Source organism: Micromonospora sp. H61, from assembly GCF_018070325.1.
Lineage (GTDB): Bacteria > Actinomycetota > Actinomycetes > Mycobacteriales > Micromonosporaceae > Micromonospora > Micromonospora salmantinae.
Genome location: NZ_JAGPXY010000034.1, coordinates 1 through 57,671 on the forward strand (window position 1 = coordinate 1; position 57,671 = coordinate 57,671).

Genomic DNA, 57,671 nt, shown 5'->3' on the forward strand with positions numbered 1-57,671 from the left:
AACAGACAGCATGCTCTTACGGAAGATCGTGTTCATGGGGGTAGCTCCTTCGGGGGTAGAACACCCACACCGCCAAAGAGGGGGACGGCGGTGATGGGTGTGAGCACCTCGTCCGGCGCTGCACTAACAAGGAGAAAAGTCTTGGGGGGTGACGCCCAACGGGCGTCGGGGTCGGCGACCTGGCGAGCGGGGGCTCGTGGCGCCGGGTCCCTGTGTAACGACCGGGGGGCCGGGGTCATTCCGGGGTCGGCCCATCTGCCGGCACCCTCGTCGTGGCGGTGCCCGGTGGTCGTTCGTGGGGACTGTAACGACCGGGTGGAGGCTGGCATTCCGGCCCGCGCGACCAGCCCATGGGTGCGGCGGCCGGTCGGTGGTGCTGCGATCGTCAGGGTGTGTAACGACCCCGGCCCGGCCATGATTCCGGCCCACGAGTGCGCCCGGTCACACCCCACAACCACCCACCAACGGACAAACCACCCCATGCGGCGTGGCTCGTGCGACCCCAAACCACCCCTGGTCGACCAAGAAGCCCCTGCCGGCACCAAAGTTGGCTGGATCGCATCAGATCGGGCAGAACGCCAGCGGTGCGGAGCCCCGCCGGGGTTCTGCCGGCGCTGACCCTGCAGGTCCGCTGCCGCCGCTGGCGGAACTGCACGGATGCCCAGCTCAGAGGCCGGAAATTCGGTTGAATCCACACGCCGACGCCGGCAGGCTGAAGTCTCCGCAACCCCACATCCGGAGGACTTTCCATGCGCCTGCTCCGTGATCTGTGGGGCACCTCGACCCGTCGTGTGACGATCGTGGCCGTCCTCATCGTGCTGGGTGCCGCTGGGCAGGCGGGCGCGTCGGCCCTGGCCGGCGCGGTGCTGGTGCATCGTTCGGCTGGTTTCTTCGCCGTACTGGCCGCGGCCCTGGTCGCCGTGGTCCTCAGCGACCTCGCGGTGAGTCTGCTGATGGCCGGCCTGACCGCCGACTGGTCCGCCGACGTGCGTCGCCGGCTCTGCCGCGTCGCTCTCGGGCAGGACCTGCCCACCCTGGAGACCACTCCGGTGGGCGAGCTGCTGGACCGGATCGACGGGGACGTCTATCAGGTGGCGTCGGCAATTCGTAACCAGGGCACCCGGCTCGCCCAGGGCCTCTGCGTCGGTCTGTTGTCGATGGTCGTGGCGGTGTTCGTGTGGTGGCCGGCGGGGATCGCGATGCTGCTGCTCACTGTGGTGCTCGCGGTCGGCCTGCGCCGGCCCACGGCCCGGATCGGCCCGGCCCGGATGGCCGAGGAGGAGGCGTGGTCCGACCTGGCGGCCGTGATGGAAGAGGCGGTGCACGGGCAGGACGACGTACGCACCAGCCTGGCGCGGCCGTACGTGCTGCGGTTGTACGCCCGGCGGGCCTCCGCCGTGCTGTCCCGTGGCCTGGTGGTCTGGGTGCTGTCCGCCCGGGTGGCGACGGTGGCCACCGCGACGATCCGGGCGGGCATCGGCGCGGTGGTGCTCGGCGGTGCCTGGGCGTTGGCCACCGGCCGGATCGACGCCGCCCGGCTCACCGCCATCTGGCTGCTCGCCCTGGCCTTCGGAGCGACCGCGGAACACGTGAGCCGGATGGTGCCGGAGATCCAGGAGGCGCTCGGCGCGTGGGCGCGGGTGCAGTTGCTCTACAAGGCCCGGCAGGAGCCGGTGGGCGGGGCCAGCCCGAGCGAGGGTGACCTGCGCATTCGGGACCTGACATTCGGGTACGGGGAGGGTGGCCGCGGGGTCGCGCTGCGCGGGCTCAGCCTCACCTTCGCGCGCGGTCGCTCGTACGCGCTGATCGGGCGGACCGGTTCGGGCAAGTCGACGCTGGCGAAGGTGCTCACCCGGGCGGTCGACGTGCCGCCGGGCACTGTCTTCCTCGGCGGCACCGACCTGTGCGACCTCGACGTCGAGCAACTGCGCCGCTGGGTGGCGTTGGTGCCGCAGCGCACCGAGATCCTGGCCGGCACGCTCGCCGAGAACGTGGCGCTCTTCGACCCGGAGTTGCTCGACGCGGCCGCTCGGGCGCTCGACGAGCTGGGCCTGGCCAGCTGGATCGCCGAGCTGCCGGACGGGTTGACGACCCGGCTGGGGGAGGGCGGGCACGTGCTCTCCGCCGGTCAGGAGCAGTTGGTGGCGTTCGCCCGGATCCTGGTCCGGGAGCCGCACGTGGTGATCCTCGACGAGGCCACCGCTCGGCTGGACCCGGTCACCGAGGCGCGGGTGCAGCGGGCCACCGAACGACTGCTGCGTGACCGGATCGGCATCGTCATCGCGCACCGACTCTCCTCGGTGCGCCGCTGTGACGAGGTGGTGGTCCTGGCCGACGGCGCGGTGGTCGAGGCCGGTCCGCTGGAGACGTCGACACGCTTCGCCGAACTCCTGGCGACCAGCCACGCCGCCGCGTACGCCACTGTGGCGCCGGCCGGTCGCAGCGGCGTCGGCACGGACCTCCTGGTCGGCCCCGGTCCGGACGCGTGGCCGAGCGAGCCGGCGCCCGCGCGGGGCGAGCCGGTCGCGGCGACCGAGCACGCCGCCGCCTGGCCGACCGAGCCGGCACCGACGCGGGCCGAGCCGAACGGGCAGGCCACGCGGGAGACACCGCCCGACAGCACGCAGGGCGCGGTCGGGCCGACCCGGGCCGAGCCGCCGCCGCTGCCGCCGGTGCCGCCGGCCCGGACGCTGCGGGAGATCTTCCGACTCTGTACCAACGATCCCCGGTACGGTGCGGCCGCGATCGTGCTGTTCCTCGGGCTCAGCCTGCTCGGGTTGGACGGCCCGGTGCTGCCGTGGCTCTGGGCGGACCTGGTCGACGGGACCGGGAACCCGTACCTGCCGGCGGTGGGGATCGTCGCCGGCTTGCTGATCACACTGCCGCTGCCGTTCTACACCCACGTCTGGTTCCCGCAGTGGTGGGTGCGGCAGATGCTGCGGATCGGCCTTCGCCTGGTGCACGGCCAGACCGGGCCGCGCCGGGTCAGCTCACACAGCCCTGCCGAGGTGGTGGCGCAGGGTGGGGACACCGAACGGGTGGTCCAGCTCGCCGACAACGTGCTGGACCAGACCGTCGCGCTGGTGCTCGTGGTCGCCATGACGGCGGTCACCGGCAGCGTCGTACCCGGGCTGTTCTTCCTCGGCACGATGGTCGTCTCCGGGCTGGCGGCGACGTTGTTCGGGCCGAAGCTGGAGCGTGCGGCCCGGGCGACGGTGGCGGCGCGGGCCTCCTTCGCCACGGCGCTGGTCTCCGCGCTCTCCGCGGCGCGGACGGTGAAGCTCGCCGGCGCGACCACTGCGGTGCTGCGCCACCTGGCGAGCCTGGACGTGCTGCGCAGCGACCGGCAGCGGCGGGAGATCTCGGTGCAGGTGTGGGCGCGCTCCACACCGTCGATGGCCAGTGGGCTGTTGCCGATCGGCGCCTGGGCGCTCTACCTGAACGGCTCGCTCTCCGCCGGGGCGGTGCTGGTGGCCGTGTCCACCCTGGGCGCGGCCCGGTGGTTCGCCTGGACGACGGCGTCGTTGATCTCGCAGCTGCCCTCGGCACGGGTCTGGACCCGGCGCACGGCGGCGATGACCGGGGTGAGCGCGTACTCCGCGGGGGTGCCGGAGGTCGACCTGACCGCCGGGACGGCGCCCGCGCCGACCATGCCGCCCCGGCATCCGCTGCGACGGCTGGAGCTGCGCGGCTTCGGGGTGGTGCACTCCGACGGCACGGTGGCCGTCCGGGACGTGGACCTCACCGTGCAGCGGGGGCAGTTGGTGCTGGTCGTCGGGCCGGTGGGGTCAGGGAAGTCCTCGTTGCTGCGTGGGCTGGCCGGGATCGTGCACCACACCGGCGAGCTGGCCTGGAACGGTGATCCGGTCACCGAGCCGGAGCTGTTCCTGCGTCCCAACCAGGTCGGCTACGTCGGTCAGTTGCCCCGGGTGCTCTCCGGCACGGTGGCCGACAACATCGCCCTCGGGCACCAGGTGGACGCGGCGGGGGCGGTCAGCACCGCCCAGCTCGACCATGACCTGGCTGCCGCCGGCGGCGGGCTGGGCCTGCTCATCGGGCACAAGGGCACCCGGCTCTCCGGTGGGCAGTTGCAGCGGTTGGCACTGGCCCGGGCGCTGGCCCCGCGTACCGAACTGCTGGTCGCCGACGACGTGTCGTCGGCGCTGGACGTCACCACCGAGCTGGCGCTGTGGCAGGCGTTGCGCGGCCACGGGGTGACAGTTGTCGGCTCGACCGCGAAGCGCGCCGCGTTGGTCCGGGCCGACCACGTGGTGGTGCTGATCGGCGGCACGGTGGCCGCCCAGGGCACCTGGCAGGACCTGGAGGGCGACTGGTCGCACCTGGCCGGCTGACCGACGGTCGGGCGGCCGCTCACGCGGCGGCCGCCCGACCGGTCGGGATCAGGAGGCGCGGGCGTACTGGGCGGGGCCGGAGTACGTGACGCCGAGCTTCGCGGCGGCCCGGCGCGGCCAGTACGGGTCGCGCAGCAACTCCCGACCCAGCAGCACCAGGTCGGCCTCGCCGCCGGCGACGATCTGCTCGGCGTGCTCGGGCTCCACGATGAGGCCCACCGCGCCGGTCGGCACACCGGCCTCGCGGCGGATCTGGGCGGCCAGCGGCACCTGGTAACCCGGGCCGAGCGGGATGCGCTGGTCCGTGCTCACCCCACCGGAGGACGCGTCGACAAGGTCGACGCCGACGCCGGCCAGCTCACCGGCGAGCACCACGCTGTCCTCGATCGTCCAGCCGCCGTCGACCCAGTCGGTGGCGGAGATCCGGGTCAGCACCGGCACGTCCTCGCCGACCGCGGCGCGTACCGCGCGGGCCACCTCCAGGGTGAGCCGCATCCGGGCCGCCCGGTCGCCGCCGTACGCGTCGGTGCGGTGGTTGGTCAGCGGCGAGAGGAACTCGTTGAGCAGGTAGCCGTGGGCGGCGTGGATCTCCACGGCGGCGAAGCCGGCGTCCAGGGCGCGGACGGCTCCGGCCGCGAACGCCTCGACCACCCCGGCGATGCCGGCCTCGTCGAGGCTGGTCGGCGTCCGATAGCCGGCGGTGAAGGGCTCCGAGCCGGGGGCGACGGGTGTCCAGCCGCCCTCGGCGTCCGGCACGCCACCGCGCTCCGGCGCCCACGGCCGGTAGGTGGAGGCCTTGAAGCCGGCGTGCGCGAGCTGCACGGCCGGCACCGCGCCGTGGGCGGCGACGAACGCCGTCACCGGTCGCCAGGCGTCGACGTGCGCACCGGACCAGAGGCCGGTGTCCTGTGGGCTGATCCGGCCCTCGGGGAGCACGGCGGTCGCCTCGGTCAGCACCAGGCCGGCACCGCCGACGGCGCGGCTGCCGAGGTGGATCAGGTGCCAGTCGGTGGGCAGGCCGTCGGGGCCGGCGGAGTACTGGCACATCGGTGCCATGGCGATCCGGTTGGGCAGTGTGACCCCGCGCAGGGCCAGGGGAGTGAACAGGGAACTCATGGGGTCATCCTCTCCGACACGGCGACGGGCCCCTGGGGAGAGGGGCCCGTCGTCGTACTGGTGAATCGGTCAGGCGGGAACGGGGGTGAGCTCGGGCCGGGTGTCGGCGACCGGCACCGGGTCGGTCAGGTCACGTCGGCCGGCGGACTCGTACGCGGCCCGGTCGAGGGTGCCCTCGCGGGCGGCGACCACCGTCGGCACCAGCGCCTGCCCCGCGACGTTCGTGGCGGTGCGGACCATGTCCAGGATCGGGTCGATGGCCAGCAGCAGGCCGGCGCCGGCCAGTGGCAGGCCCAGCGTGCTGAGGGTCAGGGTGAGCATCACGATCGCGCCGGTCAGACCGGCGGTGGCCGCCGAGCCGACCACCGAGACGAAGGCGATCAGCAGGTAGTCGCCGATGCCGAGCTGCACGCCGAACACCTGGGCCACGAAGATCGCGGCGAGGGCCGGGTAGATGGCGGCGCAACCGTCCATCTTCGTGGTCGCGCCGAAGGGCACCGCGAACGAGGCGTACTCGCGGGGCACGCCGAGTCGCTCGACGGAGCGCTGGGTCACCGGCATGGTGCCGACCGAGGAGCGGGACACGAAGCCCAGTTCGATAGCCGGCCAGGCGCCGGCGAAGAAGCGCAGCGGGTTGAGGCGGCCGGCCAGGATCAGCACCAGCGGGTAGACCACGAACAGCACTATGGCGCAGCCGACGTAGACGGCCGTGGTGAACTTCGCGAGGGGGGCCAGCAGGTCCCAGCCGTACGAGGCGACGGCGTTGCCGATCAGGCCGAGGGTGCCGATCGGGGCGAGCCGGATGATCCACCAGAGCGCCTTCTGGACGATCTCCAGCAGGGAGCGGTTCAGCGCCACGAACGGTTCGGCGGCTTCGCCGACCAGCAGGGCCGCGGCACCGATGACGACGGCGAGGAAGACGATCTGGAGGACGTTGCCCTCGACGAACGCGCCGACCGGGTTGGTGGGCACGATGCCGGTGAGGAAGTCGGTCCACGAGCCGGTGTTCTTCGGCGGCGCCGCGCCACCCAGGTCGAGGGTCACGCCCTTGCCCGGGTTGGTGAGCAGGCCGAGGCCGATGCCGATGCTCACCGCGATCAGCGCGGTGATGCCGAACCACAGCAGGGTCTTGACGGCGAGCCGGGCGGCGTTGGCGACGCCGCGCAGGCTGACCACGCTGACCACGATGGCGGTGAAGACCAGCGGCGGCACGGCCAGCTTGAGTAGTTGGACGAAGAGGCTACCGACGGTGTGCAGGGTGCTGGTCAGCCAGCTCAGGTCGTTGCTGCGGGCAAGGAAGCCCAGCGCGACGCCGAGCACGAGGCCGAGCAGGATCTGCACGGAGAAGGGAATTTTGCGCAGGCTGAAGGGCATGGGGATGTATCCAATTGTCCGGTCCGATCGGGGCAGGCGTAGAAACGCGGCTAGCCCGGACAGATGCCACTGGCCTGCAGTCGGAGATCGACATACAGGCGGACGGTGAGGCCCCAGACATTGGTCATCGTTGGCCGACGATACGCCGATTCCCGCTCATCGGAAGGACCGGACGGCGTGAGGCTCCTTACAGAGGGCCAGCGCGGTGGCGGTGCCCAGGCCCCACAGCACCGCGAGGGCGAGGATCAGCCGTTCCAGCACCCCCACCACCGGGCCTCGGCCGATCACGAGCATCGCCAGCCCCACAGTGGCGCAGAGCGGCAGAGCCAGCGCGGCGGCGACGCCGGCCAGCCGACGGACCGTCCGGCCGGCCGGCCCGGAGACGGCCAGCGTGATCATGGCGAAGACCACAGCGGCGGTCGCCGCGATGCTCGCGCCGCCGTGCACCAGGTCCGCCGTCGTCGCGCGCTCGAACGGCGGCAACGGGCAGCCGCCGGAGCAGGTCACCGCCCCGGACACGGCGGTGAACACGGCCCCGGTGGCGAGCAGCGCCGGGGCCGCCGCCCACACCCCGGGGGGCAGCGCCGCGCCGATCAACAGCAACGCGCCGGCAAGGGCCAGGATCCCGATCCGGTACGTCGCGGCGTGAGCGCTGCCGGCGATGCCCGCCTCGCTGACGTACCCGGTGAGCCCTGGACCGGGACCGGCGACCACGGCGAGCGTCACCGCCACCGCACCGGCCAGGGTGCAGCCGGCCGCGGCGGACCCGGCGACCCGGCGGGCGACCTCGCCGCGGGCCCTCGGCACGGTCGGGGCGGCCGGCCGACCCGGCTCAGCCACGCCCGTGCGGCGTGCTCCAGCCGGACTCGTCCGGCCCGAGTGGCACGATGCCGCTGGGATTGATCTCCCGGTGCGTGCCGTAGTAGTGCCGCTTGATGTGGTCGAAGTCCACCGTCTCGCCGAAACCCGGCGTCTGGAACAGGTCCCGGGCGTACGCCCAGAGCACCGGCATCTCGGTCAGCTTGTCGCGGTTGCACTTGAAGTGCCCGTGGTAAGCGGTGTCGAAGCGGACCAGCGTGGTGAACAGCCGCACGTCCGCCTCGGTGATCGCGTCGCCCATCAGGTAGCGCTGCCCGGCCAGCCGCTCGGAGAGCGCGTCCAGTCGGGCGAAGAGCGCCCGGAACGCCTCGTCGTACGCCTGCTGGGAGGTGGCGAACCCGCACCGGTAGACGCCGTTGTTCACGTCGGTGTGGATCTCGGCCATCAGCGCGTCCATCTCCGGGCGCAGCGCCTCCGGGTAGAGGTCCGGCGCCCCCGCACGGTGCAGCGACCGCCACTGCGTGGAGAAGTCGAGGGTGAGCTGCGGATAGTCGTTGGTGACCACCCGACCGGTCAGGGTGTCGACAAGCGCCGGCACTGTCACCCGGCCGGTGTAGTCCGGGTCGGTGGCCAGGTACGCCTCGGAGAGGAAGCTCACGCCGAGCACCGGGTCGAAGCCGTCCGGGTCGAGGGCGAACGCCCAGCCCCGCTCGTCCCGGATCGGGTCGACGGTGCCCAGCGAGATCGCGTCGTCCAGCCCGAGCAGGCCACGCACGATCCTCGCCCGGTGCGCCCAGGGGCAGGCCCGGCACCAGATCAGCCGGTAACGGCCAGCCTCCAGCGGCCAGCGGTCCTGCTCGTCCGGGCCGCCGCCGGGTGGCGAGGTCGAGTCGGCGGTGACCCGACCGGTGAACCGGTTCGGCTGGCGGACGAACGCGCCGCCGCCGCTGGTCTCTGCGCTGAACTGGGCCCGGGCCATGCCGTCAACCTATCCGCTGTCGGCGCGGATATCCTGGCGGCCGGCAGCCCTCGTGACCCGGTGGGCGTGCCCCACCCCCGCCGTCTGCACCCCCTAAGGACTCACGATGACCGTGGCATACCTGGTGGCCGGTGTCCGCACCCCGATCGGCCGGTACGCGGGCGCGCTGGCCGGCGTCCGCCCCGACGACCTGGCCGCGCACGTGATCCGAGAACTGGTCGCCCGCCACCCGTCGGTGGACTGGGCGCGAGTCGACGACGTCGTGCTCGGCTGCGCCAACCAGGCCGGCGAGGACAACCGCAACGTGGCCCGGATGGCGGCGCTGCTGGCCGGCCTGCCCGAGGAGGTGCCGGGCAGCACCGTCAACCGGCTCTGCGGCTCGGGCCTGGACGCGCTCGCCACCGCCGCCCGGTCCATCGTCGCCGGGGACGCGGACCTGGTGATCGCCGGCGGGGTGGAGAGCATGAGCCGGGCGCCGTTCGTCATGCCGAAGGCCACGTCGGCGTACTCCCGTTCGGCCGAGGTGTACGACACCACACTGGGCTGGCGGTTGGTGAACCCGTTGATGCGTGACGGGTGGGGGGTCGACTCGATGCCGGAGACGGCGGAGAACGTGGCCGCCGAGTACGGCGTGAGCCGGGCCGAGCAGGACGCCTTCGCGTACCGGTCGCAGCAGCGCGCGGCCAAGGCGCAGGCCGACGGCCGGTTCGCCGAGGAGATCGTGGCGGTGTCAGTGCCGGCCGGTCGTCGGGAGACCCGCCTGGTCGAGGTCGACGAGCACCCCCGGGAGACCTCGCTTGCGAAGTTGGCCGCGCTGCCCACCCCGTTCCGCGACGGCGGCACGGTGACCGCCGGCAACTCCTCGGGCGTCAACGACGGCGCTGTCGCGTTGCTGGTGGCCAGCGAGGCGGCGGTCGCCCGGTACGGCCTGACCCCGCTGGCCCGGATCGTCGGCGCGGCGGCGGCCGGTGTGCCGCCCCGGATCATGGGGATCGGCCCGGTGCCGGCCACCCGCAAGCTGCTCGACCGCCTCGGCGTCGAGGTGGGCGCGGTGGACGTGGTGGAGTTGAACGAGGCGTTCGCCGCGCAGTCCGTGGCGGTGTTGCGCGAGCTGGGGCTGCCAGTGGACGCCGACCACGTCAACCCGAACGGTGGCGCCATCGCGCTGGGGCACCCGCTCGGTGCCAGCGGCGCGCGGTTGGCGCTGACCGCCGCCCTGGAGCTGCGCCGTCGCGGTGGCCGCCGGGCTCTGGCCACCATGTGCATCGGCGTTGGTCAAGGCATCTCGCTGTTGCTGGAGTCAGCCGCCTAGAGTGGTCCACACCACACGACCCGCGGGTCGACCGGTGCCCACGCGTGCCCGCTGCGCGCCCCGACGCCGGTGCCGTCCCGCGCCGCGGCGATGAACTGGGGAGCACGCTGATGCCGGACGGACTGCCGACCGAGATCGATCTGACCAGGCCGAGCGCGGCCCGGGTGTACGACTACTTTCTGGGTGGGGCACACAACTTCGAGATCGACAGGCAGTTGGCGGAGCAGATCGCCAGCATGACCCCGAATCTCGCCGCCACCATGCGCTCCGGTCGGGAGTTCCTGCGCCGGGCCGTCCGGGTGCTGCTCGACGCCGGCATCGACCAGTTCCTCGACATCGGCTCCGGAATTCCCACCGTGGGCAACGTGCACGAGGTGGCGCAGGGGGTGAACCCCAAGGCCCGCGTGGTGTACGTCGACATCGACCCGGTGGCGGTCGCGCACAGCCGGGAGTTGCTGGCTGGCAACGAGCTGACCGGTGTCATCCACGCCGACCTGCGCGAGCCGGAGCGGATCCTCGCCGAGACCCGACAGCTCGGGCTGATCGACTTCAGCCGTCCGATGGGCATCCTGCTGGCCGGGGTAGTGCACTTCATCCCGGACGCCGACGGGCCCGAGGCGATCCTGGCCACCCTGCGGGCCGCGGCCGCGCCGGGCAGCTTCCTGGTCGTCTCCCACTCCACCTTCGAGGACCAGCCACAGGAGATGCTGGACGCCCAGCGCCTCTCCGCCCGCACCGCCACCGAGATCACCCTGCGCTCCCGCGCTCAGGTCACCGGCTTCTTCGGCGACTGGACCGTCCTGGAACCGGGCGTGGTGCACATGCCGCTCTGGCGCCCGGACTCACCGTCCGAGGTGGACGAGCACCCGGAGCGGTTCGGCGCCTTCGGGGGCGTCGCCCGGTACGACCAGCCCGCCGGCTGATCTCGTGGCCGCCGTCCCGGACTCCGCCGGGGTCGATGCCGGCCGGGACCCCGCCGGGGTCGATGCCGGCCGGGACCCCGCCGGGGTCGTCGCCGGTCGGGCGGACGCCCAGGGGTACGCCGCCGACTGGGCCCGCGCGGTTCGCCGACTCGGCTTCGTGCCGCTCAGCGTGGCCGAGACCGAGCGGCTGCTGCTGGCGCACACGATCCGGCTGGCCCAGGCGGTACGAGCGGAGCCGTTCACCGCCCACCCGGCCGAGGAGATCGGGCGGGCCCTGGTGGAGGCGCACCTCACCGAGCCGCAGGCCCTGGAGTGGACGCTGCACGCGCTCGGCGCGACCTTCGGACGTCGGGTGCTGTGCGACGGTGAACGGCCGGCCGACCTCGCCGAACGGATCGCGGCGGTGCAGGGCGGGCTGGCCGCCGGGTTCGCCCGTGCGCTGCGTGACCGCACCTTCAGCCAGCAGGAGCGGATCGCCCGGTCGGCCTGGCAGGCGCGCGACGAGGTCGAGCAGGCGCTACGCGAGAGCGAGGAACGGTTCCGGGCGGTGTTCACCGGCGCCGCGATCGGGATCGGGATCGCCGGCGTGGACGGTCGGATCATCGACGTCAACCAGGCGTTCGCCGACATGCTCGGCTACTCGATCGAGGAGTTGCGCGAGATCAACGTGGCGGCGCTGTTCCACGCCGACGACGCCGCCGGGATGTGGGAGCTCTACCAGGAGCTGATCGAGGGAAAGCACGACGCCGCCCGGGTGGAGAAGCGCTACCACCGCAAGGACGGCACAGTGGTCTGGACGGATCTCGCCGTCTCGCTGATCCGACACGATGGCCGGCCGCGATTCACCGTCGCGATGATCGAGGACATCACCGAGCGGTACGAACTCCAGCAGCGGCTGCGCTTCCAGGCGCTGCACGACCCGCTGACCGGGCTGCCCAACCGGACGCTGTTCTTCGAGACGTTGGGGCGGGTGCTCGACACCGCGGACGCCGGGCAGCGCGTCGGGGTGTGCTTCCTCGACCTGGACGGCTTCAAGGCGATCAACGACAGTCTCGGCCACGACCTCGGTGACCGGCTGCTCGTGATGATCGGCCGGCGGCTGGCCGCGTGCGTGGCCGACCACGGCCACCTGGTCGCCCGGATGGGGGGCGACGAGTTCGTGATCCTCGTCGACGGAGGGGACGACACCGACGACCCGGTCGCCGTCGCGGAGGCCGCGCTGGCCGCCGTCGCGGCCCCGGTCCACGTCGGTGAGCACCAGTTGGCCGTCTCGGCCAGTGTGGGCATCGTGCAGTGCCCGGCCTCGGAGACCACAGCGTCCGAGCTGATGAAGGCCGCGGACACCACGCTCTACTGGGCCAAGGCGGCGGGCCGGGGCCGGTGGGCGGTCTACGACCCCGAGCGCGGCGCCCGGGACATCGCCCGCTCGGCGCTGGTCGCCGGGCTGCCCGCCGCACTGGAGCGGGGCGAGTTCGTGCTGCACTACCAACCGATCGTGTCGCTGCTGGAGGGCACCATGCTCGCGGTGGAGGCGCTGGTCCGTTGGGAGCATCCGGAGTTGGGCCTGATCGGGCCGGACCGGTTCATCGGCCTGGCCGAGGAGACCGGCCTGATCGTCCGGCTCGGCGAGTGGGTGCTGCGGCAGGCCTGCGAGGACGCCGAACGGTGGTGGCGGGAGTTCCCCGACGCCAGGCTGGTGGTCAGCGTCAACCTGGCCGCCCGGCAGGCCGACGAGCCGGCCATCGTGGACACCGTCGCCGACGCGTTGCAGACCAGCGGACTGCCCGCGGAGCTGCTCCAACTGGAGCTGACCGAGAGCGCCGTGATGGGCAGTGCCGGTGAACCCCTGCGCAGCCTGCACCGGCTCGCCGCGCTCGGCGTCCGGCTGGCCGTGGACGACTTCGGCACCGGGTATTCCAACCTGGCGTACCTGCGCCGGTTGCCGATCCACTGCCTGAAGCTCGCCGGTCCGTTCGTCGAGGGCATCCGCGCGGACGGGACCGACGTGGCGGCCGACCACCGCGACGAACGGATCGTCGACGCGTTGGTCCGGTTGGCGCACGCCCTGGAGTTGTGGGTAACGGCCGAGGCGGTGGAGACGGGCGTGCAGGCGGAACGGCTGCGGGCGCTGCGCTGCGACACCGGGCAGGGCCGATACTTCGGTGCGCCCGCCTCGGCCGACGTGATCACCGCCCGGCTACGCGGCGGAGCGTTGGCGTGAGTGGGGGACCGTTCTGGTCCGGAGGGTGGCGACGGAGGGTGGCGGCGTGGACCTGACGGACTCGCAGACGGCGGTGACAGTGGTGGCCGGGCTGGCCATCCTGGCCGGGTTGGCCGGCGTGGTGGTGCCCGGTCTGCCGGCGCTGCCGCTGTGCTGGGGTGGTGTGCTGCTCTGGGCGGTCTTCGGTGGCGCCGGTCTGGGTGGCTGGGCGGTGTTCGCCGCCGCCACCCTGGTCGCCGGGGGTGGCGCCGTGATCAAGTACGCGTGGCCGGGCCGGAACCTGAAGCGCACCGGTGTGCCGACGTCCACGCTGCTCGCCGGTGGGGTGCTCGGCATCATCGGGTTCTTCGTGGTGCCTGTCGTCGGCCTGGTGCTCGGCTTCGTCGCCGGGGTGTGGGCGGCCGAACGGCTCCGGCTGGGCAGTAACCAGCTCGCCTGGCCGTCCACCGTGCAGGCCCTGAAGGCCGCCGGCCTGTCGATGCTGGTGGAGTTCCTGGCCGGCCTCCTGGTCGCGGCCCTCTGGGTAGCCGGCCTCCTCCTGACCTGACCCACGCCTTTCCCGCGGTGATCAAGAGCTTTCGGTCAGGCACTGCCGGAAATCTGACGCAATCCTCTTGATCACGAGGGGGAATGGGGCGCGGGGCACTTTTCGGGTACGGCGGAGTGGCCGTACGTGAGAGAGAGGCGTGCCCCGCGCCACCGGGTCGGGCGGTCCGAGCGCCCGGGGTGGGCCCATGTCGGGCCTGGTCACTGGTCCAGGATGCCGGCCGGGACAGCCGGTCGGCAACGCAATTAGCCCGCCGGCGGTGAGATTCCCACCGACTACGTATTGACCGCCTTGATCGGCCGGGTCGACACTTTGCCCACTCGCACGCGGAACCACCTCAGGGAGGTGTGCAGTGGCCACGACGCCCGTGCCGACCGCCGAGCAACCGATGGACGACGACGCCAGGCGGCTCGCCGAACTCGGCTACAAACAGGAGTTGCGCCGCAAGTGGAGCGGCTTCTCCAACTTCGCCATCTCCTTCTCGATCATCTCGATCCTGGCCGGCTGTTTCACCACCTTCGGTCAGGCGTGGAACAACGGCGGGCCAGTCGCCATCTCCTGGGGCTGGCCGCTGATCTCGCTGTTCATCCTGATCATCGGCTTCTGCATGGCGGAGCTGGTGTCGGCGTACCCGACCGCGGGTGGGATCTACTGGTGGGCGGCCACCATGGGCCGCCCGGTGCACGGCTGGTTCACCGGCTGGCTGAACCTGATCGGTCTGGTGGCGGTCACCGCCTCGGTGGACTACGGCTGTGCGACGTTCCTCAACCTCACCCTGTCGGCGCTCTTCGACGGCTGGGCCGGGACGCTGCGTCAGGCGTTCGTCCTCTTCGTGATCATCCTGGTGCTGCACGGGCTGATCAACATCTTCGGGCACCGGATCATCGACGTACTCCAGAACGTCTCGGTCTGGTGGCACGTGGCCGGCGCGGCCGTCGTGGTCGCCATCCTGGTCTTCGTGCCCGACAACCACCAGAGCTTCCAGTTCGTGTTCACCGAGCGGTTCAACAACTCCGGCTTCGGTGACGGGGACATCGGCGGGCTGACGTTCTGGTTCTACGTGCTGCCGCTGGGCTTCCTGCTGACCCAGTACACGATCACCGGCTTCGACGCCTGCGCGCACGTCTCCGAGGAGACCCGGGGCGCCTCGCAGGCCGCGGCCCGCGGACTCTGGCAGTCGATCTTCTACTCGGCGGTCGGCGGCTGGATCCTGCTGCTGGCGTTTCTCTTCGCGGCCACCGACGTCGAGGCGGTAAACGCCGCGGGCGGCTTCTCCGGCGCCATCTTCGAGTCGGCGCTGACCCCGGTCTTCTTCAAGATCGTCATCATCATCTCGACCATCGGGCAGTTCTTCTGCGGCATGAGCTGCGTGACCTCGATGAGCCGGATGGCGTACGCGTTCAGCCGGGACCGTGCCGTACCCGGATGGCGGCTGTGGTCGACTGTCGACCGCAACGGCACCCCGGTCAACGCGATCATCGGTGCCACGGCGGCCGGCCTGGTGCTGACCCTGCCCGCGCTGTACGAGAGCTCGGCCGGTATCCCCATCGCCTTCTACGCTGTCGTCTCCGTCGCGGTGCTCGGGCTCTACCTGTCGTTCCTCATCCCGATCGCGCTCCGACTGCGGATGGGCGACCGGTTCGTCCCCGGGCCGTGGACGCTGGGGCGCAAGTACAAGCTGCTCGGCTGGATCGCGGTGATCGAGATCGCGATCATCGCCGTCTACTTCGTGCTGCCGATCGTGCCCGCCGGGGTGCCCGGCAACGACGGGTTCACCTGGTCGGCGGTGAACTACGCGCCGCTCGCCGTCGGCGGGGTGCTACTGGTGGTCGCGGTCTGGTGGTACGCCTCGGCCCGCAAGTGGTTCACCGGCCCGGTTCGTACCGTCGAGGAACCCGCGGACGAACGACGGTCGCCGGCGGTCGACGGGTCGGAATGACCGGTGCCCCACAGTGGGTCAGGGCTGCGCGGCGTCAACGGCGTGGGATCCGGCGCGGCCGGCGGGCGGCGGCTGCCGCTCGCCGGTCGTGAACCGCAGGATGCGGTCGTCCGCCGGCGCCGGCGTGCCATTGGCGTCGCGGTTGCTGGTGGCCACCCAGAGCGAGCCGTCCGGGGCTGCGACGACGGTACGAAGGCGGCCGTAGGCGCCCACGAGTTCGGCGACCGGGGTGCCAACCTGTCCGGAGGCCCTCACCGGCACGGTCCAGAGCCGGGTTCCTCGCAGAGCGGCGACGAACAGGGCGCCGTTGGTGAAGGCGACACCACTCGGCGACGCCTGCGCCGGCGGCCAGACGACCACCGGGGCACGGAACCGGGGGTCGCTGCTCGGGCCCTCCACGATCGGCCAGCCGTAGTTGCCGCCCCGGACGATGACGTTGACCTCGTCCCAGGTGGCTTGACCGAACTCGGTGGCGAACAGGCGACCGCGCGGGTCCCAGGCCAGCCCCTGCACGTTGCGGTGCCCGTAGCTGTAGACCGGCGAGCCGGGGAACGGGTTGTCCGCCGGGATGCCGCCGTTCGGCCGGATCCGCAGGATCTTGCCGTTGCGGCTGGCCAGGTTCTGCGCGTTGGAGGCGACACCGGCGTCACCGATGCCGGCGTACAGCAGTCCGTCCGGGCCGAAGGCGATCCGCCCACCGTCGTGCACCGACGCCCGCGTGAGCCCGCTGAGGATCAACTGCTGGGCCTGCGGCGTGCTGAGCCGGAACCGCGTGATCCGGATGTCGGAGGCGGTGGTGAAGCAGACGTACACCCACCTGTCCAGCCAGTAGCGGGGGGAGACGGCCAGACCGAGCAACCCCGCCTCGCCGCCGGCGACCACCCCGGGGATCCGGGCGACCTGCACGGGAGGCTGCCCTGGTCGTATCCGCACCACGGTGCCCAGGTCGCGCTGCGCCACGAGGGCGCTGCCGTCGGGGAGGAAGTCGAGCCCCCAGGGGACGTCGAGACCCGTCGCGACGACCTCCGGGTCGGCGAAGTCGAAACCGCCGGCACCCAGTGCGATGACCGGACCAGGCGTTGGCTGCGCCTCCGCCTCGGCCGTCACCGTGCCCAGCCCTCCGGTGACGAGGACGGCGACGGCCAGGACTGCTCGAAGACGCATGACAGCTCCTCGCGGGTTTGCCGCCGACCGGGCCGGGGGCATTGACGGTGATCCGGATTGCCAGTAGACCTTGGTGATGGAGGCCCCCTGATGAGCAGAACGCCGTTTTCGCTGGAAGAGTTGCGGGTCGCCGTCGAAGCCGGTGAGATCGACACGGTGGTGCTGGCCCTGGTCGACATGCAGGGCCGCTTGCAGGGCAAACGGTTTCACGCGCCGTTCTTCCTCGATCAGGTGGCCGAGCACGGCAGCGAGGGCTGCAACTACCTGCTCGCCGTGGACGTCGACATGAACACCGTCGACGGGTACGCGATGTCGAGCTGGGAACGCGGCTACGGCGACTTCGCGATGGTGCCGGACTTCGCCACGTTGCGCCGGGTGCCCTGGCAGCCCGGCTCCGCACTGCTGCTGGCCGACCTGACCTGGCTCGACGGCTCGGGTGACGTGGTGGCCTCGCCCCGGCAGATCCTGCGCCGGCAGCTCGACCGGCTGGCCGAGCACGGGCTGACCGCGTACGCCGGCACCGAGTTGGAGTTCGTGCTGTTCCGCGACTCGTACGAGGACGCCTGGCAGCGCGGCTACCGCGACCTCACCCCGGCCAACCAGTACAACGTCGACTACTCGCTGCTCGGCACCGCCCGGGTGGAGCCGCTGCTGCGCCGCATCCGCGTCGAGATGGCCGGCGCCGGGCTCACCCCGGAGAGCGCCAAGGGCGAGTGCAACCTCGGGCAACACGAGATCGCCTTCCGGTACGACGAGGCGGTGGCCTGCGCCGACCACCACGTGATCTACAAGAACGGCGCCAAGGAGATCGCCGCCCAGGAGGGGATGGCGATCACGTTCATGGCCAAGCCGAACGAGCGGGAGGGCAACTCCTGCCACATCCACTTCTCGCTGCGGGACTCCTCCGGCTCGTCGGCGATGCTCGGCGACGGACCGGCGCACCTGTCGCAGACCGGGCAGCGGGTGCTCGCCGGGCTGCTGGGCACCATGCGGGAGTTCAGCCTGCTCTTCGCCCCGAACATCAACTCCTACAAGCGCTACCAGCCAGGATCGTTCGCCCCGACCGCGCTGCGGTGGGGTGTCGACAACCGCACCTGCGCGCTGCGGGTGGTCGGGCACGGGCAGGGCATGCGCGTGGAGAACCGGGTGCCCGGCGCCGACGTCAACCCGTACCTGGCGATCGCCGGGCTGGTCGCCGGGGCGCTGCACGGCATCGAGGGCGAGTTGGAGTTGGGCGCGGAGTGCACCGGCAACGCGTACGACGACCCGGAGGCCGAGCGGGTCCCCGGCACCCTGCGCGACGCCCTGGCCCTCTGGGAGAACTCCACTGTGGCCCGGGACGCGTTCGGCCCCGAGGTGGTGGCCCACTACGCCAACCAGGCGAGGGTCGAGCTGGCCGCCTTCGACGCCGCGGTGACCGACTGGGAGCTGACCCGTGGCTTCGAACGCCTCTGACCACGTGAGGATGGGGGTGGCGGTGTGACGGTCTTGGTTGACCCGGCTCGCGGGGTGGGTTTTCGGGAGGTTGCGGCGGCCTCGATCGAGGACGTGGACGCGGCGATCGCCGCCGCCGCCACGGCCTTTGCGACCTGGCGTCTCGTGGGGGCGGGGGACCGGGCGCGGTTGCTGCGGCGGTTCGCCGCCGTCGTCGACGCCCAGCTGGACGAGTTGGCAGCGCTGGAGGTGCGCAACGCCGGGCACACCGTCGGCAACGCCCGGTGGGAGGCGAGCAACGTCCGCGACGTCCTGGACTACTACGCCGGCGCGCCCGAACGGTTGACCGGGCGGCAGATCCCGGTGCCCGGCGGGTTGGACGTCACCTTCCACGAGCCACTCGGTGTGGTCGGCGTGATCGTGCCCTGGAACTTCCCGATGCCCATCGCCGCCTGGGGGTTCGCCCCGGCGCTCGCCGCCGGCAACACAGTGGTGCTCAAGCCCGCCGAGTTGACCCCGCTCACCGCGCTGCGCCTGGCCGAGTTGGCCCGCGAGGCGGGCCTGCCCGACGGCGTCTTCACCGTCATCCCGGGCGAGGGTTCGGTGGTGGGGGAACGGTTCGTCAGCCACCCGGCGGTCCGCAAGATCTGCTTCACCGGCTCCACCGAGGTCGGCACCCGGATCATGGCCGGCTGCGCCGCCCAGGTGAAGCGACTCACCCTGGAGTTGGGCGGCAAGAGCGCGAACATCGTGTTCGCCGACGCCGACCTGGAACGCGCCGCCGCGACCGCGCCGGGCGCGGTCTTCGACAACGCCGGCCAGGACTGCTGCGCGCGGTCGCGGATCCTGGTCCAGCGCTCGGTGTACGACCGGTTCCTGGAACTGCTCGAACCGGCGGTACGCGCGGTGCGCGTCGAGGACCCGTCCCACGACACCGCCGAGATGGGCCCGCTGATCTCCGCCGCCCAACGGGACCGGGTAGCCGGTTACCTCGCCGGGGCGACTGTCGCCTTCACCGGCTCCTGCCCCGACGGCCCCGGGTTCTGGCACGCGCCCACTGTGCTGCTGGCCGACTCGCCGGCCGACCGGCACTGGCGGGAGGAGATCTTCGGCCCGGTGGTCTCGGTGCTGCCGTTCGACGACGAGGCGGACGCGGTCCGGCTCGCCAACGACACCGAGTACGGCCTCTCCGGCTCGATCTGGACCCGCGACGTGGGTCGGGCCCTGCGCCTGGCCCGCGCCGTCGACTCGGGCAACCTCAGCGTCAACTCGCACTCCTCGGTGCGCTACTGGACCCCGTTCGGCGGAATGAAGCGCTCCGGGCTCGGCCGTGAGCTGGGCCCGGACGCGTTGCACTCCTTCACGGACGTCAAGAACGTGTTCATCGCGACGGAGGAGTGACGCCAGTGCAGGGTCGGTTGCAGGACCGGGTGGCAGTGGTCACCGGAGCGGGCAGTGGCATCGGATTGGCCACCGTGCGGCGGTTCGCCGCCGAGGGGGCCCGGGTGGTCTGCGTGGACATCGACGCGGCGGCCGGCACGAGGGCCGCCGAGGAGTGCGGCGGCGAGTTCGTGGCCACCGACGTGGCCGACGAGTCGGCGGTACGCGACCTGTTCGACGGGGTGGCCGACCGGCACGGCCGGGTGGACATCGCGTTCAACAACGCCGGCATCTCACCGCCCGACGACGACTCCATCCTGGACACCGGCCTGGACGCGTGGGAGCGGGTGTTGCGGGTCAACACCACGAGCGTCTACCTGTGCTGCAAGTACGCCATTCCACACATGCGTCGGCAGGGCAAGGGCTCGATCATCAACACAGCCTCGTTCGTGGCGTTGATGGGTGCGGCCACGTCGCAGATCGCGTACACCGCGAGCAAGGGCGGGGTGCTGGCGATGACCCGGGAGTTGGGTGTGCAGTTCGCCCGTGAGGGCATCCGGGTCAACGCCCTCTGTCCCGGCCCGGTGGCCACCCCGTTGCTGCTGGAACTCTTCGCCGCCGACCCGGAGCGGGCCGCCCGTCGGCTGGTGCACGTGCCGATGGGACGCTTCGGGCAACCGGAGGAGATCGCCGCCGCGGTGGCGTTCCTGGCCAGCGACGACGCCTCGTTCATGACCGCCGCGCAGTTCGTTGTCGACGGTGGCATCACGGGCGCCTACGTCACTCCTCTATGAGGAGGAGGCCGCTGATCGGGGTCAGCGCGTACGTCGAACCCGCCGACTGGGCGGTCTGGCGGGGTGTGCGGGCGGTGCTGGTGCCGGAGGCGTACTCGCGGGCGGTGGCGGCCGCGGGTGGCCGGGCGGTGGTGCTGCCGCCGGACGACGTGGACGCGGACGTGGTGGCAGTCCTCGACGGGTTGCTGTTGGCCGGTGGCGCGGACGTCGGCCCGGTGCGGTACGGCCAGCCGCCCGACCCCCGTACCGAGGACCGGCCGGACCGGGACGCCGGCGAGTTGACAGTGTTGGCCGCCGCGCTCGCCGCCGAGGTGCCGGTGCTGGGTGTGTGTCGGGGGATGCAGTTGCTCGCTGTCGCGTACGGCGGCACTCTGCACCAGCACCTGCCTGACGTGGTGGGTCACGAGGCGCACCGCCCCGCGCCCGGCGTGTACGGGGCGCACGCGGTGCGGTTCGCGCCGGGCAGCCTGGCCGCCTCGGTGCTGGCCGGGGTCGATCAGGTCAACTCGTACCACCACCAGGCGGTCGCCGATCCGGGCCGGCTCACGGTGACCGGTTGGGCGGGAGACGGTGTGGTCGAGGCGGTGGAGGACCCGGCCCTGCCGTTCGTGCTCGGGGTGCAGTGGCATCCGGAGAACGAGTCGGATCCCGCCCCGATCACGGCGTTGGTGCAGGCCGCCGGCCGGCGGGTGTGACTGGGATCGCCCCCGCCCCTGGATGGCATCGGTGGCAGGATCGGCGCATGGGCAAGGTTTATCCGGAGATCGATGCTCGACTGCGTGACTTCATCGTGGCCCAGCCGCTCTTCTTCGTGGCGACCGCCCCGTCCGGGGTCGAGGGGCACGTCAACGTGTCACCGAAGGGCATGCGGGGCACGTTCGTGATCCTCGGCCCGCACCGGGTGGCCTACCTCGACTATCACGGCAGTGGGGCGGAGACCATCGCCCACCTGCGGGACAACGGCCGGATCACGCTGATGTTCTGTGCCTTCGACGGCCCGCCGAAGATCGTCCGGTTGCATGGTCGGGGCAGCAGCGTCGCGGTCACCGACGACGCCTTCGCCGATCGGCTCGGCGAGTTTCCCGCGCCGCCGGACGTGCACGCCGTCCGGGCGGTCATCACTGTCGAGGTGGAGCGGGTCAGTGACTCCTGCGGATACGCGGTGCCACTGATGGACTTCCGGGCCGAACGTGATCTGTTACTCACCTCACACTCCCGCCGCAGTGCCGATGATCTGGTCACCTACCGGGCCACCAGGAACGCGGCAAGCATCGACGGGCTGCCGGTCTTCTGACTCCTCAGAGCGTTCCGGCCACCGCCGTTCGGCGCCGCCGTCCACCAGCACTGTCCGGTGCCCGACGGCTCACGCGTACGTAACCAGCGTCCATCTGTCGTGATGCGTTACGTTGCCGGTCCGCTGGGGTACAAGTCGGAGCACGGCGGGTGAAGATCAACGGTCGAGGGGTACGGCCGGAGCGGGAGGCTGCATGAGCTCGGCCCAGGGGGGCGCGGACATCGGGCATCCCACCCTGTCCGGTCGCGAGACCCCGCCGATGCTGGCGGCCGCGTTCGCGGCCGGCGGCGAGATGGGCGAGCGGCTGGCTTCCTTCGACTGGTCCTCCGGCCCGCTGGGTGAGCCCGGTCAGTGGCCCCCGGCGCTCTCCAACGCTGTCGGCATGATGCTCGCCTCCAGCGCGCCGATCGTCATGTTCTGGGGCGACGAGCAGTTGGCCTTCTACAACGACGCCTACCGGCCGACCATCGGGGGCAAACACCCGGACGTGATCGGCCGACCGGCCCGCTTGAGCTGGGCGGAGACCTGGGCGGTGCTCGGCCCGCTGCTCGACAGCGTCCGGAGCACCGGCCGCTCCTACCGGGGCGAGGACCATCCCTTTCTGCTGGACCGTTACGGCTTCGTCGAGCAGACCTACTTCAACGTCTCGTACGACCCGATCCGGGGGGACGACGGCTCGGTCAGTGGCGTCTACTGCATCGTCAGCGAGACCACCGGGCGGGTGCTCGGCGAGCGTCGGCTGCGAGCGCTGTCCGAGCTGGGTGCCGAGCTGAGCGACATCGGCAGCGCCACGCAACTGGGTCGCACCGCCGCCGGGGTGCTCGGCCGGCACCGGCCCGACGTGCCGTTCGCCCTGATCTATCTGGCTGACGACAACGACCAGCTCACCCTGGCCGGCTGCACCGGCACCACCCCGCCCGCCGCCAATGTCACAGCGCACTTGTTGGCCCGGCTGAGCGCCGATGACGCGCCCGCCACGATCGAGGTGGCCGCACTGCTCGACGCGTCGCCGGTCGACGCCGCCGACCAGGCCCTCGTGCTGCCGCTCACGGCGACCAACCAGACGGTCGGCGCGCTTGTCGTCGGCGTGGCCCGTCAGCTGCCGCTCGGCGACGACTACCGCGACTTCCTCGGCCTGGTCGCCGCCCAGATCTCCCGGGCGGTCGGCACCCAGCGGGCGTACGAGCAGGAACGGGCCCGCGCCGCCGAGTTGGCCGCGCTGGACCGGGCGAAGACCAACTTCTTCGCCAACGTCAGCCACGAGTTCCGCACTCCGCTGACCCTGGTGCTCGGCCCGCTGGAGGACATGCTGGCCGACCCGGAGCTGCCCGCCACCGAAACCGACCGGCTCACCATGATGCACCGCAACGCGCTGCGCCTGCTCAAGCTGGTCAACACCGTGCTGGACTTCTCCCGACTGGAGTCCGGTCGGCTCGCCGCCCGCTACCAGCCCACCGACCTCGCCGGTTACACCGCCCGGCTGGCCAGCACCTTCCGCTCGGCCACCGACCGGGCCGGCTTGCGACTGGTGGTGGACTGTCCGCCGCTGCCGACGCCGGTCTTCGTCGATCGGGACATGTGGGAGAAGATCGTCCTCAACCTGGTGTCGAACGCGGTCAAGTTCACCTTCGGCGGCGAGATCCGGGTGCGGATCCGGGCCGTCGAGGGCGCGGCCCGGCTGGAGGTGACGGACACCGGCGTCGGCATCGTGCCGGACGAGCTGCCGCACGTCTTCGAACGGTTCCACCGGGTCCCCGGGGTGCGGGCACGCACCCACGAGGGCACCGGCATCGGCCTCGCGCTGGTCCGGGAACTTGTCGAGATGCACGGCGGTGAGGTCGGGTTGACCAGCAAGGTGGACGTGGGCAGCACGTTCACGGTTACCGTCCCGTTCGGCTCGGCGCACCTGCCGGCGGACCGGGTGGCGGCGTTCGACCCACTGCCAGTGGGTGAGCCCGAGCAGGCCCGGCTCTTCGTGGCGGAGACCGCGCTGTGGGCCGGTGTCGCGTCGACACCCGAGCTCGACCGGCAGCCGGTGAAGGGCACCTCGGCTGGCCGGATCCTGGTCGTCGACGACAACGCCGACCTGCAGGAACACGTCAGTCGGCTGCTATCCCCGACCTGGGACGTGGTCACCGCGAACGACGGGCTCGATGCCCTGCCGCTGGCCCGCGAAGGCGGGTTCGACCTGGTTCTCACCGACGTGATGATGCCCCGGCTGGACGGGTTCGGGCTGGTGAGCGCGCTGCGCTCGGACCCGCGTACCCGGCATGTGCCGATCGTGCTGCTCTCCGCCCGCGCCGGCTCCGCGGAGGCCGTCGCCGGTCTCGCCGTCGGCGCCGACGACTACCTCACCAAGCCGTTCTCCGCGCAGGAGCTGATCGCCCGGGTCCGGGCCAACGTCGAGCTGGGCCAGCTGCGCGGGCAGATCATCCGCCGGCTCCGGGCGCTGGCCGACGCGGCGGTGGCGGTGAACACCGCCCGGTCCACCGCCGACGTGCTCCAGGTCGCCGCCCGGCACGCGTTGAGTCTCGCCGAGGCCGCCCGGGTGGTGGTCACCGCGGCCGAGGCGCGCTTCGAGGCGGACGGTGGCGGCAGCACCGCCGCCGACCCGTCCTTCGTGGCCGACCTGACCGGCACCACCGGAAAGCAGCTCGGTGAGCTGCAGGTCTGGCGGGCGGCCGGCGACGAGGCACAGGCCGACGACGCCGCGTTGACCCAGCTGGCCCGGCTCGTCGGGGTGCGACTGGAGAACGCCCAGCTCTACGAAGCCGAACACCGCATCGCCACCACGCTGCAGCACAGCCTGCTGCCCCGGTCGCTGCCCCAACTGCCCGGCGCCGTGGTGGCCAGCCGTTACCTGCCCGGCAGCGCCGACGTCGAGGTCGGCGGCGACTGGTACGACGCGATCGCGTTGAACGGCGACGAGTTGGTGCTGGTCATCGGCGACGTGGTCGGCAAGGGCGTCCGGGCCGCCGCGGCGATGGGGCAGCTGCGCAACGCGCTGCGGGCGTACGTGCTGGAGGGCTTCGGCCCGGGTGAGTCGCTGACCCGGCTCAACCGGCTGGTCGGCTCCACCGAGGGCCGCTCCTTCGCGACTGTGGTCTGCCTGCTGTTCACCCCCCGCACCGGTCGGCTGCGGTATGCGAGCGCCGGTCACCCGTCCCCACTGTTGATCACGGGAGGCGACGTGGCGTTCCTGCACGACCGGGCGCTCGGTCCACCGGTCGGCGCCCTCCCCAACGCGACGTACGAGTCGGCCGAGGGCGAGTTGCCGGCCGGCACTCGACTGCTGCTCTACACCGACGGGCTGATCGAGGACCGTCAGCTCGGCATCGATGCCTCACTGGCCCAGTTGCGCATCGACGCGGCCACCCCGAGTGAGCACGTGGTGGACCTGATCGACGCCGTCGTGGAACGGGTCACCGGACGGCCGCGCCGCGACGACGTGGCGGTTCTCGCCCTGGAGGCGGCGGAGCTGAACCGCTTCGCGCTGCGGCTACCGGCGGACCCGACCCGGCTCAGCGTGCTCCGAAAGCGGCTGGAGGACTTCCTCGTCGCGCACTCCGTCGGCGAGACCGACCTGTTCGACCTGACCGTCGCCGTCTCCGAGGCCGCCGCCAACGCCATCGAGCACCCGGTCCACCCCGCCGAAGCCATGATCAGTGTGGAGGTGGCCATCGAGGATCGGACGGTGACGGCCACGGTGCGCGACAGCGGGCAGTGGCGGGAGTCGACCGGCTCCGGCTTCCGGGGCCGCGGCCTGGACCTGATCAGAGCGCTCGGCGAACTGTCGGTACGGCGCACCGCTGAGGGCACCGAGGTGACGCTGCGCCGGCAGTTGCAGGACTGACGGCGCGCCCGGCTGCGGCCGGGCGGCTAGGCCGGGTCGAGCCAGCCCTGCTCGCCGAGGCCGGAGATCTCCAGCACCCGACGGACCTGCCGGGACGGGCGAACGGTGAGTCGCCCCGGAAACTCCCGGGCGAGCCGGACCAGGGCGTGGATGGCTGCCGAGTCGAAGAAGGTGACAGCGCTCAGGTCCAGAGTCATCTTTTCGGCGGGCTCGCGCAGTGCCGTCTGGAGCATCGTGTCCGCGGTCGCCATGTCGACCTCGCCGGCCACCACGACGTGGAGGTGGTCACCGTCGATCTCGGCGCTGGCGGAGAAGACGGGCGGTGCTCCCCCTTGATCCACGTTGACACCATGGCACAGCCACCCTGGCAGGGCAACAACCTCCACCGGGTGGCCGTGGCGCGGGTCACCAGCGGCCCCGGCGATAGGCTTGCGGCATGACCGTCCGTCCGCCGCTGACACCAGGCACGCTCTCCCCGATGCGACCGGTGCCACCCCAGATCGCCCGACCGGAGTACGTGGGCAAGGCGCGCCCGCGGGAGTGGCGTGGCTCGCACGTGCAGACGCCGGAGACCATCGAGAAGATGCGGCTCGCCAGCCGGCTCGCCGCCCAGGCGACCCAGCTCGCCGGCGAGCACTGCAAGCCCGGCGTGACCACCGACGAGATCGACAAGGTGGTGCACGAGTTCCTCTGCGACCACGGCGCGTACCCGTCGACGCTGGGCTACAAGGGCTTCCCGAAGTCCTGCTGCACCAGCCTCAACGAGGTCATCTGCCATGGCATCCCGGACACCACGGTCCTGACCGACGGCGACATCATCAACGTCGACGTGACCGCGTACATCGGTGGGGTGCACGGTGACACCGACGCCACCTTCTGCGTCGGCGAGGTCAGCGAAGAGGCCCGGCTGCTGGTCGAGCGGACCCACGAGGCGATGATGCGCGGCATCCGCGCCGTCGCCCCGGGACGCCAGATCAACGTGGTGGGCCGCGTCATCGAGTCGTACGCCAAGCGGTTCGGCTACGGCGTGGTCCGCGACTTCACCGGCCACGGCATCGGCGAGGCCTTCCACAGTGGCCTCTACGTGCCGCACTACGACAGCCCGCGCCCCACGGACATCATGGAGCCCGGCATGACGTTCACCATCGAGCCGATGATCACCCTCGGCACCTACCAGTACGACATGTGGGACGACGGGTGGACCGTGGTCACCAAGGACCGGAAGTGGACGGCTCAGTTCGAGCACACCATCGTGGTGACCGACGACGGCCACGAGATCCTGACCCTTCCGTGAGCGCGAGGAACGCAGCGAAGCGGAGTCCCGCAGTCGCGAACGAAGGGCAGGCGCCGTGACCGACACCCCAGCGGCGCTGCGCGAGGCGCACCACGCGGACGTCTCCGGCGGCTGGCTGCGCCCGGCCGTCTTCGGCGCGATGGACGGCCTGGTCACCAACATCGCCCTGATCGCCGGCGTCGGCGGCGGCGGGGTGTCGCCCCGCAGCATCGTGCTCACCGGCAGCGCCGGCCTCGTCGCCGGTGCCATCTCCATGGGCCTCGGCGAGTACACCAGCGTGCGTTCCGCCAACGAGCAGGTCGCCGCCGAGGTGGCCAAGGAGCGACGGGAACTGGAACGGCACCCCGAGGCGGAGGCCCGGGAGCTGGCCGACGCGTGGGTGGCCCGGGGCCTGCCCCGGGACCTCGCCACCCAGGTCGCCGAGGCGGTGCGGCGCGACCCGGAGGAGGCACTGCGGGTGCACGTCCGCGAGGAACTGGGCGTCGACCCCGACGATCAGCCCAGCCCGTGGGCGGCGGCGATCTCGTCGTTCCTGTTCTTCTCGGTCGGCGCGCTGGTCCCGCTGCTGCCGTACCTGCTCGGCGCCACCGAACTGTGGCTGGCGCTCGCCGTCGGCGGGCTCGGGCTGTTCGCCGCCGGTGCCGTGGTGGCCAGGTTCACCCGCCGTCCCTGGTGGACCAGTGGGCTGCGCCAGCTGCTGCTGGGCGCCGCCGCGGCCGGCGCCACCTACCTGATCGGCTCGCTGATCGGCGTGCCGGGCGGGCTGTGACCCGCCTCAGGTGCTGAGCAGCTCGTCGATCGTGCCGTCGACCGCACGACCACGGGCGGCCAACTCCTCGGCCTGCCGGGCCAGCACCACACCCACCTCGGTCATGTCCGCGCCGGCCAACCCGGTGCGCCGCACCGCGTCCCCCGGGTCACGGAAGTAGGTGCGACTCAGCAGACCGGTCACCGTGGCCGCCGCCAGCCGGGCCTCACCGAGCATCAACAGAGCTTGATCGGTCTCGTACCACTCGGCGAGCCGGGCCGCACGGGAGTGCGCCGCGCTGCCCCGGTACCACGCCTGGCGGGCAGCGGTGCTGAACTCCGCCGGCCGGGCCCGAGCCAACCGGCCGAGATGCTCGTCGCGCAGCGTCCGCAACCAGCCCGTCGGATCGTGCAACGCCTGCGTGGTGACGTACCGGTCGGCGGTCAGCGGCCAGAGCGGGGAGAGCACCCGGGCCTGGGCCAGGTAGTCCTCGGCGGCGGCCACTGTCAGATCGACGAGCACCCCGTCCACCCGCCGGGTCGCCGGCGGCGGGCCCGTCCCGGGTCGATAGGTGACCACCAGCATTCCAGCCTCGCGGTCTCCGCCGCCGTCGTCGTCCCCGTGCGCCAGAGGCCCGTGCACAGCGATTACGAGCGCATCCGCCGCGAAACGCCGTCGGACCGCCTCGGCGACCCGTTCCGCGACCGTCCACCGTCGATCGTCGAGGCCCCGGTCGACACCGGCCGGCTCACTCCTGGCGCTCACGGGACCACCTCGCCTTAACTACCGAGCGTCAGCCTAGCCAGCCGACGGCGGAGCTTCGGGCGCGCCGCGCCCGGTCGGGGCCAGCCGGAAAATGTGGATCTCCCGGCCACCGGCCCGCTGCACGTACGTGTGGTAAGCGGGCCACGCGGTGACCAGCAGCTGCCACAACCGGTCCCGTTCGGCGCCGGAGGCCCGCTCGGCCCGCACCGCGACCCGCCGGCCCTTCACGTCCACCTCGGCGGCGGGATCGGCGAGCAGGTTCATCGCCCAGCCGGGGTGGTGGGTCTGGCCCCAGTTGGAGCCGATCACCACGTACGCGTCGCCGTCGGGCACGTAGAGCAGCGGATTGCTGCGGGGCCTGCCGGAGCGGCGGCCCGTTGTGGTGATCAGCAGGGAGGGGAGCAGGCCGAGCGCGACCACCCGGCCCCTGGTGAGTCGACCAACCACCCGATCGGCCGGAACCAGCAGGCGCACGGTGGCGCCGAACCAGCGATGATGACCGGCCCGACGGACGACATTCCTGAGCACTGACACGCCGGTCAGTCTGCCGGCTGCCCGGCCCCGGCGGCACCCCCGCGCGGTCCCGTTTCGGTCGCCCGGCGGATCGGTCAGTCGAGCCGTCGTTCGATAGGCAGTCGGGCCCGGGTGAACAGGCCCGCCCCGAGCATCGCCACCACCGGCACCAGCACCAGGACCCCGAGCGCGGGCCACGGCACCAGAAAGGGGTACGGATCTGATACCGGCCAGTCACTGGCGTACTGCCGGTTCACCGAGACCAGCACGATCGCGGCGGTGCCGAGGCCGGCCACGATGCCGAGCACCGAACCGAGACCGGCGATGACCCCGGCCTGGCAGATCGCCAGCAGCCGACGTAGCGCCGGGGCCGCGCCGACAGCCGCGAGGGTGGTCAGCTCGGCGCGTCCCTCGGCGGCGGCGAGCGCGGTGGCGATCCCGGCCGCGCCCACGGTGATCAACCCGGCCGCCGCCGCGAGCAGCAGGAGCAGGGGTGAGACGTCGCGTGGGGCGCCGCCGTTCTCCACGCTCAGCGCGAGCGTCCCGAATGGCCGCAGGGCGGCGGCGAACCGTGCCTGTTGCTCCTCGTCGGGCGGGGTGGTGGTGCCGATCACCCAGCCGGTCTGAGACCAGCTCAGGTCGAGTTGCCGGGCGGCGGCGGTGGACAGCAGCAGACGGGACTGGCCGGTCGCCCGGGGCAGCGCGTACCCCGGAAGGTCGTGGACGGTGACCGGCCGGTCCGGCCCGGCCTCCACCTCGCTGACCCGGACGGTCACCAGGCCGTCGTGCAGGTAGCGCGGGTCGGTCACCACCACGCCACCGGCGCGCAGCACGGCCGTGGCGGCTGCTGTCGTCGCCGGGTCCACGCCGGTGAGCAGGGGGAGTGCGGTTCCGTCGTCGACTCCGGGTTCCACGTAGCCGCCGAAGTAGTCCGCCTCGCGGATCTGGCAGCGGGGATCGGCGCAGCGCCAGCAGGCCCGGGTAAGTGGGAGCACCGGTGCGATGTCGCAGTAGCCGGTGCGGCCCGCCCCGCAGCTCGGTGTCTGCACCGGGGCGACAGCGCCGACCCCGAGCTGGTTGCGGGCCGCGTCGGTGATCTGGGCCAGCGTGGGCTGCCCGGCCGAACCGACCGGGTTGACCATGACATGGCCGGTCGGCAGCGCCGGCCGGTAGGCGCGCGCCTCGCGGGCGCCGTCGCTGGCCAGGTATCCGCCGAGGGCGACGCTGCTGGCCACGGCGGCCATCACGGCGCAGATGGCCGGTGCCGCGGCGGCCCGGTTGCGGCTGGCATCGCGCAACGCGATCCGTGGTGCCAGCGGCAACACCCGGCCGAGGCGGGCGAGTGCCCCGAGCAGCGTGGGCGTGCAGCAGACCAGGCCCAACTCGCCGAGGATCAGCCCGGTGAGAACCACCGCTGGGGAAGTCCGGGTGGCCCCGAACGCCGCCAGCCCCGCCCCGCCGACCACCAGCGCCAGTCCGAGAGCCAACCACCGGCCCGGGGATTTCGCCGGGGTGCGTCGTCCGGCGAGCCCGGCGCTGACGTCCTGCCGGGCGGCGGTCCAGGCCGGTGCCAGCGCGGCGAGCACCCCGGCCAGCCCCGCGACGCCACCGAGCAGGACCAGCGCGCTCGGCCAGCAGCGGTAGCCGCCGAAGCGGGCGCTGAAGACGTACTGCTCCATGAGCGGGCGACCGGCGAACGCCGCGCCGACGCCGACCAGCAGGCCGGCGGCGGCCCCCAGCACACCCAGCACCACACCGTCGGCCAGCACCACCCGGCGAAGCTGGGCGGCGTCCCCGCCCGCCACCGCTACCAGCGCCAGATCCCGTCGACGGCGACGGACTCCGACCGCGAAGGCCGGCCCGACCAGCAGGACGACCTCCAGCAGTCCGAGGCCGGCGATCAGGACGCCGGTGCTCAGATCGTTCGGGTTGTCCCCCATGACCGACCCGAGCCAGGTCCGGTCCGCTCCGGTCGCCGAGCCGATCCGGTGCCGCGCGGTGACCACCACCCCACTGTCGTTGAGCCGGGACACCAGCGCCGCGTCGACGGTGCCCGGCACGTCCGCCAGCCAGACTCCGTCCGGCTCCGGACCGGTCGATGGCACGGCTCCCGGGTGCAGCGCCACCACCGGTCCGAGGTCGTCGGGAAACTCGACCACACCCACCACTGTGTACGCCCTGCTGCCGTCGGCGGCGGCCACGGCGTGGCCGAGGCGCAGGTCCAGGCGACGCAGCGCCCTCGGACTGACCGCGACCTCACCGGGTTGCTGCGGCGCCCGGCCGGCCCGGAACCGCACCAGCCCACGGGCCAGCGGATCGGTGAGGTCCAGCACCCGACCGTTCACGACCTCGTCGCGGTGCGGGCCGCGCAGGGTCAGCGGGATGTGCGGACGCACCTCGGTGACCCGGCTGCCCGGCCCGAGCAGTGCGGTCAGCTGGGCCGCGGTGACCTTCGCGGGAAGCTCGCCCTCGCGGGTGTACCAGCCCTCACCCCACTCGTCCTGCGCCACCGGGGTATTGGCGATCCACTGCAACTGCGCGTCGGCCACGCCGAGCCTGCGGTCGACGCGTTCCTGTGGGGTCAGCTCGGCCATGTCGTAGCTCGCCGCCAGGAAGGCCAGCGCCGTCACCGGCAAAGCGATCATCGCGAGCACCAGGGCGGTCCGCCGCCGGGAGCGGCGTGACTCCCGCCGGGCGATCCGCAGCGCCGCCCGCCAGGAGCCGGTCAGCTCGGCGAACCGCCGCCGGCCGACCGGGGCAGGCTGGGCGACCGGCCGCGGCGTCACGGTGTCGGCCCGACCGCGGGCCCGCGTCGGACGGCGGATGGTCACCGCTCGCTGCCGGACAGCAGCTGCTCGACACTGCCCAGCGGTGCCGTCGTGTCGACCAGCACGCCGTCGCGGAGGAACACCACCCGGTCGGCCCAGCCGGCGTGCCGCGCCTCGTGGGTGACCAGCACTCCGGCGGCGCCCGCGTCGATCCGGCGGCGCAGCAGGTGCAGCACCGCCTCACCGGTCTGGGAGTCCAACGCCCCGGTGGGCTCGTCGGCGAGGACCAGCCGGCGTTCGCCCACCAGCGCGCGGGCGATCGCCACCCGCTGCTGCTGCCCGCCGGAGAGCTGGTCCGGGAAACGGTCACCCAACGCCGGTAGGCCCACCTCGGTGAGCGCGGCCACGGCCAGTGCGCGGGCCCGACGTCCGCTGGTCCCGTCGAGTTCCAGTGGGAGCGCCACGTTCTCCAGTGCGCTCAGACTGCCCAGCAGATTGAGCTGCTGGAAGATGTAGCCGATCCGACGGCGGCGCAGCTGGGCCAACCCGCGGCGGTCCAGGGCCCCCAGCGGTTGCCCCTCGACCCGGACCTCGCCGCCGGTCGGACGGTCCAACCCACCGGCGAGAGCCAGCAGTGTCGATTTGCCGGAGCCGGACGGCCCCATCACGGCGACCAGCTCGCCGGGCCGGACGACCAGGCTGACGCCGCGTAGCGCGTGTACCGCCGCAGGCCCGGCGCCGTGGGTGCGGTGGACGGCGCGTAGCTCCAGCACCGCGTCGTCCGATCCGCTCACCGTCTTGCCTCCTCGCCGGCCCATCGAGCCGCGTCCCGAGCGTCGGCGTCATCGGGTCGGGGAGGGGGAGGCGCCGGGCCGCTGGGTTGGTGCCGGACCAGACTGGTCTCGCAGTGGTCCAACCAGCGCACCTCGGCCTCGGCCTGGAACACCATCGAGTCCAGCACGAGACGCCAGGGAAGGTCCTCCGGCCGGTTGCTGCCGTACTTCAACCGGGTCAACTCCTGGAGGGCCCGCATCGTCGCGCTGCGTTGGGCCTGTACCACGGACCGGACGTCGACCCCGGGGGTGGTGAGGGCCAGCGCCAGCTTGATCGCCAGCTCGTCGCGGGGGCGGTCGGTACGGCTGATCGGGGTGGCGAACCACAGCGCCAGGTCCGCCCGCCCGGCGTCGGTGATCTCGTACGGGCGCTGCCCGGCCTCGCTCTCCGGCAGCGGGCGCACCAGACCGTCCCGTTCCAGCCGGGACAGCGTGGTGTAGACCTGCCCGATGTTCAGTGGCCAGGTCGAGCCGGTCGACTCCTCGAACGCGGCGCGCAGCTGGTAGCCGTACATCTGGCCGCGTTCGAGCAGGGCGAGCAACCCGTGACGGATGGACATGGCAACGGAGTATGCATACCTGGTATGCGTACCGCAACCGGAGTGGAACCGGCTCAGGTCGGCCGACCGGGAAACGGGACAGTCAGCGGGGTCAGCCCCGCAGTCTTCCGCCACCGGGTGGCCCGCACGGCGTAGTCGACCAGGGCGGCCAGCGCCTGGTCCCGGTCGGCGCCGGTGGTGGACACCAGGGCGGCCCGCCAGTGCGCGGCCGTGCGCTCCTCCACCTCGGCGGCGAGTCGCAGGGCGCTGGCCCGGTCGGTGACCGGGAACGGCAGGGCGTACCCGGCGCGGTCCGGCGGGACGACGCCGCCGGCCGTGGTGAGCTGCACCACCAGCGCGTCGCGCCGGCGTCGATGCGCGGCCTCCGCCTGGCGTGCCGCGTCCCGTGCCGCTCCGTTGAGCCGGACACCGATCCGGCCGTAGGCGTAGATGGCCGCGTACTCGGCGGACAGGGCGGAGGCGAGTGCCTCCCCGGCGGACGGCTGCCTCACTTCAGTGCCTCCTGGTGAGTTGCCCGGGCGGCGACGATCGACCCGAGCAGTGCCGCCCGCTCCGCGGGCGCCGCGGCGCAGGCGGCGGTGGCGGACTGCTGGGCGGTCTTCTCCAGCGCCCGCAGGGCGGCGCGCGCGCCGTTGGGATCGGCGGCCGGGGCGGTGGTCGGGGCGGCGGAGGCCGCCGACGGCAGCGTCACTCCGATCACCCGGGCCAGCTCGGTGGCGTGCGTGGTGTGCGTCTCGGCGATCGGGTTGAGCCGGTCGGCGAGCTCGGGATGGGCGGTCGCGCTCGCCCGGTACGCGGCGGCCAGCGCGAGTGATTCGTCCACCATCGGCCGCAGCGGGTCGGGCGGTGGGGCTGGTTGATCGTCGCGGTCGAAAAGATCACAGCCGGTCAGCGGCGTCACGGCACCGCCGAGCACCAACAGCGCCCCGGTACTCAGGAGCTTTCGCCGGGAATGTCCGGATGATTGGTCGCGCTGTGTCGTTCTGCCGATCCCCACCGGCCAAGTCAACACCATCCGTGCCGCTCCGGGGGTCACCGGCGTCGGTGCGCCGCCCGGTCCGCCGCCGGGCAGGCGCGTTACGCTCTGCGCAACCACCGGCGTGTCCACTCCGGTGGCGTGCCGGCATGGCGGGACCAGCGGTCCCCGTCGACCAGGGAGAGGGTGCGGAGATGACGCAGCGTGGCCGTGCCACCAGGCCGACGGGTCGACCCCGCGGTGCTGCGGGCCCCCGCGGCGGTGACCTCGCCGCCCGGCGGGACCGACTGCGGGCCGTGATCGAGCCGGTGGTCAACGACGCCGGATACGACCTGGAGGACCTGTCGGTCTCCCGGGCCGGCCGTCGGCACGTGGTGCGGGTGATGGTGGACACCGACGGCGGGATCGACCTGGACGCCGTCGCGGACGTCTCCCGCGCGGTCTCGGCCGCGCTGGACGCCGCGGAGGAGACCGGTGGCGACATCGTCGCCGGCGAGTACCAGCTGGAAGTCAGCTCGCCCGGCGTCGACCGGCCGCTCACCCTGCCCCGCCACTGGCGGCGCAACGTGGGTCGACTGGTCAAGGTCACCGCCCGGGGCGCGGCCGCGCTGCCCGGCCAGCGGGGCGAGCAGCCCGCCGGCGACCGTCAGCTGACCGGCCGGGTGGTCGCGGCCGACGACGAGGGCGTGCACCTGGAGACCGACGACGGCCGTGCCGCCTGGGCGTACGCCCAGCTGGGCCCTGGCCGCGTCCAGGTCGAGTTCACCCGGCTCGCCGAGCTCGGTGAGCCGGACGACGAGTTCGACGACGCGGACGATTCCGACGAGATCGACGATTCAGACGACATCGACGACGAAGATGATGTGGAGGACGAGGAGAGGTGAACATCGACCTCGCGGCGCTGCGCGCACTCGAGCGCGAGCGGGAGATCCCGTTCGACACGATTCTCGCGGCGATCGAGACCGCGTTGCTGACCGCCTACCGGCACACCGACGGGGCCGAGTCGCACGCCCGGGTGGAGATCGACCGCAGGTCGGGCGCCGCCCTGGTGTACGCGCAGGAGATGGATGCCGACGGCAGCCTGGTGCGGGAGTGGGACGACACCCCGCACGACTTCGGCCGGATCGCCGCCATGACCGCCAAGCAGGTGATCCTCCAGCGGTTGCGGGAGGCCACCGACGAGGTGCACTTCGGTGAGTACGTCGGCCGCGAGGGTGACCTGGTCACCGGCGTGGTGCAGGCGCACGAGACGCGTACCGAGAAGGGCATCGTCAGCGTCGACCTGGGCAAGCTGGAGGGCGTGCTGCCGCAGTCCGAGCAGGTGCCCGGCGAGCGGTACGCGCACGGCGAGCGGGTCCGCTGCGTCGTGGTGCACGTGGCCAAGGGCATGCGCGGGCCGCAGATCACCCTGTCCCGGTCGCACCCGGCTCTGGTCAAGAAGCTCTTCGCGCTGGAGGTGCCGGAGATCGCCGACGGCACCGTCGAGATCGGTGCGATCGCCCGTGAGGCGGGCCATCGCACGAAGATCGCCGTCCGCTCCACCACCCCCGGCGTGAACGCCAAGGGCGCCTGCATCGGCCCGATGGGTCAGCGGGTGCGTGCCGTGATGAGCGAACTGCACGGTGAGAAGATCGACATCATCGACTGGTCGGACGACCCGGGCACCTTCGTCGGCAACGCGTTGTCGCCGGCCAAGGCGCTGCGGGTCGAGGTGGTCGACCTGGCCAACCGGGCCGCCCGGGTGACAGTTCCCGACTTCCAGCTCTCGCTCGCCATCGGTCGAGAGGGGCAGAATGCCCGACTCGCGGCCCGATTGACCGGTTGGCGGATCGACATTCGTTCCGATGCGGAGCAGACCGCGCCGGCAGCGCGCGGGGTAACTGATCACGTGCGGGAGCCGGGCGGCGCGATCTCGGGGAGCTAGGGGTAGACTTCCTCCAGTGGTACGACGCGCGCAGCCGGAGCGCACCTGTGTGGGTTGCCGGCAACGTGCGCCGGCCAGCGAATTGCTGCGGATCGTCGCGGTCAGGGACGAGGCTGGTCACAGCCTCCGGCCTGATCCGCGCCGCAGGCTGCCGGGTCGGGGAGCGAACATGCACCCGGATCCGGCCTGCTTCGCGCTGGCGGTGCGGCGCCGCGCCTTCGGGCGTGCGCTGCGCAGCACCGAGGTCCTCGACCACGGTGCGCTGGCGGAGCACGTCGATGCGCCAACCACTACGTCCGGTCAGCCCGACCGGGCGAGGGTCGCTAGCAGGGTAGGACGACCGACATGAGCACACGATGAAGTCCCTGAAATGACCAGGCTTCAAGTGCACGAGTGAGGTCGCTGCGGGTGCTGCCCGCACGACCTCGGAGTGAGGAGTGCAGTGGCAGGCAAGGCCCGCGTACACGAGCTTGCAAAAGAGCTCGGGGTCGAGAGTAAGACCGTTCTCGCCAAGCTGAAGGAAATGGGCGAGTTCGTGAAGTCCGCGTCCAGCACCGTCGAGGCGCCCGTCGCCCGGCGGCTGCGTAACGCATTCGTCGCGTCCGCCGGAGCCCCGGCTCCGGCCGCCCCGTCGGCGCCCGCGTCGACGCCGGCTTCATCCCCGACCCCGACGCCATCCCCGGCCCCGGGCGCGCCCCGGGTCTCGGCCAAGCCGATGCCGCCTCGGCGGCCGGCCGCGCCGGCACCCGGTCCGAAGCCCAAGGGTCCGGTTCCCGGTGCGCCGCAGACGGCGACCCCGGTCGCCAAGCCGGCGAGTGCCCACGACATCGAGGTGGCGGCCGCGGAGGCGCGTGCCGCCGCACTGAAGGCTGAGCAGGAGGCCGCGGTCAAGGCCGCGCAGGCCGCCCGCCAGCAGCAGCGGGACAACCCCGTTCGCCGGGAGCCTCCGGCAGACGGTGGCAACCGCCCCGGCCCTCGGCCGGGTCCCGCGGCGATGCCGCCCCGTCCCGGTTCGCCGGCAGCTCGTCCGAGCACGCCGGCTCCCGGTCCGGGTGCCCGGCCGGGCGGTCGTCCGCCGGCGCGCGGTGCCGGTAACAACCCGTTCGGCATCCAGGGTGGCCAGCAGCAGCGGCCCCCGGCCGCCGGTGCGGGTGGCCCTCGGCCCAACAGCCCGGCGGGCATGCCGCCGCGGCCGAGCCCGAACTCCATGCCGCCGCGGCCCAGCCCGGCGTCCATGCCGAGTCAGCGTCCGGCTGCCGGTCGCCCCGGTCCCGGTGGCGCTGGTCGCCCCGGTGGCGGTGGCGCTGGTCGTCCCGGTGGCGGTGGCGGCGGTTTCCGTGGCGGTCCCGGCGGTGGCGCCGGTGGCGGTGGCGGTTACCGAGGCGGCCCTGGTGGCGGCGCGGGTGCCGGCGGTGGCGGTGGCTACCGTGGCGGTCCCGGCGGCGGTGCTGGTGCTCCCGGTGGCGGTTTCCGTCCGGGTGGTCCGGCCGGTGGCGGCGGTCGTCCGGGTGCGGGCGGTCGTGGCCGTGGCGGCGGCGCCGCGGGTGCCTTCGGGCGTCCGGGTGGTCGGCCGACGCGCGGTCGCAAGTCCAAGAAGCAGCGCAGACAGGAGTTCGACAACCTGTCGGCTCCGACCATGAGCTCGGGTGCTCCCCGGGGTCAGGGTCAGATCGTCCGGCTCTCCCGTGGCGCCTCGCTGTCCGACTTCGCGGACAAGATCAACGCCAACCCGGGTTCGCTGGTCCAGGAGATGTTCAACCTGGGCGAGATGGTGACCGCGACCCAGTCCTGTTCTGACGACACCCTGCACCTGCTGGGTGAGCACCTGGGCTTCGACATCCAGATCGTCAGCCCGGAGGACGAGGACCGCGAGCTGCTCGCGCAGTTCAACATCGACCTCGACGCGGAGGTGGCCGAGGAGCGTCTGGTCAGCCGTGCGCCGGTGGTGACCGTCATGGGTCACGTCGACCACGGTAAGACCAAGCTGCTCGACGCCATCCGTAAGGCGAACGTCGTGGCCGGTGAGGCGGGTGGCATCACCCAGCACATCGGTGCGTACCAGGTCCACGTCCCGCACGAGGGCGAGGACCGGGCGGTCACCTTCATCGACACCCCGGGTCACGAGGCGTTCACCGCCATGCGTGCTCGTGGTGCCCAGGTCACGGACATCGTGATCCTGGTCGTCGCGGCCGACGACGGTGTGATGCCGCAGACGATCGAGGCGTTGAACCACGCCAAGGCGGCCGACGTGCCGATCGTGGTCGCGGTCAACAAGGTCGACAAGCCGGACGCCAACCCGGACAAGGTCCGCCAGCAGCTGACCGAGTACGGCCTGGTCGCCGAGGAGTACGGCGGCGAGACCATGTTCGTCAACGTGGCAGCCAAGCCGGGCATCGGCATCGAGGAACTGCTCGAGGCCGTTCTGCTGACCGCCGACGCGTCGCTGGAGCTGACCGCTCCGATCGACGGGCCGGCTCAGGGTGTGGCCATCGAGGCACACCTGGACAAGGGTCGCGGTGCGGTGGCGACGGTGCTGGTGCAGAAGGGCACCCTGCGGGCGGGCGACTCGATCGTCGCCGGTGGGGCGCACGGCCGGGTCCGGGCCATGCTCGACGAGAACGGCAACCAGCTCACCGAGGCTGGGCCGGCGCGTCCGGTCATGGTGCTGGGTCTGACCGCGCCTCCCGGCGCGGGCGACACGTTCCTCGCCGCGGCGGACGACCGCACGGTGCGGCAGATCGCCGAGCAGCGGCAGGCACGGCGGCGGGCGGCGTCCTTCGCCAACTCCCGTGGTCGGGCCACCCTCGAGACGCTCATGGAGCAGCTCAAGGAGGGCGAGAAGACCTCGCTCAACCTCATCCTCAAGGGCGATGTCTCCGGTTCGGTGGAGGCTCTCGAGGACGCGCTGTTCAACCTCGACATCCCCGAGGAGGTCCAGCTCAAGGTCCTCGACCGGGGCGTGGGCGCGATCACCGAGAGCAACGTCATGCTCGCGAGCGCCTCGTCCGAGCCGGTCACGATCATCGGCTTCAACGTGCGGGCCTCGAACAAGGTCCGTGAGATGGCCGACCGCGAGGGCGTGGAGATCCGGTACTACACCGTCATCTACCAGGCCATCGAGGAGATCGAGGCAGCGCTCAAGGGCCTGCTCAAGCCGGAGTACGAGGAGGCCGAGCTGGGCAGCGCGGAGATCCGCGACGTCTTCCGCTCGTCCAAGATCGGCAACATCTCCGGTTGCATCGTCCGGTCGGGCATCATCCGACGCAACGCGAAGGCTCGCCTGCTTCGGGACGGGGCGGTCGTGGCGGACAACCTCACGATCACCTCGCTCAAGCGGTTCAAGGACGACGCCACCGAGGTCCGCGAGGGCTTCGAGTGCGGTCTGACCCTGGGTGGTTACAACAACGTCCAGGTCGGCGACGTCATCGAGACCTTCGAGATGCGGGAGAAGGTTCGCGCCTGATCCGGCAGTGACACGCTGATCAAGGGGTTTACGCCGAGTGGCGTAAACCCCTTGATCATGCGGGGCGGGTTGGCGGTATCGTCCGGGGCGATGTTCACCGGAACCGCGGTCTTCGACCTGCTGCTGCCGGGCGACTCCCGGTCGCTCAAAGCCAAGAGATCATATGTACGGCCGATCGTGGCGGCGCTGCGCCGCTTCGAGGTGTCGGCCGCCGAGGTGGGTGCGCTCGACCTGCATGGTCGAGCGCAGCTGGCGGTGGCCGTGGTGGCCGCCGAGACGGCGCATGTCCGCGAGGTGCTCGACTCCTGTGAGCGGCTGGTGGCCAATCGCCCCGAGGTCGAGTTGTTGTCGGTTCGACGCCGGCTCTACGGCGTGGACGACGACTGACCATGGTGCCGGCTGTGCCGGGCGACCGGAGCGGCCCCGAAGGTAATGTTCGAGATGTTGGCCGGTCGGCCGGCGGCCTCCGGGCCGCCGGGTCGACCGGAAGCAGGACGCCGTGGAGGTGGCGAGATGTCTGATCCGGCCAAGGTACGCCGGCACGCGGAACGGGTGCGTGAGCTGGTCGCGTCGGTGGTGCGGAGCCAGATCAAGGACCCGCGGCTCGGGATGATCACCATCACCGATGCCCGGATTACCGCTGACCTGCGTGACGCGACGGTCTTCTACACAGTGCTCGGTGACTCGGTGGCCCAGGCGGACACCGCGGCGGCGCTGGAGAGCGCCAAGGGGCTGCTGCGCAGCACTGTCGGCAAGGCCCTCGGGCTGCGCCACTCGCCGACCCTCACGTTCGTCCTCGACGACGTGCAGGACCAGGTCAAGCACATCGACGACCTGCTCGCCGCCGCCCGCAACGCCGATGCCGAGGTGCAGCGGCTCGCCGCCCAGGCGAAGTACGCGGGCGAGGCCCAGCCGTACCGGGTGGACGACGAGACCGATGAGACGGACGAGACCGAGGAGGCCGACGAGGCCACCGACGTCAAGGAGACCCCGCGGGGTGGGGAAACGCGGTGACCAACACCGCCAGCGCCCCGTTCGCCGGGGCAGCCGGGCTCGGCCCCGCCGATGCGGACTGGGCCGCGGCCGAGGCGTTGGTGCGGGCTCTCCCGCCGACCGCCCGGGTGCTGCTGATCTGTCACATCAATCCGGACGGCGACGCGCTGGGCAGCATGCTCGGCTTCGGTCTGGGCCTGCGGCAGTTCGGCGTACGCGACGTGCAGGCGACCTTTCCCGGGCCGCCGGAGCTGCCGGAGCCGTTGCGGGGGCTGCCCGGGCTGGACCTGCTGGTCCCGGCGGACGCCGCCGACCCGGCACCCGATCTGGTGATCTGCTTCGACGCGGCGAGCGAGTCGCGTCTCGGCGAGTTGGCCGGGCGGTTGTCGTCGGCGGGTGCGGCGCTGGTGCTCGACCATCACGCCTCCAACCCCGGTTTCGGCACCGTCAACCTGGTCGACCCGGGTGCGGCGGCCACGTCGGTGGTGGCTGAGCAACTGCTGGCCCGGCTCGGGGTGGTGGTGGATCCGGCCATCGCCGAGTGCCTCTACGTGGCGCTGACCACGGACACCGGCTCGTTCCGGTTCGAGGCGACCACTCCGGCGGTGCATCAGATGGCCGCCCGATTGTTGGCGACCGGCATCTCGCCGGGTGACATCTCCCGGCGGGTCTTCGACACCCGGCCCTTCGGCGCGGTCCGCCTCTTCGGTGAGGTGCTCGGCCGGGCTCGACTGGAGCCGGCCGCCGCCGGTGGTCGGGGCCTGGTCTGGACCTTCGCCACCCTTGACGACCTGGCCCGGCACGACCAGCGGCCGTACGTGCTGGAGGCGCTGATCGACTCCGTGCGCTGCACCGCCGAGGCGGATGTGAGCTGTGTGGTGAAGCAGACCAGGCCCGCCGAGTGGGCGGTGTCGATGCGCAGCAAGGGCGCCGTGGACGTCAGTCGGGTCGCGGTGGCGCTCGGCGGTGGTGGGCACACGTTCGCGGCCGGGTTCACCGGTCGGGGCACGGTCGAGCAGGTGGTCGAGTCGATTCGCGGTCAGCTGGACGCGGCGCTGATCGGCTGACGCCGGCTTCGGCCGCCATCGATCCGTCGGTCTGGAAGATCAGGGTCAGCTCCGGGGAGTGTTGGTCTTCCCGCGTTCCGTGATACCGGGAAGAATTGCGGGATGGAGCAGCCGCACGACCTCACCGTGGAGGCCCCCCGCGCCTGGGACCGGCCCGCCGTCTCCGTTCCCGTCCTCGTCTGCCTGTCGCTCGTCGGTGGCCGGTTCGCGTCCTTCTCCACCGAGGCGAATCTGTTCACCCTCGGGACGGGTGGGGTGCTGATCTGGCTCGGTCTGAGCAACCGGGTGCCCCGCCGGCCGGCGCCGCGCCGGCTGGGCGCGGGGGCGGCCTGGTGGGCGGTGCCGGTGGTGGTCTTCGGGGTCTTCGAGGGCGTGACCTTCGTGCTGGCTGCCGGCGATGACTTCCCCACCTTCTCCCGGTTGGCCGATCCTCTCCTGGAGGATCAACTGACCCGGTCGGCAGCCTGGTTCGCCTGGTTGGCCGCCTTCTGGGGGCTGGTGCGGCGATGATGCGCGCGCTCGCGATCGGCGGCTTCGTCGCCGCCCTGGTCCTCTTCGCGGTGGTCGAGTGGATGGCCCGGCGGGAGGGGTCGCGGATCCCCACCCTCGGCGAGGTCTGCGCCTATGTGATGCGTTACGAGGTCGGTTCGGTGCCGGTGGGCCGGATCGGTCTGTTCGGGTTCTGGTGGTGGCTGGGCTGGCACTTCCTGGCTCGCTGAACCGGGCTGCCGACCGTCCAAATGGCGGGAACCGTAAGCAGTATGTGGACCTGAACGATAACTTGGGAGAGGGCCGGTGCCGCCTGGCGGTGCAGGTCATGGGCGGTGGTGCCACACCCCGTGCCGCCTCCCTCCAGGGTCGGATCGACCCGGGCTCACGCTGCCCAGTCGGCTGCTCCGGTAACCCCGGACCGCCGTGGGGCGCTCAGCAGGACCGCCCGTGAGGGCCGCCGCGTGTCGGCGGCTCACGCCCTGGGAAGAGGAGCGCCACCATGCCGAACAAGCCCAAGCCCGAGACCACCACCGACGACGCCCGCGAGCAGGCCCGCCGCGCGCTGCAGACGTCGATGGACACCCGTCAGTGACTCGTCTCCACCGGTGGTGACGCCGCCGGCACGCCGCGCCGACGACGTCACCGTCCGGCCACCAGTGCGGGGCGAGTCGTTCAGGACAGGAACGTGTCCAGGGCCGCCTCGATGGTGCCGGAGTCCGGCGTCGCGTACGCCCTCATGGTGGTCTTGTCGTACGAGATGAAACTCGGGCACCTGTTCGTCGGGGCGGTCACGGTGCCGCCGTCGCCGATCTTCTCGGCGGTCCTGGCCGCGTAGAAGGTCAGGGTGTAGCGCGACGAGACGTAGTCGACGGTGACCTGCTTCTCCGCCTTGTCCTTGTACTGACACTTCTTCGGGGCGCCCTGGCTGCCCTGGTCGAACTTCAGGCAGCCGACCACCGACACCTTCTGGTAGTCCGCGCCCTTGGCGTAGTAGGACTTGTCCGAGGGGACGTACGTCGACGACCAGGACGTCGGCCGGTCGGGGTTGTTCGAGAACGTGTAGGCCTTGGCGCCGGCCGGGCCGCTGTAGGGCGCCGCGTTCAGGATCGGGCTGCCCTCGCAGACGTTCGCCAGGTCGCTGGAGTAACGGGCGGTCATCGAGTTGTTGTTCGGTGGATCCGCCTGCCCCGGCGTGGGGACCGTCCCCGTGCCCGGCTTGCTGCCGGTGCCCGACGTGGGGGTGGAGGACGTGTCCCGGGCGGGCTCGTCGTCATCGTAGGCGAGCAGGATGCCGATCCCCGCGCCGCAGATGGCGAGTATGACGACCACCGCGCCGGCGACCAGCCCGATGATCAGGCCCTTGTTCGACTTGTCCGGCGCCGGCGCCAGTGGTGTGCCGTAGTACGGCTGGGGTGGTGGCTGTCCGTACGGCGGGTAGCCGCCCGGCTGCGGAGCCGGCGGGCCGCTCCAGGGGGTGACGTTCGGGTCGGGCGGAGGGTAACTGTCGCTCACTGTGATAAGGCCTATCGCTGTCGTGGTGCCCCCCGCGTGGGAGCCTCGGACAGGGTAGTGAGCGCCGCAAACCGGGATGCCGGCGACATGGAGCGCAGCAGGGCCTCGATCCTCGGTGACGTCCGGGGAGCCGGTCGAGTGGTTGGCCCGTAAGTCGCCACCGACCTTGTGCTCCTTACCGCAGCCGTGCCAGGATCGGCGGCGATGAACCACGCCACCACCGCTCACCGCCCCGCCTCGCCTCGGCGGATCGCCGCGCTCGCCCTGCCGGCCCTCGTGGTGCTCGCCGCCGAGCCGCTGTACGTGCTGGTCGATACCGCAGTGGTCGGTCACCTCGGCCGGGTGCCGCTCGCCGCGCTCGCCGTCGGCGGCACGGTCATGACGCTCACCGCCTGGGTCGGCACCGTGGTCGCCTACGGCACCACCGGCCGCGCCGCCCGCCGCTTCGGCGCGGGTGATCGGGCCGCTGCGGTCGCCGAGGGCGTCCAGTCGTCCTGGTTGGCGTTCGGTGTCGGTCTGCTGATCGCTATCGGCATGCAGGTCGGCGGCGGCGCGCTCGCGCGTACCCTCGCCGGTGGTGGTGGCGAGGTCGCCGACGCCGCCGCCCAGTGGTTGCGGATCGCGGCCCTCGGCGCCCCCGGTCTGCTGCTCGCCGCCGCCGGCAACGGCTGGCTGCGCGGCGTGCAGGACACTCGCCGCCCCCTGTACTTCGTGCTCGGCCCCAACCTGCTCTCCGCGCTGCTCTGCCCGCTGCTGGTCTATCCCGGCGGGCTGGGTCTGGTCGGCTCGGCCGTGGCGAACGTCGTCGCGCAGACGCTCTGCGGGGTGCTCTTCGCCGTCGCCCTGGTCGGTGAGCGGGTGTCGCTGCGACCCCAACCTCGCGTGATCCGCCAACAACTGGTGCTCAGCCGGGACCTGCTGATCCGTGGGCTGGCGTTCCAGGCCAGCTTCCTGTCCGCGACCGCCGTCGCCGCCCGCTTCGGCGCCGCCGCCGTGGGTGCCCACCAGATCGCCCTGCAACTCTGGTTCTTCACCGCGCTGGTGCTCGACGCCCTCGCCATCGCCGCGCAGTCCCTGGTCGGGGCCGCGCTCGGCGCCGGCGACGATGCGGGTGCGCGGGCGCTCGCCCGCCGGGTCGGGCTGCTCGGCGGCGTCTGCGGCGTGGGCTTCGCGCTGCTCGTCGCCGCCGGCGCGGGCGTGGTGCCGTCGTGGTTCAGCTCCGATGCGGGGGTACGCGAGCAGGCCATGGTGGCCTGGCCGTGGTTCGTCGTCATGCTGCCGCTGGCCGGGGTGGTGTTCGCCCTCGACGGCGTGCTGATCGGCGCCGGCGACGTGCGTTACCTGCGCAACCTCACCATCGTGGCGGCTCTCGGCGGCTTCCTGCCGGCCATCTGGCTGGCGTACGCGCTCGACCTCGGGCTGGGCGGCACCTGGGCCGGGCTCACAGTGTTCGTGGTGATCCGGCTGGTCGCCCTGCTGCTGCGACTGCGCAACGGCAGGTGGGCGGTGACCGGCGCGGTCCGCTGACCGGTCGCCGGGGCCCGCCGGTCAGCAGCGCACGGTGGTCGGCGCGGGCGTGCCAAGGTCGAAGATGGTGCCCGGGTCACCAGCGGGTATCCGCTTCCCGTGCAGGGCAGCCAACCAGTACTGCTCGCGGACCCAGCCGTCCCGCAGTTGAGCGCAGTCCGCGTTCCAGGTGATGGCCTCCGCTGAACCGAGCCACAGACCTTTGGAGGACGCCTGCACGTCGTCCGGGTGCGGCACCTGCCAGACCACCCGGTCGCGGAGTGCCACCACAGCGGCTCCGGCGGGGGCCCGCGGGTCCACGTTGAACGGGTACGCCCACACGAACTCCGTGGAAACCTCCAACAGTCGGATTCCCTTCTCCTCGGTGGTGGCCCGGTAACTGATCCGGCCGGCGGCTCGCGCGCCGGGCTGCCACTGCGACGGCGACGCCATCCGGGTCGCGTATCGAAGGAAGCTGTTGCTGGTGAAGTCCGGCCGGAGCCGCTCGCGGGCGTCCGGGGCGAGCAGCGCCAGGAACGGCTCGGGATCACCCATCAACATCGAGGTGTCGAGCCGGCTCTTGATCAACGCCTTGCGTACCGACTCCAGTGCGGTCCGCACCTGGGTCGCTGTGAACGGCCCGGTGGCCTTGGCCGCCGGCATCCGCACGCCCTCCTCACCCGGCGCGAAGGAGGCCGCTGGCGACCCGGCAAACAGGTCGCGTGGCTCGCCGACCCTGCTCACCGGCGGGGTGCGACTCGCCGTGGGGCTCGCCGAGGCGGATGCGGAGACACCATCGGCAACTCGACCGACCAACACCAGCCCGCCGACGACCATCAGCACGGTCAGCACCAGGCCGAAGCCGAGCAGTAGCGCCCCGTTGTGCCGGGCCGAGAAGAAGCGGACCCGGTCCCACCCGGTGGGCTGGTGCTCGGTCTGCGGTGCCCGCAGCCAGTCCGGTAGCTGCACCGGGTTGACCTGCGCCACCGCGGCGGGCGGCGGTGGTGGGTCGACCGGGTCCGTCGGTGTGGTGCTCTCCATGGTTCCTCCGTCAGTATTCGCCGCTGGTGGCCAGCGCGAGCAGGTAGTAGGTGCCGGTCACCAGGGCGGTCCCGAGGACGACTGCCACGACGAACGACAGCACGGCGACGAGGTGCGGATGCGACTCGCTCCATCTGCTCCGGCCGCGCCAGTGCCACACCGCCCGGCGGGCGGCCCGGAGCGCCGGCCGGCCCTCGATCAGGTCGTCGACGTAGCGCGCCGGGGTCCGCCGCTTCGGCGTCGGCTGCCGCATCCACTGCGGTAGGTCGACGCGAGCGCGGTGCTCGTGGCCGGGAGGTCGGTCGGAGGTCATCGGCGGTCCTGGTCCCTTGGCGACGGCATCGGGCGGATGATCTTCGCATCCATGACGGTCGGTCGGCTGCCCCACTCGACCTTCCGTCGAAATGGACGCCCCCTCCCGACAGGCCGGCTCAGACCCCGTGAGTGGAGGCTGCGGTCACGACGGGCCTGCCCACGCACTGCGGGGTGGGTGGCATCTGGCAGGCTTGGCCGACGTGAGCACCGATGGTCTGATCGTGGTCGACAAGCCCGGCGGCATGACGTCGCACGACGTGGTGGCGCGCATCCGCCGACTGGCGAAGACCCGACGGGTCGGGCACGGCGGCACCCTCGACCCGATGGCGACCGGCGTGCTGGTGATCGGTGTCGGCCGGGCCACCCGGCTGCTGACCTACGTGATCGGCGCGGGCAAGAGCTACACCGGCACCATCCGGCTCGGCCAGACCACAGTCACCGACGACGCCGAGGGCGACGTGACCGCCACCGTGCCGGCCGGGCAGGTCACCGACGACGCGATCCGGTCGGCGCTGGTCGGGCTGAGCGGCGAGGTCGACCAGGTGCCGAGCGCGGTCAGCGCCATCAAGATCGACGGGCAGCGGGCGTACAAGCGGGTCCGCGACGGGGAGAGCGTCGAGCTGCCGGCGCGGCGGGTCACCATCTCCCGGTTGGAGGTGCTGGCGATCCGTCGCACCGAGCCGGACGTGGTGGACGTGGACGTGGACGTGACCTGCTCCTCCGGCACGTACATCCGGGCCATCGCCCGGGACGCCGGCCTGGCGCTCGGCGTCGGCGGGCACCTCACGGCGCTGCGGCGCACCGCTGTGGGTGGCTTCACCCTCGCCGAGGCGGCGACGCTCGACGAGTTGGAGCAGCGCGCCCCGGACGTGGTGAACCTGCCACTGGACGCGGCGGCCGACCGATTCTTCGCCCGTCGGGAGGCCACGCCGGACGAGGCCCGGGTGCTCGCCCACGGTGGGCCACTGGACCCGACCGGCCTCACCGGGCCGTACGCCGTCTTCGGGCCGGCCGGCGGCCTGATCGCTATCGTCAGCGAACGGGACGGACGGGCCCGCGCGGAGATCGTGCTCGCACCGGCCTGACAGCGCAGCGCAGGTCCGCCGGCCCGCAGCCGGCGGTGTCGACCCGCCGGCCGCCGGGACAGCCGAGACGAACGGCATGCAGCGGTGGCGGGGCTACGACGCGGCGCCCGGCGGGTGGGGACGCTCGGTGGTCACCATCGGCGTCTTCGACGGCGTGCACAAGGGGCACCAGGCGACGATCGGGCACACCGTGGCCCGGGCCCGCGAGTTGGGAGTGCGGTCGGTGGTGGTCACCTTCGACCCGCACCCGGCCGAGGTGGTCCGCCCCGGTTCGCACCCGGCGGTGCTCACCGAGCCGGCCCGTAAGGCCGAGCTGATCGAGGCGCTCGGCGTGGACGTGCTCTGCGTGGTGCCGTTCACCCCGGAGTTCTCCCGGGTACCGGCCGAGCAGTTCGTGCACGACGTCCTGGTCGAGCACCTGCACGCCGCGTTGGTGGTGGTCGGCAGCAACTTCCGCTTCGGGCACCGGGCCGCCGGCGACGTGGCGTTGCTGGAACGGCTCGGTCAGACGTTCGGCTTCGGCGTGGAGGGCGGCCCGCTGGTCGCCGAGGCCGGCACCGTCTTCTCCTCCACCTACATCCGATCCTGCGTGGACGCGGGTGACGTGGGCGCGGCAGCCGCGGCGCTGGGCCGCCCACACCGGGTGGAGGGCGTCGTGGTCCGCGGCGACCAGCGGGGCCGGGAGCTGGGCTTCCCCACCGCCAACCTGCTCTGCCACCGGTACGCGGCGGTGCCCGCCGACGGCGTGTACGCGGCCCGGCTGATCCGCCGCGGTCAGCACGAACCGCTGCTGGCGGCGGTGTCGGTCGGCACCAACCCGACCTTCTCCGGCCGGGAGCGGCGGGTCGAGGCGTACGCGCTGGACTTCTCCGGTGACCTGTACGGCGAGCGGCTGGCCCTGGACTTCGTGGCGCACCTGCGTGGTCAGATCCGGTACGACTCGATCGAGCCGCTGATCGCCCAGATGAATCAGGACGTCGAGCGCACCCGGCGCGTACTGGCCTGATCGTGGCGGGGTGACGGGCCGCCACCGAGGCCCTTCGCCGGGTGTTACCGGCGAGTGCTGGTAGTCTTGCCGGGACGTCGGGTGACCGGCGTGGGGCCTCGCGTGCCTGCTCGACGCCGCGGGTGCGAGGTACCGGTCCGTTCCCGGTCCATCGGGACGACGGACACCCACTTGATCAACCCATCGAAACAGGGAGAACATGGCGCTCGATCAGGAAGCCAAGGCCAGCATCCGCGCGGAGTACGCGACCGCCGAGGGCGACACCGGTTCGCCGGAGGTCCAGGTCGCGGTCCTCACCAAGCGGATCGCCGAGCTGACCGAGCACCTGAAGGTGCACAAGCACGACCACCACAGCCGCCGTGGGCTGCTGCTGCTGGTCGGCCGGCGCCGTCGGTTGCTCAACTACGTCCAGAAGAAGGACATTGCCCGCTACCGGTCGCTCATCGAGCGGCTCGGTCTGCGCCGGTGACGTGACGGGGGAGTGGCCGGACGGCCGCTCCCCCGTACCGCGTCCCACCTGAGGAAACACGGGCCGCGCGACCACCCGAGAGGGAGCCGGTCAGCGTACCGGTCTCCGGTAGTGGCCCCCGGGAACCCCGGCATCATGCCGGCCACCCGGGCGCTTCGATCGAAGACCGGCCGGCTGAGCAGCTCCCCGATGTCGTGGGCCCACGACGCGAAGGAGCACGACAGCACATGACCGAGACCAAACTCGGCACCGAATCCCGCACCGCCGTGATCGACAACGGGTCCTTCGGCACCCGCGAGATCACCTTCTCCACCGGTCGGCTGGCTCGCCAGGCCGCCGGTTCCGTCATCGCCCAGCTGGGCGAGACGGTTGTTCTCTCCGCCACGACCGCCGGTAAGCACCCGAAGGAGCAGTTCGACTTCTTCCCGCTGACCGTCGACGTCGAGGAGCGGATGTACGCCGCGGGCCGCATCCCCGGCTCGTTCTTCCGCCGTGAGGGTCGGCCCAGCGAGGACGCGATCCTCACCTGCCGGCTGATCGACCGGCCGCTGCGCCCGTCCTTCGTCAAGGGCCTGCGCAACGAGGTCCAGGTCGTCGAGACCATCCTCGCGCTCGACCCGCAGCACCCGTACGACGTCGTGGCGATCAACGCCGCCTCGATGTCGACCAAGCTCTCCGGCCTGCCGTTCTCCGGCCCGATCGGGGCGACCCGCGTCGCCCACATCGACGGCCAGTGGGTCGCCTTCCCGACCCTGGAGGAGCTGGCTCGCGCCACCTTCGACATGGTCGTGGCCGGCCGCACGCTCGAGGACGGCGACGTCGCGATCATGATGGTCGAGGCCGAGGCCACCCCGAACGCCGTCGCCCTCATCTCGGCCGGTGCCACCGCCCCGACCGAGGAGGTCGTCGCCAGCGGCCTGGAGGCCGCCAAGCCGGCGATCCGTGAGCTGTGCCGCGCGCAGAGCGAGCTGGCCGAGGTCGCCGCGAAGCCGGTCACCGAGTTCCCGGTCTTCCTGGACTACCAGGACGACGTGTACGACGCCGTCTCCGAGCTGGCCCGCGCCGACGTGGCCGAGGCGATCACCATCGCCGGCAAGGCCGACCGCGAGGAGGCCCTGGACCGGGTCAAGGCCCGGGTCGCCGAAGAGCTGGGCGCTCGGTTCGAGGGTCGGGAGAAGGAGCTCAGCGCTGCCTTCCGGTCGCTGACCAAGTCCGAGGTGCGCAACCGCGTGCTGCGCGAGCAGGTCCGCATGGACGGGCGTGGCCCGCGCGACATCCGTTCGCTGACCGCCGAGGTCGGCGTGCTGCCCCGGGTGCACGGTTCGGCGCTGTTCGAGCGGGGCGAGACCCAGATCCTGGGCGTCACCACGCTGAACATGCTCCGCATGGAGCAGATGGTGGACACGCTGTCCCCCGAGAACCGCAAGCGCTACATGCACAACTACAACTTCCCGCCGTACTCGACCGGTGAGACCGGCCGGGTCGGCTCGCCGAAGCGTCGCGAGATCGGCCACGGCGCCCTCGCCGAGCGCGCGCTGATCCCGGTGCTGCCGTCGCGCGAGGAGTTCCCGTACGCCATCCGGCAGGTGTCGGAGGCGCTCGGCTCCAACGGCTCCACCTCGATGGGTTCGGTCTGCGCGTCGACGCTGGGCCTGCTCTCCGCGGGTGTCCCGCTGAAGGCGCCGGTCGCCGGCATCGCGATGGGGCTCATCTCCGACGAGGTGGACGGCAAGACCCAGTACGTGACGCTGACCGACATCCTCGGTGCCGAGGACGCGTTCGGTGACATGGACTTCAAGGTCGCCGGCACGCCGGAGTTCGTCACCGCGCTCCAGCTCGACACCAAGCTCAACGGCATCCCGTCGGACGTGCTGGCCGCCGCGTTGCAGCAGGCGAACGAGGCCCGGCAGATCATCCTCGGGGTCATGAAGGCGGCGATCGAGGCTCCGGCCGAGATGTCCGACTACGCGCCGCGAGTTACCACCGTCAAGATCCCGGTGGACAAGATCGGCATGGTGATCGGCCCGAAGGGGCAGACCATCAACGCGATCCAGGACGAGACCGGCGCCGAGATCTCCATCGAGGACGACGGCACGATCTACGTCGGCGCCACCAACGGCCCGTCGGCCCAGGCGGCTGTCGACCGGATCAACGGCATCGCCAACCCGACGCTGCCGAAGCAGGGCGAGCGGTTCCTCGGCACGGTGGTCAAGACCGCCGCGTTCGGCGCGTTCGTCTCGCTCCTGCCGGGCCGTGACGGCCTGCTGCACATCTCCAAGGTGGGCGACGGCAAGCGGGTCGAGCGCGTCGAGGACTTCCTCAACGTCGGTGACCGGGTCGAGGTCGAGATCGCGGACATCGACGCCCGCGGCAAGATCTACCTCGACAAGGTCCGCCCGGAGGGCACCGAGGCTCCGGCCGCCGGTGAGGCCGCCGCTGGCGACCGGCCGGCTGGTCGGGACCGGGGCGACCGGGCTCCGCGTGACCGCGGCGACCGTGAGCGTGGCGGCGACCGTGGCGGTCGTGGCCCGGAGCGCGGCGGCGAGGGCGGCAACGGCGGCGGCGGCGAGGGTGGCGAGGGCGGCGAGCGTCCGCGCCGTCGGACCCGGCACAGCTGACCGTCGTACAACGCATCACCCACCCCTCGTCGAACCGGGAGCAAGTCGTGAGTCGGGCCATCAGCGCGCCGTTTCCACCGGATCGACGGGGGGTGGCCCCGTCTCGGGACACCGGGGCGGGCCGCTCCGGCGGCACCGCCCGCGCGGTGACCCGGACGCTCAGCGACGACCCGCTGGGCGGCACGGTACGTCGTACCGTGCTGCCCAGCGGTCTGCGCGTCCTCACCGAGGCGATTCCGGCGATGCGCAGCGTCTCGTTCGGCATCTGGGTGGCGGTCGGCTCGCGTGACGAGACCGGCCCGCAGGCCGGTGCCGCGCACTTCCTCGAGCACCTGCTCTTCAAGGGCACCCACAAGCGCACCGCACTGGAGATCTCCTCGCAGATCGAGGCGGTGGGTGGCGAGACGAACGCCTTCACCACGAAGGAATACACCTGCTACTACGCCCGCGTGCTGGACGAGGACCTGCCGCTGGCGATCGACGTGATGTGCGACCTGGTCGCCGACTCGCTGTTGGAGCCGGCCGACGTCGAGACCGAGCGTGGCGTGATCCTGGAGGAGATCGCCATGCACGACGACGAGCCGGGTGACGAGGTGCACGACCTCTTCGTCCAGGCCGTCTACGGCGATCACCCGCTGGGCCGGCTGATCTCCGGCACCGCGGAGACCGTCACCCCGATGACCCGGCGGCAGATCCAGACCTTCTACCGGGGTCGCTACACCGCGCCGCAGATCGTCATCGCCGCCGCCGGCAACCTCGACCATGCCGCGGTGGTCAAGCTGGTCCGTCAGGCCGTGCGCGGCACCCCGCTGGACAGCGACCCGGCCAGCCCGGCGCCGCACCGCGCGGCGACCCCGGCGGTACGCACCAAGCCGGTGACCACTGTGGTGGAGCCGAAGGAGACCGAGCAGGCACACGTCATCCTCGGTTGCCCCGGGATCGACCGGCTCGACGACCGGCGGTTCGCCCTCGGGGTGCTCAACAACGTGCTCGGCGGCGGCATGTCCAGCCGCCTGTTCCAGGAGATCCGCGAGCAGCGTGGCCTCGCGTACTCGGTCTACTCCTACGCCAGCCAGTACGCCGACACCGGCCTGTTCGCCGTCTACGCCGGGTGCGCGCCGGGCAAGGTCGACGAGGTGCTGGCCCTGACCCGCGCCGAGCTGGCCCGGGTGGCCGCCGACGGGTTGACCGAGGCCGAGGTGGCCCGGGGCAAGGGGATGAGCAAGGGCTCGTTCGTGCTCGGCCTGGAGGACACCGGTTCCCGGATGAGCCGGCTGGCCAAGGGTGAGCTGCTCTACGGCGACCTGATGCCGGTCGACGAGCTGCTCCGCCGGGTCGACGAGGTCACCGTGGAGGACGTGAACGTCCTCGCCGCCGAGCTGCTCAGCCGGCCGATGTCGCTGGCCGTGGTGGGCCCGTTCGGCGCCGGCGACTTCGCGGTCTGAGGTCTGCCGCTCGGCCCGGTCGAGGTGCCCCGGTCTGGCGTCCCGGCCGGTGGAGCACAGCCGATCCGGCCGGAAGGGCCCGTCCCGATTGGGATAGGTTGTGCCCCGTGACTGACGAGCAGGGAAAGACCCCGGCCCAGCAGCTGCGGGTCGGCGTGTTTGGTGCGCGCGGCCGGATGGGCGTCGAGGTCTGCAAGGCGGTCGACGCCGCCGACGATCTCACCCTGACCGCGGCGATCGACCAGGGCGACAGCCGCTCCGCCGTCTCCACCGCCGAGGTGGTCGTCGACTTCACCACCCCGGACGTCGTCATGGACAACCTCCAGTGGTGCATCGAGCAGGGCATCAGCGCTGTGGTCGGCACTACCGGCTTCACCGAGCAGCGGCTGGCGCAGGTGCGCGGCTGGCTGGCCGACAAGCCCGAGGTGGGCGTGGTCATCGCCCCGAACTTCGGTATCGGCGCGGTGCTGATGATGCAGTTCGCCGCGCGGGCCGCCCGACACTTCGAGTCCGTCGAGATCATCGAGCAGCACCACCCGCGCAAGCTGGACGCCCCGAGCGGCACCGCCACCCACACCGCCCGGCAGATCGCCAGGGCCCGCGCCGAGGCCGGTCTCGGCCCGGTCCCGGACGCCACGAAGGACGAGGTGCCGGGTGCGCGCGGCGCCGAGATCGACGGGGTACGCGTGCACGCGGTGCGCGCCACCGGCCTGGTGGCCCACCAGGAGGTGCTGTTCGGCGGCACCGGCGAGACGCTGACCATCCGGCACGACTCGTACGACCGGGTGTCGTTCATGCCGGGTGTGCTGCTGGCCGTCCGCGCGGTGCGCAACCGCCCCGGCCTCACCGTCGGCCTGGACGCCCTGCTCGACTGACCGGCCCCTCTTCCGCGTCCGCCCGCCGACCAGCCCACAACACCGCCCAGCGCAGTATTCCGTTCCGCGCTGACGGAAAGTGCCCAAGATCTACGGGCGCGGGCCGGGTAGCATCCGCCGGATGATCGATGCGGGACACCTGGACCGGGCCGGGCGGCGAGTCACGCTGCGGCCGGTCGACGACGACAACTGGCGGGCGGTGGCCGACGTCGCCCCGCGTGACGGCCAGCGCCGGTTCGTGGCCGCGCTGGGCGCGCGCTATCTGCTGCTCAGCATGCGCTCCGAGGTCTGGAACTCGCTGGCCGTGTACGCCGACGAGACCGTCGTCGGCCACGTCATGTGGGGCGTGGACGACGACGGCTCGCACTGGATCGGCGGAATGCTGATCGACGCTGCCGAGCAGGCCCAGGGCGTTGGCCGGGCCACCGTGCAGACGCTGGCCCCCTGGCTGGCGGCCCGGGCCGGCAACCCCCCGGTCCGCCTGTCGTACCACCCCGACAACACCAGAGCCGCAGCCCTCTACACCTCCCTGGGCTTCCACCCCACCGGTGCCATGGACGACGACGAACTGATCGCCGAACGAACCCCCTGAACCCCGCGATCTTGCACTTTCTGTCGCGACACAAGGCGCATCACCCGCATCTCAACGACCGAAACTGCAAGATCGCCGGGCTGTTGGGTCTGACCCGCGTCGGGGCCGCCACAGCGGTTCACTCGGCCGGTACCTTCTCGGTCGGCACGCCCACGTGCAGGCGCACCTGAGGCACCAGCATGTCGTCGACGTCCAGCGCCCGGGCCGCGCCGTCGGGCTCCCACCCGGTGCTGGTCAGGAACTTGCGGGTCGCCTCGTCACCGTCGAACGCCCAGGCCACCGCCCGACTCATCCCGTCCTCCCGCCACAGGTCGACGGTGGCCGCGAGCAGTCGACTGCCGTGCCCGCGCCGGCCCCACCGCGGCTCCACCAGCAGGTCGGTCACCGCCGCCACGTCCGGGCCGAGCGCGTCGGCCGGCTCACCCGGGGCCAACGCCTCGGCGTCGGCCGGGCCGGAGGCGGCGAACCCCACCAGATACGATTGCTCGGCCTGTTCGACGGCGACCAGCACCCGGTGCGCGCCCGAGGGCGGCTCCAGCACCGCGGCGCTCCACCGCCGGGCGAGGAACGCCTCGTCCAGGTTGTCGAGCACATGCCGAGGCAGGATCCGGCGGTACGCGACCCGCCAGGTCGCGAGTTGGATGCGTGCGATCTCGCCGGCGTCCTCGGGACGCGCCGGGCGGACGTACCCGAGAGCCATGGGACGGAAGCCTACGCAGGGCGAGGGAGACGACGGTGGCGCAGGGTGCCAACAGGACGACCGCGCAGGTCGTCGGGGTGGTGGTGCTCGCCGCGGCGGTCACCGGGTTCCTCGCCGTCGCCGCCGTCCGGCACGGGTTCTTCGACCTGAAGGTCTACTACGGCGCGTTGACCTGGTGGGTGCACGACGGCGGGGAGATCTACGACTACCTCAAGCCGGGCACCCAGTACGGCTTCACCTATCCGCCGTTCGCCGCGCTGGTCATGCTGCCGATGGCGTACCTGCCGTGGACGGCCGCGATCGTGGTGAGCGTGCTCGCCAGCGTGGCCACCACCACCGTGCTGATCTGGTGGCTGGTCGACCCGATCGCCCGCCGCGCCGGCTGGACCCGGTGGTTCGCCCTCGCCGTGGCGCTCTGCCTGGCCGCCGCGTTCGAACCGATGCGGGAGACGGTCAACTTCGGCCAGGTCAACACGCTGCTGCTCTTCCTGGTGGCGGTGGACCTGCTGCGGCTGCTGCCGGCCGGCAACCGGTGGACGGGGGTGGGCATCGGCCTCGCCACGGCGATCAAACTGACCCCTGGCGTGTTCATCGTCTACCTGCTGGTGACCGGGCGGTGGCGGGCGGCGCTCACCGCCAGCGGCACCGCCGCCGGGGTGTCGCTGCTGGCCGCCGCGCTCTTCCCGGACGCCTCGCGGGAGTTCTGGACCGAGGCGCTGTGGAACACCGGACGGGTGGGCGAGTTGGCCTTCGTCTCCAACCAGTCGCTGCGCGGGGTGGTCGCCCGGCTCGACCCGGAGCACCCGAGCACCCTACTGTGGCTGGTGCTGGTGCTCGGCACCCTGGCGCTCTGGGCCTGGCGGTCCCGGGCCGCCGTCGCGGCCGGCGACGAGGCGACCGGCCTGGCGCTGACCGGCGCGGTGATGTGCCTCGTCAGCCCGGTCACCTGGGTGCACCACCTGGTCTGGCTGCTGCCCGCGTTGATCCTGCTGGTCGACAACGCGATGGCCGCGCCGGCCGGCCGCCGACGGCAGGTCCTGCTGCTCGCCGCGACCATCGGGTACGCGTTGCTGATCAGCCGGACCGTCTGGCTCTGGGAGAAGGACTTCACCGGCGTCGACGGCTTCCTGGGCAGCAACGCCTACGTGTGGGTCAGTCTGGCGCTGCTGGCCTTCCTGCCGATCCGCCGGTGGCTGACCCCGAACGGGTCAGCGGTCGAGACGTCCGGCGTACCGCAGCTCGACCAGCCCGACCGGCGGGCCCCCACCGGCCAGCGGCACCTGGTAGGTCGACCGCTCACCGTCCGCTGACAGGCCGGCGCGCTCGCAGAACCGCCGGGCCCGCCGGTTGTCCGCCAGCACCCACGCCCGGTAGCCGGCCCAGCCCCGCTCGGTGAGCCCGTTGCGGGCGGCGTCCAGCAACGCCGCAGCGGTCCCGTCACCCCAGTGGGCCGGCTCCACGTAGAGCGCCACCACCTCGCCGACCGTCGGGTCCAGGTCGTCCCGGTCCTGGTTGCGGCGGTACGGCCCGAAGGTGGTGAAGCCCACGACCAACCCGTCCACCTCGGCGAGCAGGGTGATGAACGGGTGCTCCGGATCGGCGGTGCCGACGTCGCGACGACGCTGCGCCCAGGCCACCACGTTGAGCCGCCCCAGCACCTCGTCGGGCATGAAGCCGGCGTAGCCCGCCTGCCAGCCGTGCACGTGTACCCGGGCGACCGCCTCGGCGTCGTCCGGCTCCTCCCGACGGATGGTCAGCATTGCACCGTTCTATGCCCCGTTGGTCGTCGCGTCCAGCTTCCCGCACCGGCGTCGTACCGATGAATTAAGGTCGCCGACGATGATCGCACCGGAATCGCTCTCGCTCGCCCAGGCCCGCCGCGTGGCGCTCGCCGCCCAGGGCTTCGCCGACCCGGCGCCCACTGGCGTGCCCACCCGCCGGCACCTGCGTCGCGTGCTGGGTCGGGTCGGGCTGATCCAGATGGACTCGGTCAGCGTGCTGCAACGGGCGCACTACCTGCCGCTCTACAGCCGGCTCGGGCCCTACCCGACCACGTTGCTCGACCAGGCCGCCTACCGGCGACCCCGTGAGCTGTTCGAATACTGGGGCCATGAGGCGTCGCTGGTCCCGGTGGAGCTGCACCCGATGCTGCGCTGGCGGATGGCCAGGGCGCACAGCGAATCCTGGGGCGGCATGCGGCGGATCGCCCAGGAGCAGCCGGAGCTGGTCGCCTGGGTCCGGGACGAGGTGGCCGTCCGGGGGCCGCTGACCGCCGCCGAGATCGAGCACGACGCGCCCCGGGAGACCGGCAACTGGGGTTGGAACTGGTCGGCTGTCAAGCGAGCGTTGGAGTTCCTGTTCTGGGCCGGGGAGGTGGCCGCCGCCGAGCGCAGCACCTCCTTCGCCCGCCGCTACGACCTGCCCGAGCGGGTGCTGCCCGCGAGGGTGCTGGCCGCGCCCACCCCGACCGACGCCGAGGCGTACCGGACGCTGGTGGCCCTCGCCGCGCGGTCCCTAGGGGTCGCCGCCGAGCCGGAGCTGCGCGACTACTTCCGGTTACCGCTGGCCGGCGCCCGACAGGCCGTCGCGGAGCTGGCCGAGGCCGGTGAG

51 protein-coding genes (1 of these 51 running past the window's edge) are annotated in these 57,671 nt (G+C 72.2%); 33 read left to right on the top strand and 18 right to left on the bottom strand.

Annotated elements, in window-relative coordinates; translation table 11 throughout:
• The first annotated feature begins 749 nt into the window (after positions 1-749).
• Positions 750-4,352, top strand: coding sequence for an ABC transporter ATP-binding protein (locus KBX08_RS18385; RefSeq protein ID WP_210784700.1), 3,603 nt, complete (start codon positions 750-752; stop codon positions 4,350-4,352).
• Between the two features lie 48 nt (positions 4,353-4,400).
• On the opposite strand, the gene KBX08_RS18390 is transcribed toward KBX08_RS18385, so the two are convergent.
• From KBX08_RS18390 to KBX08_RS18405, 4 genes are all read right to left on the bottom strand, one after another.
• Positions 4,401-5,468 carry an NADH:flavin oxidoreductase/NADH oxidase gene (locus KBX08_RS18390; RefSeq protein WP_210784701.1) on the bottom strand — a complete coding sequence of 356 codons (1,068 nt, stop codon included), beginning with the start codon at positions 5,466-5,468 and terminating at the stop codon, positions 4,401-4,403.
• A 69-nt stretch (positions 5,469-5,537) separates the two neighbouring features.
• Entirely contained in the window at positions 5,538-6,830 is a 1,293-nt protein-coding gene (locus tag KBX08_RS18395) for a dicarboxylate/amino acid:cation symporter (RefSeq protein WP_210784744.1), read from the bottom strand.
• Between the two features lie 168 nt (positions 6,831-6,998).
• Positions 6,999-7,682, bottom strand: a complete 684-nt coding sequence (locus tag KBX08_RS18400) for a DUF998 domain-containing protein (protein ID WP_210784702.1) — start codon at positions 7,680-7,682, stop codon at positions 6,999-7,001.
• On the bottom strand, positions 7,675-8,640 hold the full coding sequence (locus KBX08_RS18405; RefSeq protein ID WP_210784703.1) for a glutathione S-transferase family protein: 966 nt from the start codon (positions 8,638-8,640) through the stop codon (positions 7,675-7,677). Before KBX08_RS18405 ends, KBX08_RS18400 begins: the two co-directional genes overlap by 8 nt.
• Before the next feature lie 106 nt (positions 8,641-8,746).
• On the opposite strand from KBX08_RS18405, the gene pcaF reads away from it, so the two are divergent.
• From pcaF to KBX08_RS18430, 5 genes are all read left to right on the top strand, one after another.
• Positions 8,747-9,952 (top strand): 3-oxoadipyl-CoA thiolase, encoded by a 1,206-nt coding sequence (pcaF, locus tag KBX08_RS18410; protein ID WP_210784704.1) that lies wholly within the window; start codon positions 8,747-8,749, stop codon positions 9,950-9,952.
• A gap of 110 nt (positions 9,953-10,062) precedes the next feature.
• Positions 10,063-10,875 carry an SAM-dependent methyltransferase gene (locus KBX08_RS18415; protein WP_210784705.1) on the top strand — a complete coding sequence of 271 codons (813 nt, stop codon included), beginning with the start codon at positions 10,063-10,065 and terminating at the stop codon, positions 10,873-10,875.
• A 4-nt stretch (positions 10,876-10,879) separates the two neighbouring features.
• Entirely contained in the window at positions 10,880-13,096 is a 2,217-nt protein-coding gene (locus KBX08_RS18420; RefSeq protein WP_210784706.1) for a bifunctional diguanylate cyclase/phosphodiesterase, read from the top strand.
• A gap of 46 nt (positions 13,097-13,142) precedes the next feature.
• Complete coding sequence (locus KBX08_RS18425; RefSeq protein ID WP_112638544.1) at positions 13,143-13,643, top strand: DUF456 domain-containing protein; 501 nt, start codon at positions 13,143-13,145, stop codon at positions 13,641-13,643.
• A 352-nt stretch (positions 13,644-13,995) separates the two neighbouring features.
• A complete protein-coding gene (locus KBX08_RS18430; RefSeq protein ID WP_210784707.1) occupies positions 13,996-15,582 on the top strand; it encodes an amino acid permease in 1,587 nt (528 codons plus the stop codon).
• An 18-nt stretch (positions 15,583-15,600) separates the two neighbouring features.
• On the opposite strand, the gene KBX08_RS18435 is transcribed toward KBX08_RS18430, so the two are convergent.
• Complete coding sequence (locus KBX08_RS18435) at positions 15,601-16,746, bottom strand: sorbosone dehydrogenase family protein (RefSeq protein WP_210784708.1); 1,146 nt, start codon at positions 16,744-16,746, stop codon at positions 15,601-15,603.
• Positions 16,747-16,836: 90 nt separating this feature from the next.
• On the opposite strand from KBX08_RS18435, the gene KBX08_RS18440 reads away from it, so the two are divergent.
• From KBX08_RS18440 to KBX08_RS18465, 6 genes are all read left to right on the top strand, one after another.
• Entirely contained in the window at positions 16,837-18,201 is a 1,365-nt protein-coding gene (locus KBX08_RS18440) for a glutamine synthetase family protein (protein WP_282102838.1), read from the top strand.
• A gap of 33 nt (positions 18,202-18,234) precedes the next feature.
• Positions 18,235-19,581 (top strand): aldehyde dehydrogenase family protein, encoded by a 1,347-nt coding sequence (locus KBX08_RS18445; RefSeq protein ID WP_247669629.1) that lies wholly within the window; start codon positions 18,235-18,237, stop codon positions 19,579-19,581.
• Between the two features lie 5 nt (positions 19,582-19,586).
• Entirely contained in the window at positions 19,587-20,354 is a 768-nt protein-coding gene (locus KBX08_RS18450) for a 3-oxoacyl-ACP reductase (RefSeq protein WP_210784710.1), read from the top strand.
• Complete coding sequence (locus KBX08_RS18455) at positions 20,351-21,049, top strand: gamma-glutamyl-gamma-aminobutyrate hydrolase family protein (RefSeq protein ID WP_210784711.1); 699 nt, start codon at positions 20,351-20,353, stop codon at positions 21,047-21,049. The genes KBX08_RS18450 and KBX08_RS18455 overlap by 4 nt, the downstream gene beginning before the upstream one ends.
• Positions 21,050-21,096: 47 nt before the next feature.
• Positions 21,097-21,648 carry a pyridoxamine 5'-phosphate oxidase family protein gene (locus KBX08_RS18460; RefSeq protein ID WP_210784712.1) on the top strand — a complete coding sequence of 184 codons (552 nt, stop codon included), beginning with the start codon at positions 21,097-21,099 and terminating at the stop codon, positions 21,646-21,648.
• 193 nt (positions 21,649-21,841) lie between these two features.
• Complete coding sequence (locus KBX08_RS18465) at positions 21,842-25,501, top strand: SpoIIE family protein phosphatase (RefSeq protein WP_210784713.1); 3,660 nt, start codon at positions 21,842-21,844, stop codon at positions 25,499-25,501.
• Between the two features lie 26 nt (positions 25,502-25,527).
• Here KBX08_RS18465 and KBX08_RS18470 read toward each other — a convergent pair whose 3' ends face one another.
• On the bottom strand, positions 25,528-25,842 hold the full coding sequence (locus tag KBX08_RS18470; RefSeq protein ID WP_210784714.1) for an STAS domain-containing protein: 315 nt from the start codon (positions 25,840-25,842) through the stop codon (positions 25,528-25,530).
• 95 nt (positions 25,843-25,937) lie between these two features.
• Between KBX08_RS18470 and map the strand changes: the two genes are divergently transcribed.
• Together map and KBX08_RS18480 are read left to right on the top strand one after the other, a co-directional pair.
• Positions 25,938-26,795 (top strand): type I methionyl aminopeptidase, encoded by an 858-nt coding sequence (gene map / locus KBX08_RS18475; protein WP_112586528.1) that lies wholly within the window; start codon positions 25,938-25,940, stop codon positions 26,793-26,795.
• A gap of 55 nt (positions 26,796-26,850) precedes the next feature.
• Positions 26,851-27,564, top strand: a complete 714-nt coding sequence (locus KBX08_RS18480; RefSeq protein ID WP_210784715.1) for a VIT1/CCC1 transporter family protein — start codon at positions 26,851-26,853, stop codon at positions 27,562-27,564.
• Positions 27,565-27,570: 6 nt separating this feature from the next.
• Here the strand turns inward: KBX08_RS18480 and KBX08_RS18485 are convergent, their stop codons facing one another.
• From KBX08_RS18485 to KBX08_RS18515, 7 genes are all read right to left on the bottom strand, one after another.
• Positions 27,571-28,308, bottom strand: a complete 738-nt coding sequence (locus KBX08_RS18485) for a nucleotidyltransferase domain-containing protein (protein ID WP_210784716.1) — start codon at positions 28,306-28,308, stop codon at positions 27,571-27,573.
• Positions 28,309-28,341: 33 nt separating this feature from the next.
• On the bottom strand, positions 28,342-28,842 hold the full coding sequence (locus tag KBX08_RS18490; RefSeq protein ID WP_210784717.1) for a nitroreductase/quinone reductase family protein: 501 nt from the start codon (positions 28,840-28,842) through the stop codon (positions 28,342-28,344).
• Between the two features lie 74 nt (positions 28,843-28,916).
• Positions 28,917-31,652, bottom strand: a complete 2,736-nt coding sequence (locus tag KBX08_RS18495; RefSeq protein WP_210784718.1) for an FtsX-like permease family protein — start codon at positions 31,650-31,652, stop codon at positions 28,917-28,919.
• Positions 31,649-32,383: an ABC transporter ATP-binding protein gene (locus KBX08_RS18500; protein ID WP_238689755.1), complete on the bottom strand. Its 735-nt coding sequence runs from the start codon at positions 32,381-32,383 to the stop codon at positions 31,649-31,651. Before KBX08_RS18500 ends, KBX08_RS18495 begins: the two co-directional genes overlap by 4 nt.
• Positions 32,380-32,982 carry a PadR family transcriptional regulator gene (locus KBX08_RS18505; RefSeq protein WP_210784720.1) on the bottom strand — a complete coding sequence of 201 codons (603 nt, stop codon included), beginning with the start codon at positions 32,980-32,982 and terminating at the stop codon, positions 32,380-32,382. The genes KBX08_RS18500 and KBX08_RS18505 overlap by 4 nt, the downstream gene beginning before the upstream one ends.
• Before the next feature lie 53 nt (positions 32,983-33,035).
• Entirely contained in the window at positions 33,036-33,473 is a 438-nt protein-coding gene (locus KBX08_RS18510; protein ID WP_210784721.1) for a ferritin-like domain-containing protein, read from the bottom strand.
• Complete coding sequence (locus tag KBX08_RS18515) at positions 33,470-33,997, bottom strand: hypothetical protein (protein WP_238689756.1); 528 nt, start codon at positions 33,995-33,997, stop codon at positions 33,470-33,472. The genes KBX08_RS18510 and KBX08_RS18515 overlap by 4 nt, the downstream gene beginning before the upstream one ends.
• A gap of 155 nt (positions 33,998-34,152) precedes the next feature.
• Between KBX08_RS18515 and rimP the strand changes: the two genes are divergently transcribed.
• The 9 genes from rimP (at position 34,153) to KBX08_RS18560 (ending at position 42,124) form a co-directional block, all read left to right on the top strand.
• Entirely contained in the window at positions 34,153-34,842 is a 690-nt protein-coding gene (gene rimP / locus KBX08_RS18520; protein ID WP_210784723.1) for a ribosome maturation factor RimP, read from the top strand.
• The gene (gene nusA / locus KBX08_RS18525; RefSeq protein WP_210784724.1) at positions 34,839-35,882 is read left to right on the top strand and encodes a transcription termination factor NusA; all 1,044 of its coding nucleotides are present in this window, start codon (positions 34,839-34,841) and stop codon (positions 35,880-35,882) included. The genes rimP and nusA overlap by 4 nt, the downstream gene beginning before the upstream one ends.
• Positions 35,883-35,898: 16 nt before the next feature.
• Entirely contained in the window at positions 35,899-36,231 is a 333-nt protein-coding gene (locus KBX08_RS18530; protein WP_112624296.1) for a YlxR family protein, read from the top strand.
• Positions 36,232-36,324: 93 nt separating this feature from the next.
• Positions 36,325-39,345, top strand: coding sequence for a translation initiation factor IF-2 (gene infB / locus KBX08_RS18535; protein WP_210784725.1), 3,021 nt, complete (start codon positions 36,325-36,327; stop codon positions 39,343-39,345).
• Positions 39,346-39,435: 90 nt separating this feature from the next.
• Positions 39,436-39,732, top strand: coding sequence for a DUF503 domain-containing protein (locus KBX08_RS18540; protein WP_091400377.1), 297 nt, complete (start codon positions 39,436-39,438; stop codon positions 39,730-39,732).
• A 126-nt stretch (positions 39,733-39,858) separates the two neighbouring features.
• A complete protein-coding gene (gene rbfA / locus KBX08_RS18545; protein WP_210784726.1) occupies positions 39,859-40,359 on the top strand; it encodes a 30S ribosome-binding factor RbfA in 501 nt (166 codons plus the stop codon).
• Positions 40,356-41,405: a bifunctional oligoribonuclease/PAP phosphatase NrnA gene (locus KBX08_RS18550; protein WP_210784727.1), complete on the top strand. Its 1,050-nt coding sequence runs from the start codon at positions 40,356-40,358 to the stop codon at positions 41,403-41,405. The genes rbfA and KBX08_RS18550 overlap by 4 nt, the downstream gene beginning before the upstream one ends.
• Before the next feature lie 102 nt (positions 41,406-41,507).
• Positions 41,508-41,915, top strand: coding sequence for a hypothetical protein (locus KBX08_RS18555; RefSeq protein ID WP_210784728.1), 408 nt, complete (start codon positions 41,508-41,510; stop codon positions 41,913-41,915).
• Positions 41,915-42,124: a DUF6186 family protein gene (locus tag KBX08_RS18560; RefSeq protein WP_210784746.1), complete on the top strand. Its 210-nt coding sequence runs from the start codon at positions 41,915-41,917 to the stop codon at positions 42,122-42,124. The genes KBX08_RS18555 and KBX08_RS18560 overlap by 1 nt, the downstream gene beginning before the upstream one ends.
• A 445-nt stretch (positions 42,125-42,569) precedes the next feature.
• Here the strand turns inward: KBX08_RS18560 and KBX08_RS18565 are convergent, their stop codons facing one another.
• Complete coding sequence (locus KBX08_RS18565; RefSeq protein ID WP_210784729.1) at positions 42,570-43,409, bottom strand: hypothetical protein; 840 nt, start codon at positions 43,407-43,409, stop codon at positions 42,570-42,572.
• Between the two features lie 204 nt (positions 43,410-43,613).
• Here KBX08_RS18565 and KBX08_RS18570 point away from each other — a divergent pair, with 204 nt between their 5' ends.
• Positions 43,614-44,936, top strand: a complete 1,323-nt coding sequence (locus KBX08_RS18570) for an MATE family efflux transporter (protein WP_210784730.1) — start codon at positions 43,614-43,616, stop codon at positions 44,934-44,936.
• 21 nt (positions 44,937-44,957) lie between these two features.
• On the opposite strand, the gene KBX08_RS18575 is transcribed toward KBX08_RS18570, so the two are convergent.
• A complete protein-coding gene (locus KBX08_RS18575; RefSeq protein ID WP_210784731.1) occupies positions 44,958-45,956 on the bottom strand; it encodes a hypothetical protein in 999 nt (332 codons plus the stop codon).
• A gap of 10 nt (positions 45,957-45,966) precedes the next feature.
• The gene (locus KBX08_RS18580) at positions 45,967-46,269 is read right to left on the bottom strand and encodes a hypothetical protein (protein WP_210784732.1); all 303 of its coding nucleotides are present in this window, start codon (positions 46,267-46,269) and stop codon (positions 45,967-45,969) included.
• A 202-nt stretch (positions 46,270-46,471) separates the two neighbouring features.
• On the opposite strand from KBX08_RS18580, the gene truB reads away from it, so the two are divergent.
• The 7 genes from truB to KBX08_RS18615 all read left to right on the top strand — a co-directional run bounded on the left by truB (position 46,472) and on the right by KBX08_RS18615 (position 54,361).
• Positions 46,472-47,356 (top strand): tRNA pseudouridine(55) synthase TruB, encoded by an 885-nt coding sequence (truB, locus tag KBX08_RS18585; RefSeq protein WP_374101951.1) that lies wholly within the window; start codon positions 46,472-46,474, stop codon positions 47,354-47,356.
• 76 nt (positions 47,357-47,432) lie between these two features.
• A complete protein-coding gene (locus KBX08_RS18590; protein ID WP_210784734.1) occupies positions 47,433-48,362 on the top strand; it encodes a bifunctional riboflavin kinase/FAD synthetase in 930 nt (309 codons plus the stop codon).
• Between the two features lie 199 nt (positions 48,363-48,561).
• Positions 48,562-48,831: a 30S ribosomal protein S15 gene (rpsO, locus tag KBX08_RS18595; RefSeq protein ID WP_030337594.1), complete on the top strand. Its 270-nt coding sequence runs from the start codon at positions 48,562-48,564 to the stop codon at positions 48,829-48,831.
• Positions 48,832-49,058: 227 nt separating this feature from the next.
• On the top strand, positions 49,059-51,449 hold the full coding sequence (locus tag KBX08_RS18600) for a polyribonucleotide nucleotidyltransferase (RefSeq protein ID WP_210784735.1): 2,391 nt from the start codon (positions 49,059-49,061) through the stop codon (positions 51,447-51,449).
• Positions 51,450-51,496: 47 nt separating this feature from the next.
• Positions 51,497-52,894, top strand: a complete 1,398-nt coding sequence (locus KBX08_RS18605; RefSeq protein ID WP_210784736.1) for a pitrilysin family protein — start codon at positions 51,497-51,499, stop codon at positions 52,892-52,894.
• A gap of 107 nt (positions 52,895-53,001) precedes the next feature.
• A complete protein-coding gene (gene dapB / locus KBX08_RS18610; protein WP_210784737.1) occupies positions 53,002-53,769 on the top strand; it encodes a 4-hydroxy-tetrahydrodipicolinate reductase in 768 nt (255 codons plus the stop codon).
• Positions 53,770-53,890: 121 nt separating this feature from the next.
• Positions 53,891-54,361, top strand: a complete 471-nt coding sequence (locus tag KBX08_RS18615; RefSeq protein ID WP_210784738.1) for a GNAT family N-acetyltransferase — start codon at positions 53,891-53,893, stop codon at positions 54,359-54,361.
• Positions 54,362-54,479: 118 nt separating this feature from the next.
• On the opposite strand, the gene KBX08_RS18620 is transcribed toward KBX08_RS18615, so the two are convergent.
• A complete protein-coding gene (locus tag KBX08_RS18620) occupies positions 54,480-55,061 on the bottom strand; it encodes a GNAT family N-acetyltransferase (protein WP_210784739.1) in 582 nt (193 codons plus the stop codon).
• 35 nt (positions 55,062-55,096) lie between these two features.
• Between KBX08_RS18620 and KBX08_RS18625 the strand changes: the two genes are divergently transcribed.
• On the top strand, positions 55,097-56,371 hold the full coding sequence (locus KBX08_RS18625; RefSeq protein WP_210784740.1) for a glycosyltransferase 87 family protein: 1,275 nt from the start codon (positions 55,097-55,099) through the stop codon (positions 56,369-56,371).
• On the opposite strand, the gene KBX08_RS18630 is transcribed toward KBX08_RS18625, so the two are convergent.
• Positions 56,270-56,821, bottom strand: coding sequence for a GNAT family N-acetyltransferase (locus tag KBX08_RS18630; RefSeq protein WP_210784741.1), 552 nt, complete (start codon positions 56,819-56,821; stop codon positions 56,270-56,272). The two genes, KBX08_RS18625 and KBX08_RS18630, sit on opposite strands and share 102 nt — an antisense overlap.
• Before the next feature lie 79 nt (positions 56,822-56,900).
• Between KBX08_RS18630 and KBX08_RS18635 the strand changes: the two genes are divergently transcribed.
• Positions 56,901-57,671 carry the 5' portion of a winged helix-turn-helix domain-containing protein gene (locus KBX08_RS18635; RefSeq protein ID WP_210784742.1) on the top strand. 459 nt of this gene lie beyond the right edge of the window, so 771 of the gene's 1,230 nt are visible here — the first part of the coding sequence; its start codon is at positions 56,901-56,903; its stop codon lies off the right edge, out of view.

Coding starts and splice junctions, on each gene's coding strand:
- KBX08_RS18555 (WP_210784728.1), top strand. CDS start 41,508: ATGGAGCAGCCGCACGACCTCACCGTGGAGGCCCCCCGCGCCTGGGAC.
- KBX08_RS18460 (WP_210784712.1), top strand. CDS start 21,097: ATGGGCAAGGTTTATCCGGAGATCGATGCTCGACTGCGTGACTTCATC.
- KBX08_RS18465 (WP_210784713.1), top strand. CDS start 21,842: ATGAGCTCGGCCCAGGGGGGCGCGGACATCGGGCATCCCACCCTGTCC.
- KBX08_RS18455 (WP_210784711.1), top strand. CDS start 20,351: ATGAGGAGGAGGCCGCTGATCGGGGTCAGCGCGTACGTCGAACCCGCC.
- KBX08_RS18615 (WP_210784738.1), top strand. CDS start 53,891: ATGATCGATGCGGGACACCTGGACCGGGCCGGGCGGCGAGTCACGCTG.
- KBX08_RS18405 (WP_210784703.1), bottom strand. CDS start 8,640: ATGGCCCGGGCCCAGTTCAGCGCAGAGACCAGCGGCGGCGGCGCGTTC.
- KBX08_RS18600 (WP_210784735.1), top strand. CDS start 49,059: ATGACCGAGACCAAACTCGGCACCGAATCCCGCACCGCCGTGATCGAC.
- KBX08_RS18590 (WP_210784734.1), top strand. CDS start 47,433: ATGCAGCGGTGGCGGGGCTACGACGCGGCGCCCGGCGGGTGGGGACGC.
- KBX08_RS18505 (WP_210784720.1), bottom strand. CDS start 32,982: ATGTCCATCCGTCACGGGTTGCTCGCCCTGCTCGAACGCGGCCAGATG.
- rpsO (WP_030337594.1), top strand. CDS start 48,562: ATGGCGCTCGATCAGGAAGCCAAGGCCAGCATCCGCGCGGAGTACGCG.
- KBX08_RS18540 (WP_091400377.1), top strand. CDS start 39,436: ATGTTCACCGGAACCGCGGTCTTCGACCTGCTGCTGCCGGGCGACTCC.
- KBX08_RS18575 (WP_210784731.1), bottom strand. CDS start 45,956: ATGGAGAGCACCACACCGACGGACCCGGTCGACCCACCACCGCCGCCC.
- pcaF (WP_210784704.1), top strand. CDS start 8,747: ATGACCGTGGCATACCTGGTGGCCGGTGTCCGCACCCCGATCGGCCGG.
- KBX08_RS18560 (WP_210784746.1), top strand. CDS start 41,915: ATGCGCGCGCTCGCGATCGGCGGCTTCGTCGCCGCCCTGGTCCTCTTC.
- KBX08_RS18630 (WP_210784741.1), bottom strand. CDS start 56,821: ATGCTGACCATCCGTCGGGAGGAGCCGGACGACGCCGAGGCGGTCGCC.
- KBX08_RS18385 (WP_210784700.1), top strand. CDS start 750: ATGCGCCTGCTCCGTGATCTGTGGGGCACCTCGACCCGTCGTGTGACG.
- KBX08_RS18440 (WP_282102838.1), top strand. CDS start 16,837: ATGAGCAGAACGCCGTTTTCGCTGGAAGAGTTGCGGGTCGCCGTCGAA.
- KBX08_RS18620 (WP_210784739.1), bottom strand. CDS start 55,061: ATGGCTCTCGGGTACGTCCGCCCGGCGCGTCCCGAGGACGCCGGCGAG.
- KBX08_RS18515 (WP_238689756.1), bottom strand. CDS start 33,997: ATGGTGTTGACTTGGCCGGTGGGGATCGGCAGAACGACACAGCGCGAC.
- KBX08_RS18415 (WP_210784705.1), top strand. CDS start 10,063: ATGCCGGACGGACTGCCGACCGAGATCGATCTGACCAGGCCGAGCGCG.
- map (WP_112586528.1), top strand. CDS start 25,938: ATGACCGTCCGTCCGCCGCTGACACCAGGCACGCTCTCCCCGATGCGA.
- KBX08_RS18580 (WP_210784732.1), bottom strand. CDS start 46,269: ATGACCTCCGACCGACCTCCCGGCCACGAGCACCGCGCTCGCGTCGAC.
- KBX08_RS18390 (WP_210784701.1), bottom strand. CDS start 5,468: ATGAGTTCCCTGTTCACTCCCCTGGCCCTGCGCGGGGTCACACTGCCC.
- KBX08_RS18435 (WP_210784708.1), bottom strand. CDS start 16,746: ATGCGTCTTCGAGCAGTCCTGGCCGTCGCCGTCCTCGTCACCGGAGGG.
- KBX08_RS18570 (WP_210784730.1), top strand. CDS start 43,614: ATGAACCACGCCACCACCGCTCACCGCCCCGCCTCGCCTCGGCGGATC.
- rbfA (WP_210784726.1), top strand. CDS start 39,859: ATGTCTGATCCGGCCAAGGTACGCCGGCACGCGGAACGGGTGCGTGAG.
- rimP (WP_210784723.1), top strand. CDS start 34,153: ATGACGCAGCGTGGCCGTGCCACCAGGCCGACGGGTCGACCCCGCGGT.